This is a genomic window from Paraglaciecola marina, assembly GCF_004360155.1.
In the GTDB taxonomy this organism is placed as follows: Bacteria; Pseudomonadota; Gammaproteobacteria; order Enterobacterales; family Alteromonadaceae; genus Paraglaciecola; species Paraglaciecola marina.
Genome location: NZ_ML178727.1, coordinates 1 through 57671 on the forward strand (window position 1 = coordinate 1; position 57671 = coordinate 57671).

General features: G+C 38.6%; 47 protein-coding genes (1 of these 47 running past the window's edge). 24 read left to right on the top strand and 23 right to left on the bottom strand.

What is annotated here, in order from left to right:
- Positions 1–100: 100 nt before the first annotated feature.
- Entirely contained in the window at positions 101–484 is a 384-nt protein-coding gene (locus EOK74_RS05220) for a DUF6678 family protein (RefSeq protein WP_133468873.1), read from the top strand.
- Positions 485–1626: 1142 nt separating this feature from the next.
- On the opposite strand, the gene EOK74_RS05230 is transcribed toward EOK74_RS05220, so the two are convergent.
- Positions 1627–2550, bottom strand: coding sequence for a manganese-dependent inorganic pyrophosphatase (locus tag EOK74_RS05230; protein WP_133468875.1), 924 nt, complete (start codon positions 2548–2550; stop codon positions 1627–1629).
- Between the two features lie 494 nt (positions 2551–3044).
- Here EOK74_RS05230 and EOK74_RS05235 point away from each other — a divergent pair, with 494 nt between their 5' ends.
- Complete coding sequence (locus EOK74_RS05235; RefSeq protein WP_133468876.1) at positions 3045–3509, top strand: hypothetical protein; 465 nt, start codon at positions 3045–3047, stop codon at positions 3507–3509.
- A 141-nt stretch (positions 3510–3650) separates the two neighbouring features.
- Here the strand turns inward: EOK74_RS05235 and EOK74_RS05240 are convergent, their stop codons facing one another.
- The 6 genes from EOK74_RS05240 to EOK74_RS05265 all read right to left on the bottom strand — a co-directional run bounded on the left by EOK74_RS05240 (position 3651) and on the right by EOK74_RS05265 (position 9685).
- Positions 3651–4190, bottom strand: coding sequence for a redoxin domain-containing protein (locus EOK74_RS05240; protein ID WP_133468877.1), 540 nt, complete (start codon positions 4188–4190; stop codon positions 3651–3653).
- Between the two features lie 196 nt (positions 4191–4386).
- A complete protein-coding gene (locus EOK74_RS05245; RefSeq protein ID WP_133468878.1) occupies positions 4387–5022 on the bottom strand; it encodes a hypothetical protein in 636 nt (211 codons plus the stop codon).
- Between the two features lie 14 nt (positions 5023–5036).
- On the bottom strand, positions 5037–5711 hold the full coding sequence (locus EOK74_RS05250) for a HupE/UreJ family protein (RefSeq protein ID WP_133468879.1): 675 nt from the start codon (positions 5709–5711) through the stop codon (positions 5037–5039).
- Positions 5701–6192, bottom strand: coding sequence for a DUF6644 family protein (locus EOK74_RS05255; protein ID WP_133468880.1), 492 nt, complete (start codon positions 6190–6192; stop codon positions 5701–5703). The genes EOK74_RS05250 and EOK74_RS05255 overlap by 11 nt, the downstream gene beginning before the upstream one ends.
- Positions 6193–6204: 12 nt before the next feature.
- Entirely contained in the window at positions 6205–7902 is a 1698-nt protein-coding gene (locus tag EOK74_RS05260) for a DUF6152 family protein (RefSeq protein ID WP_133468881.1), read from the bottom strand.
- Positions 7903–8104: 202 nt separating this feature from the next.
- On the bottom strand, positions 8105–9685 hold the full coding sequence (locus tag EOK74_RS05265; protein ID WP_205964526.1) for an L-lactate permease: 1581 nt from the start codon (positions 9683–9685) through the stop codon (positions 8105–8107).
- A gap of 273 nt (positions 9686–9958) precedes the next feature.
- On the opposite strand from EOK74_RS05265, the gene EOK74_RS05270 reads away from it, so the two are divergent.
- Positions 9959–10510, top strand: coding sequence for a GNAT family N-acetyltransferase (locus EOK74_RS05270; RefSeq protein WP_239024022.1), 552 nt, complete (start codon positions 9959–9961; stop codon positions 10508–10510).
- A gap of 81 nt (positions 10511–10591) precedes the next feature.
- On the opposite strand, the gene EOK74_RS05275 is transcribed toward EOK74_RS05270, so the two are convergent.
- On the bottom strand, positions 10592–11002 hold the full coding sequence (locus EOK74_RS05275; RefSeq protein ID WP_133468882.1) for a hypothetical protein: 411 nt from the start codon (positions 11000–11002) through the stop codon (positions 10592–10594).
- A gap of 255 nt (positions 11003–11257) precedes the next feature.
- On the opposite strand from EOK74_RS05275, the gene dapB reads away from it, so the two are divergent.
- The 4 genes from dapB (at position 11258) to greA (ending at position 17364) form a co-directional block, all read left to right on the top strand.
- Positions 11258–12061 carry a 4-hydroxy-tetrahydrodipicolinate reductase gene (gene dapB / locus EOK74_RS05280; protein ID WP_133468883.1) on the top strand — a complete coding sequence of 268 codons (804 nt, stop codon included), beginning with the start codon at positions 11258–11260 and terminating at the stop codon, positions 12059–12061.
- A gap of 308 nt (positions 12062–12369) precedes the next feature.
- Positions 12370–13515 carry a glutamine-hydrolyzing carbamoyl-phosphate synthase small subunit gene (gene carA / locus EOK74_RS05285; RefSeq protein WP_133468884.1) on the top strand — a complete coding sequence of 382 codons (1146 nt, stop codon included), beginning with the start codon at positions 12370–12372 and terminating at the stop codon, positions 13513–13515.
- Positions 13516–13559: 44 nt separating this feature from the next.
- Entirely contained in the window at positions 13560–16778 is a 3219-nt protein-coding gene (gene carB, locus EOK74_RS05290) for a carbamoyl-phosphate synthase large subunit (RefSeq protein WP_133468885.1), read from the top strand.
- A gap of 109 nt (positions 16779–16887) precedes the next feature.
- Positions 16888–17364, top strand: a complete 477-nt coding sequence (gene greA / locus EOK74_RS05295) for a transcription elongation factor GreA (protein WP_133468886.1) — start codon at positions 16888–16890, stop codon at positions 17362–17364.
- A gap of 99 nt (positions 17365–17463) precedes the next feature.
- On the opposite strand, the gene EOK74_RS05300 is transcribed toward greA, so the two are convergent.
- Together EOK74_RS05300 and EOK74_RS05305 are read right to left on the bottom strand one after the other, a co-directional pair.
- Positions 17464–18213, bottom strand: a complete 750-nt coding sequence (locus EOK74_RS05300; protein ID WP_133468887.1) for an NUDIX domain-containing protein — start codon at positions 18211–18213, stop codon at positions 17464–17466.
- A gap of 11 nt (positions 18214–18224) precedes the next feature.
- Complete coding sequence (locus EOK74_RS05305; protein WP_133468888.1) at positions 18225–19259, bottom strand: MBL fold metallo-hydrolase; 1035 nt, start codon at positions 19257–19259, stop codon at positions 18225–18227.
- A gap of 790 nt (positions 19260–20049) precedes the next feature.
- On the opposite strand from EOK74_RS05305, the gene EOK74_RS05310 reads away from it, so the two are divergent.
- The 3 genes from EOK74_RS05310 to EOK74_RS05320 all read left to right on the top strand — a co-directional run bounded on the left by EOK74_RS05310 (position 20050) and on the right by EOK74_RS05320 (position 24761).
- The gene (locus tag EOK74_RS05310) at positions 20050–20559 is read left to right on the top strand and encodes a hypothetical protein (RefSeq protein WP_133468889.1); all 510 of its coding nucleotides are present in this window, start codon (positions 20050–20052) and stop codon (positions 20557–20559) included.
- A 123-nt stretch (positions 20560–20682) separates the two neighbouring features.
- Positions 20683–21435 carry a fimbrial biogenesis chaperone gene (locus EOK74_RS05315; protein WP_133468890.1) on the top strand — a complete coding sequence of 251 codons (753 nt, stop codon included), beginning with the start codon at positions 20683–20685 and terminating at the stop codon, positions 21433–21435.
- A 92-nt stretch (positions 21436–21527) separates the two neighbouring features.
- Complete coding sequence (locus EOK74_RS05320; protein ID WP_166638720.1) at positions 21528–24761, top strand: SPOR domain-containing protein; 3234 nt, start codon at positions 21528–21530, stop codon at positions 24759–24761.
- A gap of 72 nt (positions 24762–24833) precedes the next feature.
- Here EOK74_RS05320 and lnt read toward each other — a convergent pair whose 3' ends face one another.
- From lnt to miaB, 5 genes are all read right to left on the bottom strand, one after another.
- On the bottom strand, positions 24834–26357 hold the full coding sequence (gene lnt / locus EOK74_RS05325) for an apolipoprotein N-acyltransferase (protein ID WP_133468925.1): 1524 nt from the start codon (positions 26355–26357) through the stop codon (positions 24834–24836).
- A gap of 28 nt (positions 26358–26385) precedes the next feature.
- Positions 26386–27246 carry a CNNM family magnesium/cobalt transport protein CorC gene (gene corC, locus EOK74_RS05330; protein ID WP_133468892.1) on the bottom strand — a complete coding sequence of 287 codons (861 nt, stop codon included), beginning with the start codon at positions 27244–27246 and terminating at the stop codon, positions 26386–26388.
- A 77-nt stretch (positions 27247–27323) separates the two neighbouring features.
- A complete protein-coding gene (gene ybeY, locus EOK74_RS05335) occupies positions 27324–27812 on the bottom strand; it encodes an rRNA maturation RNase YbeY (protein WP_133468893.1) in 489 nt (162 codons plus the stop codon).
- 11 nt (positions 27813–27823) lie between these two features.
- Positions 27824–28867: a PhoH family protein gene (locus EOK74_RS05340; protein WP_133468894.1), complete on the bottom strand. Its 1044-nt coding sequence runs from the start codon at positions 28865–28867 to the stop codon at positions 27824–27826.
- 48 nt (positions 28868–28915) lie between these two features.
- Positions 28916–30343, bottom strand: a complete 1428-nt coding sequence (gene miaB, locus EOK74_RS05345) for a tRNA (N6-isopentenyl adenosine(37)-C2)-methylthiotransferase MiaB (RefSeq protein ID WP_133468895.1) — start codon at positions 30341–30343, stop codon at positions 28916–28918.
- Positions 30344–30594: 251 nt separating this feature from the next.
- Between miaB and kdsA the strand changes: the two genes are divergently transcribed.
- A complete protein-coding gene (kdsA, locus tag EOK74_RS05350; RefSeq protein WP_133468896.1) occupies positions 30595–31446 on the top strand; it encodes a 3-deoxy-8-phosphooctulonate synthase in 852 nt (283 codons plus the stop codon).
- A gap of 129 nt (positions 31447–31575) precedes the next feature.
- Here kdsA and EOK74_RS05355 read toward each other — a convergent pair whose 3' ends face one another.
- On the bottom strand, positions 31576–31866 hold the full coding sequence (locus EOK74_RS05355; protein WP_133468897.1) for a hypothetical protein: 291 nt from the start codon (positions 31864–31866) through the stop codon (positions 31576–31578).
- Between the two features lie 220 nt (positions 31867–32086).
- Between EOK74_RS05355 and EOK74_RS05360 the strand changes: the two genes are divergently transcribed.
- The 4 genes from EOK74_RS05360 to rlmM all read left to right on the top strand — a co-directional run bounded on the left by EOK74_RS05360 (position 32087) and on the right by rlmM (position 35182).
- On the top strand, positions 32087–32995 hold the full coding sequence (locus EOK74_RS05360) for a transcriptional regulator GcvA (protein WP_133468898.1): 909 nt from the start codon (positions 32087–32089) through the stop codon (positions 32993–32995).
- Positions 32976–33596, top strand: a complete 621-nt coding sequence (locus EOK74_RS05365) for an alpha/beta family hydrolase (protein ID WP_133468899.1) — start codon at positions 32976–32978, stop codon at positions 33594–33596. The genes EOK74_RS05360 and EOK74_RS05365 overlap by 20 nt, the downstream gene beginning before the upstream one ends.
- Positions 33597–33733: 137 nt before the next feature.
- The gene (locus tag EOK74_RS05370; protein WP_133468900.1) at positions 33734–34105 is read left to right on the top strand and encodes a DUF423 domain-containing protein; all 372 of its coding nucleotides are present in this window, start codon (positions 33734–33736) and stop codon (positions 34103–34105) included.
- Between the two features lie 3 nt (positions 34106–34108).
- On the top strand, positions 34109–35182 hold the full coding sequence (rlmM, locus tag EOK74_RS05375; RefSeq protein ID WP_133468901.1) for a 23S rRNA (cytidine(2498)-2'-O)-methyltransferase RlmM: 1074 nt from the start codon (positions 34109–34111) through the stop codon (positions 35180–35182).
- Positions 35183–35339: 157 nt separating this feature from the next.
- Here rlmM and EOK74_RS05380 read toward each other — a convergent pair whose 3' ends face one another.
- The 3 genes from EOK74_RS05380 to nadK all read right to left on the bottom strand — a co-directional run bounded on the left by EOK74_RS05380 (position 35340) and on the right by nadK (position 38458).
- Positions 35340–35696, bottom strand: coding sequence for an outer membrane protein assembly factor BamE (locus tag EOK74_RS05380; protein ID WP_133468902.1), 357 nt, complete (start codon positions 35694–35696; stop codon positions 35340–35342).
- Between the two features lie 117 nt (positions 35697–35813).
- Entirely contained in the window at positions 35814–37487 is a 1674-nt protein-coding gene (gene recN, locus EOK74_RS05385) for a DNA repair protein RecN (RefSeq protein WP_133468903.1), read from the bottom strand.
- 95 nt (positions 37488–37582) lie between these two features.
- Positions 37583–38458, bottom strand: a complete 876-nt coding sequence (gene nadK, locus EOK74_RS05390; protein ID WP_133468904.1) for an NAD(+) kinase — start codon at positions 38456–38458, stop codon at positions 37583–37585.
- 194 nt (positions 38459–38652) lie between these two features.
- Here nadK and nagZ point away from each other — a divergent pair, with 194 nt between their 5' ends.
- Positions 38653–39678, top strand: coding sequence for a beta-N-acetylhexosaminidase (nagZ, locus tag EOK74_RS05395; RefSeq protein WP_133468905.1), 1026 nt, complete (start codon positions 38653–38655; stop codon positions 39676–39678).
- Between the two features lie 205 nt (positions 39679–39883).
- The gene (locus EOK74_RS05400; RefSeq protein ID WP_133468906.1) at positions 39884–40234 is read left to right on the top strand and encodes a YunC family protein; all 351 of its coding nucleotides are present in this window, start codon (positions 39884–39886) and stop codon (positions 40232–40234) included.
- An 84-nt stretch (positions 40235–40318) separates the two neighbouring features.
- Here EOK74_RS05400 and EOK74_RS05405 read toward each other — a convergent pair whose 3' ends face one another.
- Entirely contained in the window at positions 40319–41338 is a 1020-nt protein-coding gene (locus tag EOK74_RS05405) for a LysR family transcriptional regulator (RefSeq protein WP_133468907.1), read from the bottom strand.
- A 352-nt stretch (positions 41339–41690) separates the two neighbouring features.
- Here EOK74_RS05405 and EOK74_RS05410 point away from each other — a divergent pair, with 352 nt between their 5' ends.
- The 7 genes from EOK74_RS05410 to EOK74_RS05440 all read left to right on the top strand — a co-directional run bounded on the left by EOK74_RS05410 (position 41691) and on the right by EOK74_RS05440 (position 51704).
- A complete protein-coding gene (locus EOK74_RS05410; RefSeq protein ID WP_133468908.1) occupies positions 41691–43280 on the top strand; it encodes a flavin monoamine oxidase family protein in 1590 nt (529 codons plus the stop codon).
- Positions 43270–43884 (top strand): c-type cytochrome, encoded by a 615-nt coding sequence (locus tag EOK74_RS05415; protein WP_133468909.1) that lies wholly within the window; start codon positions 43270–43272, stop codon positions 43882–43884. Before EOK74_RS05410 ends, EOK74_RS05415 begins: the two co-directional genes overlap by 11 nt.
- 14 nt (positions 43885–43898) lie before the next feature.
- Positions 43899–44393 (top strand): RidA family protein, encoded by a 495-nt coding sequence (locus EOK74_RS05420; protein ID WP_133468910.1) that lies wholly within the window; start codon positions 43899–43901, stop codon positions 44391–44393.
- Between the two features lie 135 nt (positions 44394–44528).
- Positions 44529–45962, top strand: a complete 1434-nt coding sequence (locus EOK74_RS05425) for an SLC13 family permease (protein WP_133468911.1) — start codon at positions 44529–44531, stop codon at positions 45960–45962.
- Between the two features lie 388 nt (positions 45963–46350).
- Positions 46351–47169 carry a sulfite exporter TauE/SafE family protein gene (locus tag EOK74_RS05430; RefSeq protein ID WP_133468912.1) on the top strand — a complete coding sequence of 273 codons (819 nt, stop codon included), beginning with the start codon at positions 46351–46353 and terminating at the stop codon, positions 47167–47169.
- Between the two features lie 32 nt (positions 47170–47201).
- Positions 47202–48359 (top strand): pyridoxal phosphate-dependent aminotransferase, encoded by a 1158-nt coding sequence (locus tag EOK74_RS05435; protein WP_133468913.1) that lies wholly within the window; start codon positions 47202–47204, stop codon positions 48357–48359.
- A gap of 675 nt (positions 48360–49034) precedes the next feature.
- Positions 49035–51704, top strand: a complete 2670-nt coding sequence (locus tag EOK74_RS05440; RefSeq protein WP_133468914.1) for a TonB-dependent receptor plug domain-containing protein — start codon at positions 49035–49037, stop codon at positions 51702–51704.
- Positions 51705–52128: 424 nt separating this feature from the next.
- Here EOK74_RS05440 and EOK74_RS05445 read toward each other — a convergent pair whose 3' ends face one another.
- The 3 genes in view from EOK74_RS05445 to EOK74_RS05455 are tightly spaced (each overlapping or abutting the next) and all read right to left on the bottom strand, a layout consistent with a single transcriptional unit that may run on beyond the window.
- Complete coding sequence (locus EOK74_RS05445) at positions 52129–53628, bottom strand: CsiV family protein (protein ID WP_133468915.1); 1500 nt, start codon at positions 53626–53628, stop codon at positions 52129–52131.
- Positions 53628–57122 (bottom strand): transcription-repair coupling factor, encoded by a 3495-nt coding sequence (gene mfd, locus EOK74_RS05450; RefSeq protein WP_133468916.1) that lies wholly within the window; start codon positions 57120–57122, stop codon positions 53628–53630. Before mfd ends, EOK74_RS05445 begins: the two co-directional genes overlap by 1 nt.
- A protein-coding gene (locus EOK74_RS05455; protein ID WP_133468917.1) for a PilZ domain-containing protein crosses the window boundary here: on the bottom strand, positions 57122–57671 show its 3' portion. 59 nt of this gene lie beyond the right edge of the window; 550 of the gene's 609 nt are visible here — the last part of the coding sequence; its start codon lies beyond the right edge, outside the window; its stop codon occupies positions 57122–57124. The genes mfd and EOK74_RS05455 overlap by 1 nt, the downstream gene beginning before the upstream one ends.

Here is a 57671-nt window from a genome sequence, read left to right on the forward strand (position 1 = left end):
TTTCACCTCATTAGTTCATGCCCATGCTGGGCGTACACAAACAAATTAGGGCCGACGCGCAAACAGCGCGCGCCGCCTATTCGAAGCGTTAGGTATACACATGAGTCTTCTGCCAATGGCTGATGCAGTGTCCAATGAAAAGGACGTGAAAAAAGCTAAAAGGATTATTGCTGAAAAGCAATTGGTTGGTGCTGCCAACAATACAAAATGGAATGAACTCATCTCAGAAATGCGAGATCTACCCAATCCACCGTGCTACCGAACAAAGGTCGTGAATGGCTACATATCAGGTTGGGATAGCGAATGGTATTATCACTTACCATTTCCACTACTTTGCGTTGAGTGGATTGATATAGAACTAACTGAAAATGTATTAGCTCTTGTTAGTGAAATTGGTTTTGAGTTCGAAAAAACTAAATCAATAATCAGGATTTGGGGTTACTTTCCAAAGTGTTACGAGGATTTTGGTGAAGAGTATACCTAACAAGCCAAGTCATCGGAAAACCACTCACTGGCTGCGCCAAAACGTTCGCGTTTTCCGCTGCTTGGGGCGTTAGGTGCTCTATGGTTAATTTGAGAGTGATAGGGTTAANGTGCTCTATGGTTAATTTGAGAGTGATAGGGTTAATTTTTATTTTGTTGTGCATTTCTCAGTATATCGAGGCATCTTCGTTGGAAGGGTTTGCCCTTAAGTATGAGAATAAGCTTGATATAGAAGTGAAGGTTGAAGTTTCGTCTTACTTCTCTCCAAACTTTGATAAAAATAAACCTTCTACGTTTATCGATTCCCTTTTGGAAAAAAAGGAAATAGTAACTTTAACGCCAAATGAGTCACGCAAAGTTATGTATTACACAAGTATAGGGTATTGGATTGAATGGAGAGTTATTGAACCTCAGTCTCTATCAAATATAAGTGGGCTCCTTGAACCGTTGATAAATAAAAGGTATTTAGTTGTTGAGTAACGCACCTAACAAGCCAAGTCAGCGGGAATTTCACTCGCTGAAAAGCGCTCATAAAATCCCCTGCTTGGGGCGTTAGGTGCCAAAGATGATGATAGCGGGCTACATTTTGGTGAGTATTGGCTTAGGAATTATACAAATTCAGTTGGCAAAATTTGTACAACTCAAGTATTTATCTGTATTGCTACTTCTTCTTTTTGTTACCGCTACAGGTGGTGTTCATTACAGGCTGTTTTTTCATGGAAGCGTTGGTATTTATGAGTTATCGTCAACTTTCGAACAAGTTTTTTCGCTAATAATGTTTCTATTTACAGTGTTTGTTCCAATTAGCAAAATCATGAAAAGAAGGAAGCCACACGCTTATAGAGACACCCATTGTAACCAGTTTTAAAAAATAATATAAAATCAATTAGTTATGGAGGTTGTCTCAAAAAAATCTGACTTGGCCTCCACAGCAGTTGTCAGCGCCACCGATGTATCATCGCCCCTGAGAGTCGGAGGAGTTAAAAGTAGTAAACATATATGGAAACCCAAGACAAATTTGGTTGTTTTTGATGGCTTAGATTGTAATGAGAAGTCTAAATAAAAAGCCCACATTTCAAAAATGTGAGCTTTTTAAATAAGCTACATGCCGCCTTTATATTAAAGAAGGCCTTAGTACTTTATTTACGCGAGTGAGTCTTGTAATGGTGGCACAACTTGCTTTTTACGGCTCATAATACCATCAACCCATACTTTTCCATCAACCAGTGATTTACCATAAGCTTTGTCTGTTAAATCTGCGTTATCGCTTACTACTAGGATTTCAGAGCCTTCTTTCATTATGTCTGTTAGTAATAACATAACGCTATGGCGCTCACCTTCGGTTTTTAATGTGGCCAAGTCAGCTAAAAACGCTTCTTTCATTGAGTCGAAAACACTTAAGTCGATGACTTCTAATTGACCAATGCCGACCTTTTTACCATGCATATTAAAGTCTTTGAAATCTCGTAATACTAAATCACGTATAGGGGTACCTTCTACTGCTGATTTAACTTTAAACATTTCCATGCCTAAGGCTTTATAATCTTCAATGCCTGCTATTTCAGCAAGTGCTTCAACACATTTAATATCCGCGGTTGTACAAGTTGGTGACTTAAAAATAACAGTGTCAGATAAAATCGCACACATCATAGCGCCAGCGATGTTTTTAGGGATTTCAACATTGTGAAAATCATACATCATTTTGATAATGGTGTTGGTGCAACCCACTGGACGAACCCATATTTCTAGAGGGGTAGAAGTAGTTATATCACCTAATTTATGATGGTCAATAATACCTAATACAGTTGAGTCATCAATATCATCAGGGCCTTGAATACGGTCAGAATGGTCAACAACATAGATACCATCTGTGTCTGCAAATGTTAATTTTAATTCTGGCTGTTCTAAGTCAAACTTTTCTAAAATGAATAAGGTCTCTGGAGATAACTCACCTAACCGTGCCGGTTTTACGTCTTCGCCTGTGACTGTTTTTAGATAGGAAAGCGCAATTGCTGAACAAATTGAATCTGAATCTGGAACCTTGTGTCCCACGGCATAAGCTGACATAAAAAACTCTCTATTTGTAATAAGTTAGTAAGTTTAACGAGTAACGTTTAATGCTGATTATTCTACCAAAGATTAATGCTACTCGCATAGCAAGCATAATTATAAATTATTGAAATATTTATAATCATATTGTTTAGTGCACCTAAAGGTTTGAGTTAAGAAGGCATTAAGAGTTTTGAGATGGGTTGCTTGAAAAGGTGTTGTCGATTTATGCTATTTTTCAAAATAGCGAAATATTCTTTAAATATATTTTATAAACAGAGGCAAGTTATCTCTAATTAAAAGTGGGTGTATAGTAAAGTATGTAAACTTTTGGTGTGATAGTATCACATGAGGCATATTAGGCTTTTAGAGTAATAATAATTATTTTATAAATGTAATCTAACCCAACAATAATTAATGATCATTCACGAAAAAATTACAGTCTCAGATGCGCTTAGTTCCAACTTAAAGACTTAAAAAGATTTCAGCCTTAAAGGAGTAATATATACATTATGTTTACTAAAGAATCAGTCCACACAGCACTGCAAACTTGGTGCGACAATGTAGTAAAAGTGGGTAAAGTTCATGCTGAAGGAGGTGATGTACAAGCGTTTTCTCTTCAGGTGTTATCTGAAAGTTATGATTATGACAATGGTAAGGTGTTATTTAAGCCTACGCTAACTTTTGGGCAGCAGACTTTTCGACCTACTAAAGAAGGCGCTCTATCTTATTTCGTGGGCGGAAACAGCGAATTTCCGAGCGATAATGGCTTTAAACTAAAACCTTGGGTAAAGGTTTGGTACAGCAAAGAAGATTTTATTCTCCACGGTGATTTAGCCATTGTGCAATGTAATGTACATTTTATTGGGGAAGACGATAGTCATATTTTTGTGAACAAAAGCTTCGTATTTAAAGAGTGTGATGATGGTAAGGTACGGATTATTTTGCATCAATCTTCACTGCCATATCAGCCATAGTTCTACTTGCTGGTTATTACATTTTTTAAATTGGATTTACCCAATCACTAAACACACCTAAATGGTAACCTCTTTACATTCAAAGAAAAGGGGCTATTTAGTAGTAAATAGCCCCTTCTAATTTATCCATTAGCATACTGATTAAGCGCTTTTGAAAGTACCACGTATAGGGTAGTCTTTAGACTGAATAAACTTAATGCCATCTAGTAACTTTTTAAGGTCTGGTCTAGAAAACGGTGCATTACTTTTATCCACTAAATGTAATTGGTTATCTGGGTTAATGACTAATACACAGGGCTCTGCAAAAGGGTGATCTGTTTCTTCAGGGCTTCTAGGCTCTGATATGTACAAATTTAATAGATTCATTTGTGAAATAGATAACTCACCCAATACTTCAAAGCTTAGGTCGTTAACTTTTTCTTTTAAGAACGAATTTAGTTGTGATACCGAGTCAGCAGAAACCGCTACAACGTCTATATTAGCGTTTTTGAAGTCATCATGTAGTTCGTTTAATTCGTTTAGATATGTCGCACATATTGGGCAGTGTTCGCCTCTATAAATTACAACCATTTGCCAATCGCTAGCAGCGGGGTGCACACGAGTCAGAGGTGTATCAATATTATCTTTAGATTTTGCAAAAAGTTCAGGGAAATTGCTTCCAGGGGTAATAGTTGTTTGCATTGTACTTCCTTATTAGACTAAAAGTACTTTAGAATTGCATAACCCATGCCGCAACAAAAACTCTTTAAAAACAATTTGTTATGGTTTTTTTGGAAGCAAAGGTAAGTAATAAATACATTGTTTTTGAAGATTGTTCACAAATTTTTATGACACTATTTAAGCTAAAATAGTAATTATGTTAAAAACTCTTAGTATTTTAAAATTTTACATTTTTAATCACTTTTCCCTCAATTGCACGGTACATTTCTTGGTGATCTTGCCAATATCCACTAATTACTAGCCTTACTGTAATTGCACTCTCTTCGATATTCATAAAGTAAAATCCATGATAACCAGTAAACGGACTGGTGAAGGAACCATTTTGTGAAGTACCTTCTCCTCTAGCGTAAGCCATTTCGAATTTGTCTGGATAATTTTTAGCGTCTGCACTTGAGGGGTGCCCATGAAAATCATAGTAAACGCCTTCTCTAGAGTTAAGAACTTCCCAGCTATATACAAAACTGCTATCTGCGGGCATGACAAATTTGTACTCCACTTCTCCTAAGTCTTCGATTTCAATATCGATAACTTGGGATTGAAACGGGACTTCTTCTAAATGAATTAACCCTTGCACTGACTCATTAATACGCTCTGCTTTGGGATCGTAATCACCTATGTTGAACGACAGCTCCAGCTTAGATGATGGGCTACTGGAGGGCTTTGACAGTGCAAGCAGCCCCAGCTTGTCTCCTAGGCCGGTGGGATCTATTCCATACTCGGCAGGTAATATAGCCACTATTAAAATCGTAGCACTACAAAATGTAGCTATACATAGTTTTTTTAAAAGCGTCACAGAGACAGCTCCTTTTATAGTAAAAAGTATCCAACGGATTGAAAGCCAAACAGCATTAGCCCAGCACAGAACAATAAAATATTGGTGGTTTTAGCAATAGCAGCAAAATTGTTCTGATTCCGTAGCCAAGTAAATAGCCAAAATAGCAAGGCGAGGGCGATTACTTGACCTACTTCGACCCCAAGATTAAATGCCAACATATTGGCAATCAACCCATCCCTTGATAAAGAAACATCTTGAAGCTTACTAGAGAGCCCAAAACCATGGGCCAGCCCGAATGCGAAAACCATAAACTTAGGGTTTAAAAACTGGACTGTTCCTAAGTTCTCTAAGGCTTTATAACAAACCGAAAGCCCAATAATGGCGTCGATTAAATAGGGATTAATGTAAATACCCGAAAGTACTCCAGCAAGTAAGGTCAGCGAATGACCAATGGCAAATAAACTCACGTAAACAACTACATCTTTAAGCTTACCTAGAAAAAAAATAACCCCAGCCAAATAAAGAAGATGGTCGTATCCTGTGACCATATGCTTTGCACCTAAATACAAGTAGGGGATTAAATGTGTGCCTGCTGCTCCAGCTAAAAAACCTTGGTCTTGCTCTGCTACCCCATGTGCCATGGCGGGTAAGGTGATAATAAAACACAGCGCAGACCAAAAACTTAACCTAGCGACCTTATTCAACATAAGGTATGAAACGCCCTAGAATAATCACGGCAGTCCAACATATTAGAGATAGCCAAGCGATAGCATGGGCACTTTTAGTGAGTTGGTTAGACTCTAAACCTGCATCTAACTGGGGTTTTGTACGCTTCATAAAATATAAAGTATTAAGGCCAGCCAGTATAATTACGCCCATTTTGGCCCAAAAGGCTATGTTAATTAAGTAGCGGTCTGAGTCTCCTACAACAAATAACAGCCCAGAGATAAGGTTGATACCAAAGCCGATAATTGCCCACCATATAAACTTTTCAACATGTCGGATTGGCAGAGTTTTAGCAAAGCCAACTACTCGTAAGTCAACGATAAGTAGCGATCCAAATAAAAGGCTGAGCCCTAAAAAATGTGCTATTTCTAATGCTGGAAACACAACCGCATTGTTCATTACCCAATCACTTAGAGCGGTTGCGTTTAGGGTGTCGATGATCCAAGTCAGTAAATTATTCATATTATTTTCCTCCTAAGACCAATAGCCGATAAGGCGACCAGCAATGATAGCAGTTAGCCAAGTAGTCACGGCAAGTGCTGCTAATTTTACATGTGCTCGGCTAATGGTATCTGAGGGCCTGATACATATTTTGACCAGCCACCAGGTTAGAAGCAGCCCAACAATTACAAGTATAATCTTAATTCGGAACGCCCAATTAAAGTAAAGCTCTACAGCGTTTCCACTAAATAGGGCGGCACCAGACACTATATTCACAACAAACCCAGCTTGGGCAATACGCCAATAAGACGCCATAGCCGTCACGGGTATCGCTGAGGCAAAGCCTAAAACTCTGAAAGTTAACATTAAGGCCACACCAACCAAAATCGCCATACCCACAGCATGTAATGAAAGTACAATTGGGTAGCCCCATTCAGTACTAGAAATAGTCTTACCAACTTTAGAGTCTTCGAGCCAAAGTAAGACTGGCATTGAATCTTGGTTGTTTGTATTTTCTGATGTGTAGTCAACAGGCTTATTGACCATTTTACTACCTTCTGGTTGACGCTCGGTGGTTAAGTCATCACAGGCATAAGGTTCATAAGCGTCATTGGTGAATGTCATTTTATCCGCACCTGTAATGGGCTCTTGAAGGTTAACGGGATCGGTCAAGGTGTAATTACGTGTAAGCTCAGTACCATCTTCACTTAAGGTGAAGTATTCGGTAATAGTTAATTCTAGGCTATTTTTGGCAGGTGAGGGTGGGCCTCCTCGACCACGTGGTGGACCTGATGGACGTTTGTCATCGGTATTGCCGCCTTCTTGTGCTTGTCTAGGTCGCTCTTTAGGTGGGCCGCGGCGCTCGCCGCCCATTGGTGCCATAATCCAACCTTCGTCAAACCCCGTTGTGGTAACAACCAAATTATTGCCTTGCCATTCACCTGTTGAAAATCCACTTCGGCTAGGAACATAGTCCTCAGGCATCTGGGTTCCATCTAAATAAATGGTGCGCTTTAAGCTCATAAAGCCATAGGTTAAATCGATATGGGAATCACTTTGTTCTATGGTGTTGACCATTTGATCAAACCACCAATCCATAATTATGTTCGTTGCTTTGCATTGATATCTAGGGTTTTCTGCATCCGTTGCCCCCTCAACTGCTGCTTTTCCGGCGTCGGTTAATAATACCGGTGACCTTCCGCCAGCTCCTGGAGGAGTGCCTCGTTCACGGACCATAGCCCAATTTCCATCAATATTTGGTGTGCCATCTTCACGCCTAATTAGACGAGGTTTATTTGTTTCTTCTTGTGATGGGTTATCTGAGTTTGTTGCTAAGGTGCCATCGTTATTGAATACACTGTTACGTGTGGCAGTTATTCCGTTTTCGAAGGTGACCTTATTCATATAACATGTAGTCGGATCTGTTCTATCTGGTGAACCCAAGATACTAATTTTACTACCTGTTTTGAAAAGTTCGGTTGTCCAGCCTCGACGCTTAAGTAATGAGCCAGATTGCAACTCACACCGCATATTAGTTACCTCGCCCTCAGATTCTATTACATCAAAATAAACATAAGAATGGGGGTTCACTAACCTAATCCGCGTGATTTCGCCACTTACGGTAAAGGTTGTGGTGGTATCGAATTGACCGCTACTGCCATGATGGGCAAGTGCAGTAAAAGGCGATATTAGCAGTAGGGTCATAACGATAACAAATCGTAGATTCCACATGTTTTGGTCCTTAATGATAATCAGAAATTTCTAAGCGGGAATATGCTGTTCTACATAAGTGTTTGATTTTAAAGGAATACTTTTAATCTACAAGAAAAAGCTTAGTCTAAAATTTTAATCTACATGTATAGTCTGTCTATTAAACTATTTAGTTCATTAGCCTAATTATTCTTTACACAGTCTTTACGTTAATTAAAAAAGGTTATGCCAATAAAATACCCATAGATGAAGCTACCATTCCATAAATGAGTAAAACAGCCATGCTTCGTTTTAAAATATAACCTTCAACATTGTTTAAAGCTAAAATTGACGTTACAGCCACAATATTATGAATACATATCATGTTCCCCATCGCAGAGCCAACAGCTTGTAGCGCCATTATAGTCGACACATTTAAGCCTAAATCTGTAGCAATGGAATATTGAATACCAGCAAAAGTTAAATTTGAAATGGTGGCAGACCCTGAGAAAAACGAACCTAGCGCTCCTAAAAATGGAGAGAATATAAGCCACTTGTCACCACTTATATTCGCTAGGTTTTGACCTATTAAACTTACAGCTGATTGGGTACCTCCCAACATCATTAAATTAACGAAGACTAAAGCCCCCATTAAAGCAATCACAGGTTTTTTTAAACTGGTTCCTGTGTGTAGTAATACAGCCAAAATTTTACCTTTTTTAAACCACCACAAGCTAAGGAGCCCTATTACTATAAACGGTAATATAGAAGGGACATATAATAAGTTGTGTTGCCACAAAACTTCGGTTTCTAGTATGTTTTCAAGTTTAAAAACTAGCGCGGCACTGAGGCTAAAGTCACCTAAAAATCCAAGACTTAATTGCCAAGCTGGGGTGGTGAGTTGTAGTAGGCTTTTAATTCCCAGTTCAGGTATTCTGGTAATTACCAATAAAAGTACCGTCCCCCATAAAGGAAAGGTAGCCTTAAATACAGCGCTTAACGATGGAGCTTTACAGCTGTCGGTCAGTAATTTTTTTGTGTCTAAACCAATATTAAATTTTGCTAGTAACAGGGTAATTATTAAGCCAATTAGTCCGCCAATTAATGACGGAAATTCTACGGTTATAAAACTGAGTAACAAATATGGCAAAGTACAAGAAAAAGTAGATAACAAAATAAAAACAATATTTTGTTTTAGTTGTTGTTTTTCGCTGACAACAAAAGCTAACGCCCCTAGCACAACGATAGGAGCAGCGACCGCGTTGATGAGCGCGGCTTTCCAAGCCACTTGATTAAGAATTAATGGAGACAAGTCTGTCATAGATAGACCAAACCAAATGGGGGTGCCTACTGCGCCGAAAGTGACAGGAATGGAATTAAGAATTAGGCAAGCTACCACCACGCGAACGGCAGGAAACCCCAACCCAACTAGTATTGGAGCCGCTATAGCTGCAGGTGTACCAAAGCCACTTGCCCCTTCAATCAAAAAAGCAAATGCCCAGCCCACTATCATTAGTTGAGCTATATGATTATTACTTAATTGATTTAACCAAAGTCGAACGATGTATAAAGCACCACTAACTTCCATGCAACGAAACAAAAAAATTGCGCCAGCTATTATGATAACTGGAGTTAAAGCCATTAATAAGCCACTCAACACTGAGGCATGTATTAAGTTACTGTCTAGTTTAAATATCCCAAAGACCACAATATAAGCAAAAGAAGCACATAGAGGTAGGGCTGTACTGGCAGCCATGCTGTGTTTTTTTGTCATCAAATAAATTAACAACATTATGGGGAAGTACGCACTAAACAGTGTCAGCATATTTGATTTAACCCTAAGTTATTATTAAACCTGAATACTAAAATGCTACGCCATGTAGGGCTTATAGTTAAATGCTTAACTAATTTTAAATGGCGCCTAAGCTAACTATTATTACATGGCTTAGACTTTTAACATTGACATAGGGCATCTATTCGCCCGTTTATTTAAAAATATGCTTTCTTCATAACAATGCTTTGCTCAGCTCCTTGTTTGATATCGCTGGTATAAACCATTAATTAAAATAGGAAATCCTTTAGTAGTCATTTACATTAGGTGTCCATTTTTAAACAGAGTTTTACTTGGGATATGCAGTTAATGGAACGCTTTGAATATTGTAATGCTAAGACTTGCAGCCAAGAGCTGCTTGCTTTAGGTCAGCATAATATGAAAATGTGGAATTTGTTCACTTGGCTAGCTGAACATGGTGAATTACAACACGGCACCCAAGCAGAGCTGATCAAGTTGTATGTTTATAATGAACTCGTAGCTTATAGTTTGTTTGAAAATTATCAGAGCCGTATGGATAAGTTGACCTTGTACGAAGGGCAAGGGTATCAAGATTTGGGGGTGGTACATTTTGTCACTCTGCCGGAGCACCGCAACAAGGGCTACGCAAGTTCACTTGCAGACATTATGTATAAAGATGTGATTAAGCCACTACTAAATAAGCCTAGTAGTCATAACGTTTACGTAACAGCTACTGGAAAAGCAGTACCTTTAATGCAGCAAACAGGTATTGCTACTAAGAATCTGATTACTCAATTTTATTCTGAGCTTAGCTTTAAAAGGAAAGTAGTGGATGTTATTAACAATAGTTACTTTTGATATTTACTAAAAAGCACAGCTATTGGAATGTTCTAGTATTCAGATCACTTCCCAAAAGTCAGTGCTTTTTAAACGTTATTTTTAAATTGTAAATTTAACGTCTTCGTCTCGCAGTAAATAAAGTGCAAAACAAGCCGCCCACATTGGCCATGCAGTGAAGAACAACAGGTTGTTGAAGCCGTCAATATATTGATTATAAGAAGACAAAGTTGATAAACCATGCAAAATGAAAATTACCCCGTAGGTAATACGTTTCTGAATACCGGCAACAAAAGCTAAGACTAATAATAGTTGTAATGCGCCTAAAACATAAGCCACAGTATCCGTTGAACCGCTAATGCCATAAAAGTGTTCGAATATGCGAGCACTGTGTCCTGGATTTACAAACTTATCGAGTGTCCACATCAACATTACTATAAAAACCCCTAGACGCAGCGCTAAAAGAGACCATTGCAGGCGGTTTTGAAAGTCAGTAATTGAAGTGTTTGTCATAAAATGTCCTTTTAAAAGGTTAAAATAGTTATTGAGTAAACCAAGACCGAGTAACTTTTTATTTATTTCATATTTTACTAAAAATAATAACGAGAAGGTTTTAGGTGGGACAAGCTGGAGGAACTTAAAGTGAGGGTTTAATATTTGTTATCGTCTTAGTTATAAATAAATGTTAATGCTGCAACTACTGCAAAAATTACAGAATTGATGCACAATTCAGATATATCTTTTTTATGTTTAAGTTATCGGAACACTATGAGTAAAATTGCAATTTTTGGCGCTAATGGCCGTATGGGGAGAGTTTTAATTGATGCGGTTAACCAAAGCCAGAATGATGAACTTAGCGCTGCAGGAGTAAGAGTTTCATCTTCTTTTGTTGGAGTTGATGTGGGTGAATTGGCTGGTATCGGTAAAGTAGGTCTTGAGGTCACTTCTGACCTATCAAATTATCTTGCAAGTACAGACATTTTTATTGACTTTACTTTACCTGAGGCGCTTGCAGGTAACTTGGAGTTTTGTGTAGCACATAAAAAGCCTATTGTGATAGGCACTACAGGTTTGTCTGATGAGCAAAAATTATTATTACAGGAAGCGGCCAAGTCTATTCCAATTGTATTTGCTGCTAACTTCAGTGTAGGTGTTAACTTGATGCTTAAACTGGTTCGCCAAGCCGCATCTGTTATGGCAGAAACCGCTGATATTGAAGTTTTAGAAGCTCACCACAGATTCAAAAAAGACGCTCCTTCAGGAACAGCTGTTGCTATTGGCGAAGCTATTGCTGATGAAATTGGTCGCGACCTATCGAGATGCGCCGTTTATGGCCGCGAAGGAGACACAGGTGAGCGAGATCACAATACTATTGGTTTTGCCACAGTTAGGGCAGGGGATGTAGTAGGCGAACATACGGCTTTATTTGCAGATATTGGTGAACGCTTAGAGATTACCCATAAAGCTTCCAGTCGTTTAACCTTTGCTAAAGGTGCGGTAAAAGCGGCGGCTTGGTTAGCCAATAAACCAGCTGGCCTTTACGATATGCAAGATGTCTTGGGATTTAACTAAGGCTATTTAATTGTGTTGCGTGAATTTTCTTAATTGTGATTTTTACCCCTTATGTATAAAAATTATGATTAAAGCCTTGTTTATACACTTTTTAACAAATGGGCGTGGATCTAAAACGATTCGGCATGTATAATGTTGCGAATTTGCCAAAATTTAGTGAAGTCGTTTGATTTTCACCCTTTTAAAGATAGCAAATTGACAAAATGTTCATATGAATCATATGTTTGCATGAATTTATTGGGTGCTGTTAAATTTGTCAAAGCACAGCACCCTAGGTTAACCCGTTAATAATAAACCTGGAGGTTGATTTGGCTAACTCTGCCCTTTTAGTACTTGAAGATGGCTCTGTCTTTAAAGGTACTGCAATTGGAGCTTCTGGTGTATCCGTGGGTGAGGTTGTATTCAATACCTCAATGACTGGTTATCAAGAAATTCTAACCGACCCTTCTTACGCTGAACAAATTGTCACCTTAACTTATCCCCATATCGGTAATACCGGTATCAATGAAGAAGATTGTGAATCTAATAAAATATGGGCCAAGGGCCTGATTATTCGTGATTTACCATTAATTGTTAGTAATTTTCGTAGTCAAAAAAGCCTTTCTGAATATTTAGAAGAAAATAACATTCTTGGTATTGCTGATATCGATACCCGTAGATTGACCCGCATACTGCGTGATAAAGGGGCTCAAAATGGCTGCATCATCGCTAGTAACACTTTAGATACAGTAGAACTTGATGAAGCGATGGCTTTAGCAAAAGCAAAAGAATTTGCTGGTCTTAAAGGTATGGATTTAGCAAAAGAGGTAACCTGTGACGAATCATACCAGTGGACCGAAGGAAGCTGGGTTTTAGGTGAAGGTTATATTACCGACCAAGAGCGTACTGATTTTCACGTGGTGGCATACGATTATGGTGTAAAACGTAACATCTTAAGAATGTTAGCTGACCGTGGCTGTAAATTAACAGTAGTACCTGCTAAAACCACTGCAGAAGAAGTGCTAGCCTTAAAACCCGATGGTGTATTTTTATCAAATGGACCTGGTGACCCAGAACCATGTGATTATGCTATCGATGCAATTTCTACATTGTTAGAAACAAACATTCCTATATTTGGAATTTGTTTAGGCCACCAATTATTGGCTTTAGCCAGCGGCGCTAAAACCATAAAAATGAAATTTGGCCATCATGGTGCTAACCATCCAGTAAAAGATATAAAAGGTAATAGAGTGATGATCACCAGTCAAAACCATGGTTTTGCAGTAGATGAAGCAGACTTACCTGCTCACCTTGAGGTGACACATGTGTCGTTGTTTGATCAATCTTTACAGGGTATACATCGCACTGATAAGCCAGCGTTTAGCTTTCAAGGTCATCCTGAAGCAAGCCCTGGTCCTCATGATGCTGCACCTTTGTTTGATCATTTTATTGAGTTGATGCAACAAGCTAAATAGCACGCCATATTAACAGCACAAAATTTTATAGAGTAATTAGTGACATGCCAAAACGTACCGACTTAAAAAGCATCTTAATTATAGGCGCTGGGCCAATTGTAATCGGCCAAGCCTGTGAATTTGACTATTCAGGGGCACAAGCCTGTAAAGCGCTTAGGGAAGAAGGATACCGAGTTATCTTGGTTAACTCGAATCCTGCAACCATAATGACAGACCCTGAAATGGCTGATGCAACATACATCGAGCCTATTCATTGGGAAGTGGTTAAAAAAATCATTGAAAAAGAACGTCCAGACGCGGTGTTACCGACTATGGGGGGACAAACCGCTCTTAACTGTGCACTAGATTTAAATAAGCATGGTGTATTAAAAGAGTTTGGTGTTGAGATGATTGGTGCCACGGCTGATGCCATTGATAAAGCAGAAGACCGTGAACGTTTTGATAAAGCCATGAAGTCTATTGGCCTTGAATGTCCCCGCGCTGAAATCGCACACACAATAGATGAAGCTTTTGATGTTAGTACACGTATTGGGTTTCCTTGTATTATTCGCCCTTCGTTTACTATGGGTGGCTCAGGCGGTGGTATAGCTTACAATAAACAAGAATTTAAAGAGATTTGTACCCGTGGTTTAGACCTTTCTCCCACCTCTGAGTTATTAATCGATGAGTCTTTAATCGGTTGGAAAGAGTACGAAATGGAAGTGGTCAGAGATAAAGCAGACAACTGTATTATCGTTTGTACCATTGAAAACTTCGACCCTATGGGAGTGCACACCGGCGATTCTATAACGGTTGCTCCAGCACAAACATTAACAGATAAAGAATTTCAAATTATGCGAAATGCGGCGATAGCTGTATTGCGTGAAATAGGTGTGGAGACCGGCGGTTCAAACGTACAATTTGGTGTGGACCCAGAAACTGGACGGTTGGTTATTATAGAGATGAACCCCCGTGTATCACGTTCATCTGCATTAGCATCAAAAGCAACGGGGTTCCCCATTGCTAAAGTGGCTGCAAAACTTGCAATAGGTTATACCTTAGATGAGTTGGCAAATGATATCACCGGCGGTTTGACACCTGCGTCATTTGAGCCGACTATCGATTATGTTGTTACCAAAATACCGCGCTTTAACTTCGAAAAATTTGCTGGTGCAAATGACCGTTTAACCACACAGATGAAATCTGTAGGTGAAGTCATGTCTATTGGTCGTAACCAACAAGAATCACTGCAAAAAGCACTGCGTGGCTTAGAAGTTGGCGTAAATGGTTTAGATTCAATCATCGATATAACTTCTCCAGACGCTAAAAATATTATCGTTCGCGAATTGCGTGAACCAGGCGCTGAACGAATTTGGTACATAGCAGATGCCATACGTATGGGCATGTCAGTTGATGAGATATTTACCCTTACTAATGTTGATAGATGGTACTTAGTTCAAATTGAAGAACTCATTATTTTAGAGCAAAAGCTAACAGAGATTGGGTTGTCAGCTATTGATAGTAAACTTATGACTACTCTTAAACGTAAAGGTTTTGCTGACTCACGTATCGCAGAATTAACTGGTGTTGATGAAGTTGACGTGCGCGAAGTGCGTCGTGGCTATGATATCCATCCTGTCTACAAGCGAGTTGATACTTGTGCTGCTGAGTTTTCTTCAGATACTGCTTATATGTACTCAACTTATGATGAGGAATGTGAAGCAAATCCATCTGATAGAGATAAAATAATGGTCATCGGTGGCGGTCCAAATAGGATTGGTCAAGGTATAGAATTTGATTATTGTTGCGTACATGCTGCTCTAGCAATGCGAGAAGATGGTTACGAAACCATTATGGTGAATTGTAACCCTGAAACGGTTTCTACAGATTACGACACATCAGACCGATTGTATTTTGAGTCAGTTACTTTAGAAGATGTGCTAGAGATAGTACGTATTGAAAAGCCTAAAGGTGTAATAGTGCAATATGGTGGGCAAACTCCACTCAAACTCGCTAGAGACTTAGAAGCTGCAGGTGTGCCTATTATTGGTACGTCACCTGATGCTATTGATAAAGCTGAAGACCGTGAACGTTTCCAAAAAATGGTCAATAAACTTAATCTTAAGCAGCCAGCCAACGCCACTGTTAGCAATATGGAGCAGGCATTAGTTGCAGCTGAGAAAATAGGCTTTCCATTAGTGGTACGCCCTTCCTATGTGTTGGGGGGCCGTGCTATGGAAATTGTTTACGACTTAAACGACCTTAAGCGCTACTTAAATAACGCTGTTAAAGTATCAAATGATTCGCCAGTATTGTTAGATAGATTCTTAGACGATGCCATTGAAGTAGATGTGGATGCCATAAGTGACGGCAAAGATGTCATTATAGGTGGCATAATGGAGCATATTGAACAAGCGGGTGTCCACTCTGGTGATTCGGCCTGTTCATTACCTTCTTATTCTCTGAGTAGTGATATTCAAGATGTGATGCGCCAGCAAGTTAAAGCCATGGCTTTGGAGTTAGGTGTTGTTGGCCTTATGAATACCCAGTTTGCTGTTAAAGACGGTCAAGTGTATTTGATTGAGGTAAACCCAAGAGCGGCACGCACGGTTCCATTTGTATCAAAAGCGACGGGTATTCCTTTAGCCAAAATTGGTGCTCGCGCCATGGCAGGGCAATCTCTTGAGTCTCAGGGGATTACTAAAGAAATTATTCCCCCATTTTACTCTGTGAAAGAAGTAGTGTTACCTTTCGCTAAATTCCAAGGCGTTGATCCTCTACTAGGACCTGAAATGCGCTCTACTGGTGAAGTTATGGGGGTAGGTGAGAGCTTTGAAGAGGCTTATGCTAAAGCTAACTTAGGCGCTAGCCAACCTATACCTACTGGTGGTAAAGCCCTTCTTTCGGTACGCTTAAATGACCGTAATCGTGTTATTGAATTAGCGCAAATAATGATTGCCAAAGGGTTTGAGCTTGAAGCTACTTCGGGTACTGCTAAGGTGTTAACTAATGTGGGTATAGCTTGCAGTGTGGTTAATAAGCTTAGTGAAGGTCGTCCGAATATAGTTGATGCTATTAAAAATGGTGAGTATTGTTATATAGTGAATACCACAGAAGGTCGTCAAGCTATTGATGATTCTGTTTATATTCGTAAAGAAGCGCTGTTAAATAAAGTGTCTTACACCACGACTATGAATGCTGCTTTTGCAACAGTAAATGCTAACAAGGCAGATGACAAAGCACGGGTTACCTCTGTGCAAGAGTTACATAAACGTATTCATTAATCCTCCCAAGTAAGTAGGCTGAATGTTTAGTGTTGAAATTAGACATTTAGCCCTTATTGTGTAGATATAGTTTTATCTATTAAATAACAAAAATAAGAGAGTTGTTGATATGACCCAGTATCCAATGACAGCGAAAGGCGCAGAATTACTGCGTGAAGAGTTGAAACATTTAAAATCTGTAAAAAGACCCGAAATTGTTAAATCTATCGCGGAAGCTCGCGAACACGGTGATTTAAAAGAAAATGCTGAATATCACGCAGCTCGAGAACAACAAAGTTTCTGTGAGGGGCGTATTCAGGATATTGAAGGCAAGCTTTCGAATATTCAGATTATTGATGTCACCAAAATGCCAAATAATGGCAAAGTTATTTTTGGTACTACAGTTACCATTATTAACTTAGATACCGATGAAGAAATTACTTACCGCATTGTAGGTGAAGATGAAGCGGATATTAAAAATAACTTAATTTCTGTGGGCTCTCCTATTGCTCGAGGTTTGATTGGCAAATCTCTTGATGATGTTGTTAATATTCAAACTCCTAAAGGAACCATAGAGTTCGAAATTTCAGAAGTTGAATATATTTAGTTTTTAGTGCTGACTTCTAAAGTTAATAAAACGAAGCCTTGTGCTTCGTTTTTTAGTTTAAGAATGTGGGTACTTCGCACCTAAATCAATGGCCACAGGTTATGGAGCATCAGGGCCAGCTAAAAACATTTCGTGTTTTAAATTAGAGAATTGGCTCAGATCTAATGTTGATTTAACTAGGCCTTTACCGTTGAGTAACGATTTAACTAAGTATTTATTAAATAGGTTGTTGTTGTCATCGCTCAAATACCCTTTAGGTGTGATCCACTTGGCGTCATCTATTTCTTGGGTATCTAGAATATTAATGTCTTCTGATAATGGGGTTAATTTACATATTATGTAAATATTGGATTTACCAAAGCGGTAAGGGTGAGTGCTAGCCATACCTAAAATTGTATCAAATGTTGTGTTAATTCCAGTTTCTTCAAGTACTTCTCTAATCACTGCATCTTCTATTTTTTCACCTAACTCAATGTGGCCTCCAGGGAGTTTATAATTTCTAGCGCCGTGCTCTTTAATTACCAGTATCTCACCATATTTGTTTTGTACTAACCCTCCTGCTCCCAGCGAGTGAGTGGGGATAAAGGGTACAAAGTCTTCTGGATTAGTTTTAAACACTAATGTTACTTCTTCAGGTAAACAGTTGTGAAATGTAAAGCCTTGGTCTATTGAAATTGAGATTAAGTGCGATAAGTTGTTAGGTAAGGTTAACCAAACAACAGCTTTATTCTGTTGTTCGGTATGTCTTAAAAGCGCACTTAATTGGTTTGAGAATATCTCGCTGTTTTCAGGTATTTGGTCACTATTTATAATGACACCGTTAAATTGATTGTATTCAAAAGCTAACAAAAATGTCTCTCTTATTTTAGGGTGAAAATAAACTGCCCCTTGGCATTGAGCTCGCGACTGCATTCACCTGCAAAGTACAAATAATTGAGGTGGGCAAATGACTCGGCGATTGCGAAGAATATATTACGTGAGTTTAGCTTACGCTTAAATAACACAGGCAAACATTGTTCGATGGTTTTTCCTTTTTTACAGAAGTCTCTTAAATTATCTAAATGATCATGATGGTGATTAATCAGTTCATTGACTCTAGTGTGCAACCCATAAAAAGGTTGTTTATGTGAGGGTAAAACCAAGCAATTTTCTGGTAACTGCATAAATTGAGGTAAGGTTTCAAGGTACTGTTGTAAGGAATTCGCATCTGGCTCAGTATTGTATACTCCAATATTAGGAGAAATTCCCAGAAGTATATGATCGCCGGAAATTAAAATATTAGTTTTAGCATTATACAAGCAAACATGTTCGGGTGAGTGACCTCTGCCAATGTAAACCAGCCAGTTATTGTCACCTATAGCTAATGTATCTCCCTCTTTTAATCGCTTATATTGAAGGGGAATAGGCTTAATTACTCGTCCAACACCGGTACTATCTTTTTTATTTTTTTTAGCCGTTGCAATATCATCGGTTGATATACCGCATCTAACTAAGTACTGCTCATCTTGCCAGTCTGATGCTCCTCTTGAGCCTGCAGCGATAGCGCGTCCGACAAAATACTCATCATGGCTCATGTAAAAAGGTATCCGAAATTTTTCAACTAAATATCCAGCCATACCAATATGATCAGGATGCATATGAGTCACGATCACTTTTGTAATAGGCTTATTTATAGTTTGCAGTAACTTTTCCCAGATATCAGTGGTTTGCTGGGTGCCTATACCCGTATCAATTAAAGCAAACCCCTCCTGTTCAGCTTGATTATCTTCAATTAGGTAAAGGTTAATATGATCTAAATCGAAAGGAAGGGGCATTCGTAACCAAAATATACCTGTGGCAACCTCTTGAAGTATCCCTGCTGCCGGTATTTTTTTATCAATAAAACTTAGTTCCATTGTATTCTTCTCCGTTTCGACATCTTTAGGCTATGTATAATCGTTAATTAAGTAGCCATTAGAGCTAAAAAATCTCAACACTTCCAAGCACAATTATGTATTGATAAACATCATACTTTTTGATTAAGGGCTAGATATTGTAAAAATTAACTTTAAAAAGCCTTTAGAGTTGATTGGATAATTAATTAAGTTCAATTGAGTGAGTAGGTTGCCCCATCTTTTTAAACTTTGGGCACTGATAATTATTTGAATCTGTTTCATTTCTTAAATTTTTAATCTAAACCATAGTTTTTTCGGTATGTTTTCATATACCAAAAATGGTGTTTTGGGTCCACAAATTACCCATAAAGATAAATATAAGCCACCGCAAAAATTTTCTGAAAGTCTCTATCAGACATAGGTATTTGAAATGATACGCTAATATTTTGGATTGTAAATTATGTGTTTTGCTTAAGTTTCATAATGGTTGATAAATTGTAATTGCTTGTAAGTTGTTGTTTTTATTGTGTTTATAATTAATATGATATTTTGTATGTTTTATGTGTATGGAGTTCTTTATTACTCTAATACTTTAGTCTTGTTTTTCTATTTAACTGATTTATATGGATATTTTTCTATTTCAAAAGCTTTGTTTATGCATACCTATACTTTTTTGAGATAAATTTCTATGTTCAAATAGTTTCCGTTGATTAGGAACATACATAAGCCACAACGGCATAATAAAAATAACTTAACTTTTCTAGTATCGGATGACTGAGTAGTTAATATCTAAAAATATTAGGGTATAAAAATGAATAAGAAAATCTTGGCTGCAGCACTACTAACAATTACTTCAAGTTCTGCTTTTGCAGCAAGTGAAACATTCCAAGCAACTGTAAATGCACTCTCAGATTCGAGTATTGCTAATACGACTGGATTACATTTTGGTGCGATGCAGCCTACTGCTGGTTCTGTTTGTACTATGGATGATGCTGGTGCGATATCAGGAGATTGTGATGCATCAAATGGTAATATTGCTATTGGTTTGGTTACTGTTTCTGGCCTTACCGCAAACACGCCTTTAAATGTAACTGTGTCTGGTAGTGCAGGGTCTAACGTAACATTTGCTTCAGTGATTGATATTGATAACGCCACTGGAACTCATGACGCTATTGTTGATGCAACAACAACTGCTGTTGTAACTAATAGTACTGCAGATGATTTGGCTATCAATATTTATGGCTCTATGACTGTCGATACTGTGTTAACCCCTGGTGATACTTATACAGCTGACTACATTGTTGATGTTTCTTTTCAATAAAAGTTAATCTATGAAAAAAGGCGGCATCTATGCCGCCTACCGCTTATCTACAAATTCGTTTTTGAGTATATAGCAGGCTCTCGCCCATTATATATTTATGTTTTATTTTGGATTATCCGAGCAATGGTAAATTTGATTAAGATACTCACCCCTTTAGTTTTATTCATACTTTCACTAAATGTTAATGCGAATGTCGCACTATCTAAACATCGTTTGTTTTTTGACAATAATACTCGTACTGAAGCATTACAGCTTAGAAATACAGGCTCGGTTACCATGGAGTATAGTGCCGAGTTATCATTAGTTGAAATGACTGAGGAGGGGACACTACGTAAGATTGAAGCAGACCCATTCTCTGCAATAAAGCTGTTACGATTTTCACCCAAGCGAGGCACGATAGCACCCGGTGGTAGGCAGGCATTACGTTTTGCAGTTAGAAAACCTGCTAATTTACCAGTCGGAGAATACCGAGCTGTATTAAATCTAACTAGCACCTATACAGGCGGAAGCCTAGGTAATGTCAACCTGAATACAAAGCTCGCATATAACGTTCCAGTCATCATTCGTCATGGTAGAACAGAGGCGACAAGTGAGCTTCTTGAGCCAAAACTTGTGATGCTTGAAGACGTACCACATATCGAGGTTTGGCAGAGTCTTGATGGGAATCGATCATTATTTGGTAATTTTATTGCTACTGATAAAAATGGAAATGAAGTTGGGTTAGTTAATCACATAGCAGCTTATATGCCATTGAGTCGTCGTAAAGTTTTAATCCCGTTAACCAAAGAAGTATCTGGTTTGGTTACGATCAAATATAATGAAATAGCGGAATTTGGTGGCAGTATAGAGTCAACTACCACGCTTGATATCGAATAGCTTGGAGTGGTGCATTTCCCCAAAGTGTCTATTTTCGTTTATTGATGTTCGATAAAATTAAGCTGTTTTATCATCAAAATGTAAGTTTATTGGTGAGTTCGGATAAGTATGTTTGTTACTTATTTTTACTCATGATTTTTCTATGCCTGTTATCTCCTAAAGCAATGGCGATAGAGTGTAAAAAACTAGCAAACTGGCAACGAGTAGATATTAATGAAGATGCATTACTATTACCCGTACTTAGATTAAATGGTAGACCCATTTCAGCTAGTATTGATGTGTTTCCCCACAATGATCGATTCATGGTGCCCGTTTCGTCTCTAGAGTCGGTTTTTAAGTTAGGTTGGAGTATCGATATTGCTGCAGCCACCTTCAATTTTAACAATTCAAGTCAGCTTATTGATTTTTGTGATTTTGACATTGACCTAACAGAGCAAGACGATCCCCATGGGTATTTTTGGGCGAGAGATGATTTTGATATCTATATAGATCTTAGAGCCTTGGATACGATTTTAGGGGGGAGTTATGCTTTTAATTATGAATTACTCCACTTAAATATATTTAACGATAAGCCTTTTCCTGGCTTAAAAAATGAAGTTACCGTCACTGTGCCAACGTTCGAAGGACCAGCGGAAATGCAACCTTCTAGAAGGGTTGCCGATCAATATCATGTTATTTCTCCCCCTTTAATTCACTATAGGGTCAATGGTTCTCATGATTCAAGCTTAGGTACATCAAAGTTAAGTGGCAATTTAAACAGCTTTTTTGATTTATTTAAGCACGAAACTGAGCTGCGTATAAACGCTAATCAAGATACCAGTAATCAATACCTGCGGCTAAGTAAAAATTTAGACATCAGTGGCGCTGACCAATCCGTGAGCCTATTAAGATACGAATTAGGGGATATACAGTTACACAGTGATGAGCTTATCTATAGCTCCAAACAAGGTGCTGGCGTATCTATATTTAATTTCGATCCAAACTACTCCCGCTCATTTACAACTTCAACACTAGAGGAGGTTGTACTACCTGGTTGGAGAGTACAATTGTTTCGAAACGGTCAATTTATAGCAGAGGTGTTTAGCGACGATGAAAATAGAGCCGTGTTTGAAAATGTTGATACATTTTATGGCAATAATTTGTTCGAGTTTAAATTGTATGGACCTGAAGGTCAGCAAGAAACCCGAACTCAAACCATCAATGTTGGCAATGAACAGCTATCTCCTGGCCGGTTTAACTATTTAGTAAATGTATCAGATGCAAGTAAGCGTTTTATTGATGAAGATAATGAAGAGAGCACATTTGACAAAAATGTTTCTGGATTAATTTCCTATGGATTAACTGGTAATACAACAATAGAAGCATCCGTTCATTCGTTGCAGGGAGCAGGACAAAAACAAAAATACCTATCTTCAGCTTTATATATGAATTTCTCAGCTGCAGCGTTCAAGAGTCAAGTTGTAAAGGATCTGAATGCCGGCGGTGCGATTTTTACTGGTATTAATACAAGCCTTTTTGATAATAGATTACGTGCGAACCTAAGTTATCGGATTTTTAATAACTTTGAAAGTGATGCTTATGCCGCTTCTCGTGACTTAAAATCAGAAACTCGTACGCGCTTTAATGGAAGGCTTGATTGGTTAAGAGGCGCTAGCTGGGGATTAAATTACTTGCATCGTAGCTATAATAACCAATCAGATGACAACGTATATTCAGTCAATTTTAATAAAAACCTACTAGGTGGGACATTTTCAACAACACTGAGTCGAAATGAAGGTATTGAAGATGAAACCTTAGGACAGACCCTTTATTGGTCGAAAAATTTTTCTGGATGGCAAATATCTAATTCAATGTCTTGGTTGCCCTTTGATAATCAAAAGGTTTTAAATTACTACTCTAATATTCGATGGCCTCAGCAATATATTACTTATAATGAAAGTAGAATTGATTACAGGCCCTCAAGGGAACACAAATTTGAATTAAGACACCAACTGAATTGGAGAAGAAAACAGTTTAATTTACAGTTTGGTACAACTGTAAATAATGGTGGTGAGTGGACAGTGAACATTGGTATCGCTGGGGATATCGAATACAACCCTTATGAAAAGGCCCTTGATTTTTACCAACCTAGGGGATCGAATACAGCTAATATAAGGGCTTTTGCTTTTTTAGATAATAATCGTAATTCAATTTTTGATAGTGATGATTCAGCATTAAATGCTGTGACTGTTTCTGGAAATCATGCATGGCGAGAGTTAAAAACCAATCAAATGGGGAACATTCAATTAGCAACGACAAAGCGTGAGCAAAGAATTTCAATAGATGACGCTAGTTTACCTGACCCATATATGTCTGCGATCGACGAAATGGTTTTGGTAAATACGCACAAGGGAGGCGTTAATACCGTTTCCTTACCCGTAGTGACCTTTAACGATATTGAAGGGGCTGTTTATCGAGTGAAAAATAATAATAGCCGAGGTGCATCCGATCTTAAAATACGCTTAATTAATCAAGATTTTGAGCTTATAGCTGAAACTATTTCAGAAGTAGATGGCTTTTTCTTTTTTACACAAATACCCCCTGGGCATTACCAGATTCAAGTCGACCCTGATTTCCTTACCCTAAATGAATTAACCATTTTAAATCTACCAAAAATTATTGAAGCTCCAAGTGAGGGAGATTCAGTGAGGATCAACGATCTCTTATTAGTTAATCTGGTTACAAGTGAGTTTGCTGAAATTGTTACATCAGAACAAAAAGAGTTGTACTTTGTTCAGCTTGGCGCCTTTAAGAAGTTTCGGTCAATTTATGAAGTGATTAAATATCTACCAACCGATGAGTTTAATTTAAAGATATTCCGTAATCATGAAACAGCCATGAGCCATGTTGCAATAGGTGGATTTAAAACAATCGATGAAGCAAAAAGAGCAATAAAGCGGATAACCCATATACAGCCACTTAAACATATTTTTATTACTAGAGGTGAGAGATATTATTCTTCAGGGTGGGATTTAGAGTTTCAACTGAATGATTTTAGTGATTATATAAATGCTTCTCATAAAAAAATAAAGTTAGCGGACCCTAAAATGCGTCTATGTCAGCTAGCATCCTATCGTTCAATGACCTCAATAAGGCAAGTTTTGTTTGATAATCAACCCAATGTACATATTGTCAGGCGTTTAGTTTCAGGTAAGCGTTTTTATACACTATTGGGAGATTTGAAAAAGACATCTAAAAGTTGTGCATCTGAATTTCAGGGCCTAACTCCGGAATTGCCGATTGAAATTAGTATCAAGAAAATAGTGGCAAGCTTAGATGAGTCTTAAAGGCTATAAAAGTGTGTGGCGATTATTAAGCTATTAGAAGATGAGGGGCAACCCAAAAAGCACGGCTTGGTACTAGCGATACTTTTTAAACCACAAAGCGACTAAAAATAATATTAAAGATAAGCTCCAAATAGTGATATTTCCAAATGAGCGGTACAAGGTGTAACCGGATACTTGCTTAATTTGGTCGCTAAGCACGGCCGCTTCAAATTGTGGTAATCGACTTTGGACTTCTCCGGTGTGATCGATAAAAGCAGTAATGCCATTATTGGTTGCACGTAATACTGGAAGACCAAATTCTTTTGCTCTGACTTGGGCAATTTCTAAGTGTTGGTCTGGTCCATGTGATGCACCAAACCAAGCGTCGTTACTAACGGTAACGATAAAATCTGTGTTGTGGTATAGGTTGGCAGATATCTGTGTTGGAAAAGCAATTTCAAAACAAATAGCGGGAGCAAAGTGATAGCCTTTTGCGAGTAAATTTTCTTGTTTATGAGCGCCTCGACTAAAAGAAGACATGGGCAAGTCAAAGATGGGGGCTAAGCCTCTTATCCAGTTTTCAAATGGAATGAACTCACCTATGGGGAGTAAATGATGCTTCGAAAATCTATTATTATGGAAATAGTGATAGTGCCCTTTATTGAGGTTTTCATGTTCAGTTGAAGGTGCATTTTTTAGGCCGAGTCCAATTAAATTGTTGTAAGCTTCTCGGGTTTCGAAGTTGTAATTGACTATGCCTGTTATAAAACCAGCTTGATTTTTAGCCGCCACTTGGTCAAGCTCTACAAGGTACTCTTGTGCAATGGGCTCTAGCTTTGGAATGGCAGCCTCCGGCCAAATTATGACATCACTTTCCCAATATGCTTCTGTCATATTGCGATATTTTTCCATAGTGGGTTGGTCTTGTTCAGGAGTCCAGCGCAGCTCTTGTTGGATATTACCTTGGACCATCGCAATATTAACGAGTTCGCCCGTAGGTTTAGCCCATTGGTAGGTATTTAACACCGCACCTGAAACAAGCATCACAGAGGTTAACAAGGCTAGTTGCAACCATTTTTTGCTAGGTATCCAAACGGCTATGCTGGCACAAAGCAGCGCAACTATAGTGCTCACACCTATTTCGCCTATTACTGGCATCCATCCCGATAGAGGCCCTGTTAGCTGAGCATATCCTAGAGATAACCAAGGGAAACCAGTAAACAACCAGCCTCGTAGTGTTTCGAAAAACAGCCAAATAAAAGGTAGCGCTAAAGGCCAGTGTTTAATATCAAAATATCTTTTTATTAATAAACTCGCTAAGGCAGGGTAAATAGCTAAATAACTACATAAAAGCAGCATTAAGGCAATGGAGGCGATTAAAGGAATGCCTCCAAAATCCGCAATGCTTACGTGGACCCAACTAATACCTGCACCAAACCAGCCTAGCCCAAAGGCAAAGCCTAATTTAAAAGCTTGGTTTTTTGGTACACTTGATAATAGGTAGATAAAGCTAGAATAGCCCAGTAACATTAGCCACCAAAGAGAAAAGGGGGCGTAACAAAAAGTTAAGCTAACACCAGATAGTAAAGCGAGAAATAACTTCCCTTTTAATGGCATTTGCTTAACTTTTGACAAGGTGTTGTTGTTAGCCTTCATCTTCTGGCAAAGTAACCTTTAACTGCAGTAGCCTGCGTTTATCGGAGTTAGTTACTTTAAATTCTATGCCATTTATGGTGACTTTTTCGTCTCTTTGTGGAAGGTGGCCGAATGCTTTTAGAACAATACCGCCAATAGTGTCGGCATCTTCTTCATTAAAGTTAGTTTCAAAAAACTTATTGAAATCCTCTAAAGTAGTTAATGCTTTTACTGAGTAAGTGTATTTATTAAGAGGGCGAATACCGTCGTAATCGTCTTCTTCTACGTCATGCTCATCTTCTATTTCACCAACAATGAGTTCTAGTATGTCTTCAATGGTAACTAATCCAGAGACACCACCATATTCATCAACAACTATGGCCATGTGGTAGCGTTTTTGTCTAAACTCTTTTAATAATACATCCACACGTTTACTTTCTGGGACAATCACCGCAGGACGTAATATATTTTTTAATTCAAACTCTTTGCCTGGGATAAATGCATACTCTAGTAAGTCTTTAGCGAGCAATATGCCTTCAATGTGATCTTTATCTTCATTAATAACGGGAAAACGTGAGTGTGCCGACTCCAGTAATATGGGGAGAAACTCTTCCACATTTTGATCGATTTCTATGGTTCTCATTTGTGCGCGAGGGATCATGATGTCCCTTACTCGCATCTCACTGACTTCCATGACACCTTCGATCATTTCCTTGGTTTCAGGATTGATGACCTCGCGTTGCTCGGCTTCTGCAATGACACCAAACAACTCTTCCTTATTTTGCGGCTCTCCCGTAAAGGTCTGGACTATCTTATCTATCCAGCCTTTGTTGGCAGAACCGTTTGTAGACGGGGGATTATCTTCGCTCATGATCTCGTTATTTTGTGGTTTAGTAATTATATTAACAAACTGTTGAAGCTTAGCTTGCTGTATCTAGATCTGCATCATTAATGATCTTGGTAGGGGTCGTCAATGGATAATTGTTTTAAAATGGCAATTTCTATTGCTTCCATTTCATTTGCTTCTGCTTCTTCAATATGGTCAAAGCCTAATAAATGCAAGCAACCATGGATAATCATATGTGCCCAATGATCGAGGTTTTGTTTGTTTTGTTGTTTGGCTTCAGTCTCTACTACTTGACTACAAATGACTAAATCGCCTAAAAATGCTGGCATTTCATCTAGTTCACTAACATCTGATTGAAAGACAATATCTGGCATTTCAAATGGAAAAGACAATACATTTGTAGGGCTGTCTTTTCCTCTAAACTCGCAGTTAAGTGCCTGACTTTCTTTAATATCAACTATGCGCACTGTGATTTCTTGCTGAGTTAAGTTTTGATGGAGTAGGACGGTATCAAGCCACAACTGCACATTGTCTAGAGTAGGAATAACCTTAGAGGTTGTGGCGATTTGTAAATCAATAATTGCGCTCACAGAGTCATCACTTAAGTATTGTCCTGCTGCTTGGCTAAGGCTTCCTGTTGTGCTTTCTTTTCAAGGCGCTCTTTTTCTTTTTGGCCCTCGTATTCTTCATACGCTGTTACAATTCTGGCAACAACTGGGTGACGAACCACATCTCCGGCGCTGAAAAAGTTAAATGAAATATCATTTACATCTTTAAGTACTTCAATAGAATGTCTTAGCCCTGAGCGTACCCCACGTGGTAAATCTACTTGAGTAATATCGCCGGTAATTACCGCTTGAGAGTTAAAACCAATTCGAGTTAAGAACATTTTCATTTGTTCAACCGTGGTATTTTGGCTTTCATCTAGAATTATAAAAGCGTCATTTAAAGTACGGCCACGCATATAGGCGAGGGGAGCAACTTCAATGACATTACGCTCAATGAGTTTTTCTACTTTTTCAAACCCCAACATTTCGAACAAGGCATCGTATAAAGGTCGTAGGTAAGGATCGACTTTTTGCGAGAGGTCTCCCGGCAAAAAGCCTAATTTTTCACCCGCTTCTACCGCTGGGCGAGTTAACAAAATACGACGAATTTCTTGTCTTTCTAATGCTTCAACTGCACAAGCTACTGCTAGATATGTTTTACCCGTCCCTGCAGGTCCAATACCAAAACTAATATCGTGATTCATTATATTAGCTACATACTGTGACTGATTAGGATTGCGAGGTTTAATCACGCCGCGCTTAGTTTTTATATGGATTTCTTTACCGTAATGACCCGCTTCAGCGCGCTCTAGGCATTTTGATTCTTGGATTGCTAAATGCACTTTATCTGGTTGAATATCGGGTATTTCGCCTCTAATGGGCTGAGTTTCTAAATATAGCAATTTTAGTAATTCGACAGCCCCACTAGACTGCTGAGGTAGACCAGTCACTTTGAATTCATTATTTCGGTAGGTAATTTCTACCCCAAGCCTACGCTCTATTTGTTTGATGTTGTCATCAAATGGGCCACATAAACTTGATAAACGTTTGTGGTCTGAAGGCTCTAATAAAAATTCACTGCTTGTAAGTTCGCTCAAGTATTTACTCTCTACTTTTTTATGTGTTTATTTATTTATTTTTTCAAATTAGGGGGCGAAGGTCGCTACGCCTAATTCATCAATGTTTGCTGCGTTTTTAGCTAATAAGGTCTGCGGTGATAGGTCATTACGTAAATCCATTTCGGCTTCAGTTCTAACAAGGTCGCCACGTAAAGAGTTAGCAAATACATCCGTGATTTTGATATCAACAAATTTTCCTATCATATCTGGGGTACCTTCGAAGTTCACCACACGATTGTTTTCGGTTCTTCCACTAAGCTCCATTGGGTTTTTCTTAGATGGACCTTCCACTAAAATACGTTGTTCGGTATCAAGCATATTTCGAGCAATACGCAAAGCTTGTTGGTTAATACGTTGTTGTAATAAACTCAAACGTTGCTTTTTCGTATCTTCGGTTACGTCATCAGGCAAATCTGCAGCTGGTGTACCCGGTCGAGCACTATAGATAAAGCTGAAGCTTAAATCGAAATCCATGGCTTGAATCAAATTCATTGTAGCTTCAAAGTCAGCGTCGCTTTCCCCAGGAAAACCTATTATAAAATCCGAAGACATACTTAAGTTAGGTCTGATTTTTCGTAATTTACGGATTTTGGACTTGTACTCAATAGCAGTATGGCCACGCTTCATTAGGTTGAGAATACGGTCAGCACCAGACTGTACAGGCAAATGTAAGTGGTCTACTAATTCAGGAATATGGGCGTAGGCTTCAATTATGTCATCTGTAAATTCGACTGGATGAGAGGTGGTATAGCGAATACGATCGATGCCATTGATCGAAGCTACTAGCTCTAACAATTCGGCAAAAGTACAAATGCTACCGTCATAGTTAGGACCCCTGAAAGCATTGACATTTTGGCCAAGTAGGTTGACTTCACGGACACCTTGCTCAGCTAATTGGGCGATTTCTAGTAATACATCATCAACTGGGCGGCTGACTTCTTCACCGCGAGTGTAAGGCACAACGCAGAAAGTACAATATTTAGAACAGCCTTCCATAATCGATACAAAGGCAGAAGGGCCATCGGCTTTTGGCTCGGGTAAACGATCAAACTTTTCTATTTCTGGAAAACTTACGTCTACTACGGATTTATCACCGCCTTTAATTTGATTAATCATTTCAGGCAAGCGATGCAAGGTTTGAGGCCCAAAAATTACATCTACAAATGGAGCACGCTTACGGATAGTTTCGCCTTCTTGAGACGCAACACAACCACCTACACCTATAATCAGGTTTGGCTTATCTTTTTTAAGATTTTTCCAACGGCCTAACTGATGAAAGACTTTCTCTTGGGCTTTTTCGCGAATAGAGCAGGTATTTAGCAAAATCACATCAGCGTCTTCGGCTTCTGTTGTGGCCTCATATCCATGGGTAGAGTCTAATAAATCTGCCATTTTTTCCGAGTCATACTCGTTCATTTGGCAACCCCAAGTTTTAATAAATAGCTTTTTTGTCATAACAGATTTTTAATTTACCCTACCATTTGCAGACGCCCACTCATATTGAATGAAGGCCTAATTCTACGCACTAAAAACGAACCGCGCATTTTACTTGGTATTTGTATAAATCGCTACTTTTAGCGCAATCTAAAGCGGTTTTGAATTAGATGTTGAAGGATAAGCTGTTTTGTAGTGATTTTGGGATATCTTGAAGGCTTTTGAGTTGTTATGCTAAACACAATTAATAACAAAGAGTTAAATAAGTTCAGATGCAAAATTTACAAAGTATTTCTGTTGGTGAAATTAAGATTGCTAACGACAAACCTTTTGTGTTGTTTGGTGGTATGAATGTGCTTGAGTCTCGTGATATGGCAATGAAAATTGCTGAGCATTATAAAGAGATCACCGCAAAACTTGATATTCCTTACGTGTTTAAAGCGTCTTTTGATAAGGCAAATCGTTCTTCGGTTAATTCTTATCGTGGCCCAGGTATGGAAAAAGGGTTAAAAATATTTGAAGAAATTAAAAGCACGTTTGATGTGCCTTTGATTACTGATGTACACGAACCTCATCAAGCAGCGCCAGTAGCCGAAGTTGTGGATGTTATTCAATTACCAGCTTTTTTAGCCAGGCAAACTGACTTAGTTGTAGCAATGGCTGAAACAAATGCCATTATTAATGTCAAAAAACCACAATTTTTGGCAGCCCATGAAATGCGCCATATCATTACAAAGTTTGGCGAAGCGGGAAACGATAAAATAATATTGTGTGAACGAGGTTCGTGTTACGGATACAATAATTTAGTGGTTGATATGCTTGCTATGGATGAGATGAAAGCTTACGCACCTGTTATTTTTGATGCTACCCATGCATTACAGAAACCTGGGGGGCGCACTGACTCTGCTGATGGTAGAAGAGCTCAAGCTGCGCAACTTGCGAGAAGTGGAATGGCTTTGGGTCTAGGTGGATTATTTATTGAAGCGCATCCTAATCCAAATGAAGCTAAATGTGATGGACCCTGTGCATTAGCCTTAGATAAGTTGGAACCGTATTTACAGCAAATGAAAGCGTTAGATGATTTGGTAAAAAGTTTTGCACCTTTAGATACGAGTGCGAAATAGTGAGTGTTATAAAAGTTTGAGTTAAGTAAGTTTGCTGTGTCGGCGCCAGAATGCATCTGATATGCAATGGTTCGACACAGCGCTAACTTACTAAATCAATGTTAACGAGCAGACAACCTTAAATATGTATTAGTCAGCAATGACTACTTTAAATTTAATTTTCTGTAATTGTTCGTTGTTGCTACGAACTAATTCATTCGTTTGTAATTCTAGTGCTGCAGAATTCATTTCTTTAGCAATATCTGCTTGTGAGACAGGTGCCTCAGTAAAGCCAAGCATAGTATTAATATTTTGCTTGATTTGAGCTTCAAGGCTAGATTCTTGAAAGCTTTCATTGATTTTTGCATTGGCAACAGAAGTCGATAAAACCGTGACAAGTAATAAAGAGCTAAGTAGAGCTTGTGTAAATATATTTTTCATTTTGTTAACCTTAAGTTTGTTAATGTAAGTTATATAGAATTTTTCTAGTTTAGTTAATCTGCTTTGGAAGTTTGTTAATTGTTTTAAAACAACTAATTTCTTTCACGGGTTAAATTCTATACAAATTCTAGGTTTTTATAAAATGACTATTTGTATTGTTGCGCATTAGAAAAACTAATGCTTAAATAGGCATTAATAATTATTCACGGTTTCTTCATAAATGCCCAGGCGATTACCCCCTTTAAATTCACTAAAAGCCTTTGAGGCTGCGGCTAGGCACTTGAGCTTTACCAAGGCTGCAGATGAGTTATTTGTGACTCAAGCGGCGGTGAGTCATCAAATAAAAGCTTTAGAAGACTTCTTATCAATGAAATTATTTGTACGTAAAAATCGTGCTTTATTTTTGACTGAAGAGGGACAGAGTTATTACCTTGACCTAAAAGACATATTTCATGCATTACATGAGGCTACTGATAAATTGGTAGCAAAAGGGGAGAAAGGTGCGATTACAGTAGCGCTGCAAACAAGTTTTGCTATTCAGTGGTTAGTGCCCAGAATCAATCAATTTACGCAAATTAATCCAGATATAGATATCAGAATAAAAGCGGTTGATGGTGACGAAGGCTTCTTAACGGACGATGTTGATGTGGCTATCTATTTTGGGAGAGGCAAGTGGCCAGGTTTAGTGGCAGACAAATTACATACTGAATATTTAACTCCTGTTTGCTCCCCCTTGCTATTTCAAGGAGACAAACCATTAAATAAGCTAGATGACCTTTCTAAGCATGTATTATTGCATGACTTATCCAGGGAGCCTTGGGAGGGCTGGATTAAACACTTTAATGTTTTAGGGGTAAATGTAAATCAAGGGCCAATCTTCAGCCACTCTATGATGGTTCAACAAGCAGCGGCTTTAGGGCAAGGTATAGCCTTAGGGCATAGTGTTCTCGCGAGGCAAGAAATCGAAGCTGGCCGCTTAGTGTGCCCATTTGAAGAGAAATTAATTGTAAAAAATGCCTATTACTTAGTGTGCCACCAGTCTCAGGCAGATTTAGGTAAAATTACCGCATTTCGCGAGTGGCTATTAGAAGAAGTAACGGCAGACCAAATTGATCAAGACTTTTATTAATCAGGCAGATAATGCCATTGCAACTTTAGTGTTTGCTCATGGCGCAGGTGCTGGGCAACATAGTGAATTTATGGAACGTGTGGCAGATGGAATTAGCAAGTACCACATAAATGTAGTGCGTTTTAATTTTGCATATATGGCTTTAGCTGAAGAGTTACGCAAAAGGCGGCCGCCAGATAGAGCCGATAAGTTAGTAGCCTACTACCAGACCGTCTTAAAAGAACTCGATAGCAGTTTGCCGGTTTTTATCGGTGGTAAGTCAATGGGGGGCAGAATAGCGAGTTTGGTGTTAGAGAGTTCTATTGCTAAAGGCTGTATTTGTATGGGATATCCGTTTCATCCACCTGCTAAACCTGAAAAATTGCGTACAGAGCATTTAAAGCAAATAGGTAAACCTGTCTTAGTATTACAAGGTGAGCGAGATACCTTTGGAACAAAGCAAGAGATACAAGGTTATGCAATGTCTCAAAGAGTTCAGCTTAGGTACCTGACGGATGGTGATCATAGTTTTAAACCGAGAGTTAAGTCTGGGATGACATTGGCACAAAATCTAGAAATAGCAATTCGAGAGTCGGTGTCGTTTGTAAATAGGAATGTATGAGACTAAGCCATATTTTAACGCCACATTACCGTTACTAGATATTAGATTAGATAGTTAGTTAAGGTTTTTGTTACCATGCCCTCAAGTTTTTAAATCTAGCTTCACTTTTTGAATACTCTGTTACTAGCGAGTTCTGAATGAAAATTATCTTGTTTTTTGCAGCCTTTAGCGGAATGTTATCGGTTATTCTGGGGGCTTTTGCGGCCCACGGCCTCAAAAATAAACTATCTACAAACATGCTGGATACCTTTCAAGTAGGTGTGCAATATCAGATGTACCATAGTCTAGCGTTAATTCTATTGGTTATTTTATATCGTCAAATGCCCCAAGCTTTGTTGTTATATAGTGCTGGTTTTATGATCGCAGGTATTATCTTTTTCAGTGGTAGTTTATACCTGCTGGCTATGACACAGATTAAATGGTTTGGTCCAGTTACACCACTTGGAGGCTTATTTTTTATTGTGGGCTGGGCGTTATTGTTGGCTTCTGCTTTAAAGGGAGTGAATTAAATTATGGCAGGTTTAGTTTTATATTGCCGTAGTGGTTTTGAAAATGATGTTGCCAATGAAGTTCAAGATAAAGCAAGTCTATTAAATGTGTATGGCTACGTTGAAGCAAAAAGTAATAGCGGCTTTGTTTTGTTCCATTGTTATCAACAAGAGCACGCAGAGCTCTTAAGTAAAAAGTTAGATTTTAGGCGATTGATATTCGCTAGGCAGCACTTTGCTTGCCAGCAAGTTATTGAAAGTATGGATATAACAGACAGAATTAGCCCTTTAATAGAGGCGACTGCTGATTTTCCATTATGTGGTGAATTAAGAGTTGAGTATGCAGATACAACAGATGGTCGAGAGTTATCTAAATTTTGCAGAAAGATTAGCGTACCTTTAAGGCAAGCTCTGCGTAAAAAGAATAAGTTAACCAATAAAGACAATCCTAAAAAGCCAGTTTTGCATGTGTTTTTTACCAGAAATGACAAAGCTTATATTGGTTATTCATTTACACATAATAATTCTCCTTTGCCCTTAGGCATTATGCGATTGAAATTTCCCTTTGATGCTCCTAGCCGTTCCACATTAAAGCTAGATGAGGCCTTTCAAACATTTATTCCAAAGGATGAACATGGAACCCGTTTACAAGGAGGCCTTCAAGCTGTTGATTTAGGTGCATGTCCCGGTGGTTGGACATATCAATTGGTGAAGCGAGGCATGTTTGTACAGGCTGTCGATAATGGTGCTATGGATGAAGGCTTAATGGAAACTGGGCAGGTGACATACTGCCCAGAAGATGGATTTAAATTTCAGCCTAAAAAGAAAAATATTTATTGGTTGGTATGCGACATGATTGAACAACCACAACGCGTGGCTAAACTAATGGCTACTTGGGTGGCCGAACAAAGTTGTAAAGAAGCTATGTTTAACTTGAAGCTACCTATGAAAAGACGTTATGAGTCGGTACAGGGAGCATTAGACATAATTGAAGAAGTAATGAAAAGTGCAAATGTTGGCGGTTACCAAATGCAAACCAAACACTTGTATCACAACAGAGAAGAGGTAACTGTGCATTTAAGGTTATTAAATGGCTAATAAAAAGTGATGGGGATATTTAGGACTTACGAAGGGTAAATCAATAAAAGTCCCTTGGGTAAAGTAACCTAGAGCCTTTCATAAATATTAACTCATTTGACTTTAGTCTAAGCTTATCCGATTAACTTTGAGTTAATCGGATAACTAACAAATAAATTTATTGATCTAAGGGAATATCAAACTCTTCGGATAATTCAAAATCACCGCTTACCTTAGCAATTTTGTTATCCACAAATTCTATGGTGAGCTCCTTACGAAAATCTTCACCACGTTTTTTCATACCCCGCTTCATTTTGTAAATGTAGTACCAAGTGTCATGATCAAAGGCATCTTCTAGCACGGGTTTGCCTAATACATATTCAACCTGTTCTTTGGTCATATCAATTCTAAGTTTTTTAACTTCTTTTTCGTCTAAAAAGTTCCCTTGGGGTATATCAATACGAAAAATCCAATCGGCACAGGCTGATAAGGTCATGGTGGTTATTAAAACAACTAATAAATTCTTAAACTTCATTTTTACTCAATATCTTGGCGTTTGAAAAAGCAATAAATCGCGATTGATGGGATAAACCCTTCAACATTTGGCGAAGCATCCTAACCCAGCCACAACAGCTCAATCAATGCTTAATTTCTAGGAATTACTGATTTCTAGTAATTCTCTGGCATTAGCCATCGCAGACTCGGTTAGTGTGTCTCCTGCTAGTAGACGTGCCAACTCTTCAATTCGTTCACTTTCTTGTAAAGAAATCATATGAGTTTCTGTGGTATTTTTATCGCTGAACTTAGTAACAAACATCTGATTGTGAGCTCTGGCAGCCACTTGAGGTAAATGGGTAACACAAATAACTTGGGTCGATTCTCCTAGTTTTCGGAGTAATTGGCCCACTACAGAGGCAGTTGAACCACTTATTCCACTGTCTACTTCATCAAATATCATAGTAGCAATATCACAACTACTTGAACTAATTACTTGAATGGCTAAACCTATACGAGATAATTCACCACCAGAGACAACTTTTTCAAGATTATCTTTCGCCTGGCCTTTATTGGTAGATACCATAAAGTGCACACTGTCTAATCCTAAATTATGAGGGGTACCTTGCTCATCATAATTTATTGCTATCTCAAATTCAGTGTCAGCCATATTCATTTGATGAACATGTTGCTCTACTTCTTTAGCAAAGGCTTTTGCTGATTTTTTCCGAGATGCACTTAATCGTAAGGCTGCTTTTCGATAATCACTTTCAACAACCAATAATTGTGCTTTTAACTCCTCTAATAATGAATCATCTTGAACTAGGTTTTTGTATTCAGCACTTAATTCTTGATGAAAGTCATATAAAGATTCAGGTTGCACGTTATGTTTACGAGATAAGTTAAGAGCCTGAGAATATCTCGCTTCAACATTTTGCATTCTCATTGGGTCTATTTCTAACTGCTCGGTATAGGCCCTTAACTCATTTGCGGCTTCGTCAATTTGAATACTTGCTTCGGTTAGCATAGTAACAATGGGCGTTAGGCTAGGGTCGTGCTCTTGTAACTCGCTTAACCTGTCTACACTGCTTTGTACGGCTGATAATGCATTAAAGTCATCGGCTTCGTAAAGCTGATGAAAACTGATTTGGCTTTGCTCTAATAAGGTTTGGCTGTGACTTAATTTTTTATGTTCACTTTCTAACTCATGAAACTCACCTTCCGTTAATGCAAACTCGTCCAGTTCTTGTATTTGATAAGACAGTAGTTGGCTGCGATCAGTCCTTTGTTGTTGTCCTTCAAGCAAACTTTGATACTGTCGTTTTTGAGTTTTTAGGGTTTGATAGCTGGCCGACGCTTTCTCTATCAGGTGTTGATGTTCAGCATATTGATCCAGTAAGTTTCTTTGGTTGTCATTTTTTAGTATATGTTGATGAGCATGCTGCCCATGAATACTTAATAAAAATTGCCCGAGACTCTTCAATTGTTGTAGTGGTACTGGCGTACCGTTAATAAAGGCTTTTGAGCGTCCCTCAGAAGATACCACTCGTCTAATAATTACCTCATCTGCATCTGTTAGCTCATGCTCTTCTAGCCAGTTTAGTGCGCCCGCTAGGTTCTTTACGTAAAAAGTGGCACTGACTTCTGCTTTGGTCGCACCAGTTCTCACCATACCGCTATCTGCACGCTCGCCTAGGCATAAACCTAAAGCATCAACAGATATAGACTTACCTGCACCAGTTTCACCGGTAATGGCAGTCATGCCTTGGGTAAAATCGACATTTAAGGTTTTTACAACGGCAAAATTGCGAATAGATAAATGAGTAAGCATGAGACATAGCTCCAAGTCATGTTTAAATATACAGTATATGTAAATATAAACAGGTGTTAGGCCTGTGTCTAGTAATTAGTTGCTTTTATGGACGATTAGTAAAGTTTGCTACCCCAGCTTAATTTTGTACGTAACACATTGAAATAGTTATAACCTTTAGGATGTATCAAGGTTAACTTTGCTGGGTTTTTACAGATTTTAATTTCATCGCCGGGTAATACTGTTAGCACTATATGACTATCACAGCTTACCTGTAGGTTATCGGTGTTTTCAGGGGAAACTTTTAAAGTCACTATACTATTAGCATCAACTACTATGGGTCGACTACTCAATGTATGAGGGAACATAGGCACTAAGCTTAATGCGTCTAGTTTAGGAGTTAATATTGCACCGCCTCCAGATAGAGAATATGCTGTTGAGCCTGTTGGTGTTGCAACTATTAACCCGTCAGAGCGTTGACTAAATACAAAATGTTCATCTAAGTAAACTTCGAATTCCATCATATGGGCAACTTTTCCATGGTGCAATACCACTTCATTTACGGCAGAGTCTTTACTTTGAATTTCTCCATTTCTATAAACAGCAACTTCTAGTAAAAAGCGTTGTTCTACCTTACATTCACCTTCAAAAATGCTGTCTAACTGTGGTTCGATATCGTCAGGGTTGATGTCTGTTAAAAAGCCAAGGTTGCCTCTATTAATGCCCACAACACCAACATTATATTCAGCCAGTACACGAGCGACACCCAACATATTGCCATCTCCGCCTACAACTATCGCTAAGTCAGCTTGGCGCCCAATGTCTTCAATGCTGCAAACTTCTACATCTTGACCATCTAAATTGCTGGCGGTATTGGTTTCTACCAAAATATTGCAGCCTCGTTCGTTCAAATAAACGATCAATGCACTGAGACTGATTTTAGCACCTTGGTGTGCTTGCTTTCCTATTAACCCTACGGTTTTAAACTTCATTTAATATGTCATTAACTATATTTTTCCAGAGTATAACCAGTTGGGAGTTTGAAAGTCATATCTTTTAGTCTTATTGCTAACAATTAAGTTACATATATAAAGTAAAAAATTTGGGTAATTGATTGACTGTTAGATTTAACGGTCTTTATAGTAGCGCCAAATTTTATTAGCAAATATAAGAAGCATCACCTTTTATGGGGCCATTAGTGATAGATGTGTCAGGTTATGAACTGACACCAGAAGAAATAGATATTCTTGACCATCCGTTAGTTGGGGGACTGATATTATTTACCCGTAACTACCATGACCAAAAACAGTTAAAGGATTTGGTTAAACATATTAGAGAAGTGACGCGTAACGATATTTTGCTTGCTACCGACCATGAAGGGGGCAGGGTACAGAGGTTTAGAGAGGGCTTTAGTAAAATACCTGCTATGGGTGACATTTCCCAGCTTTCAAAGAGGTATCAGCTTGATACAGACGCCTTTACTAGAGAATTAGGCTGGCTAATGGCAGCTGAGCTGCAAGCCTTTAATATCGATATAAGCTTTGCACCAGTACTTGATATTAATGGTATTTCAGAAGTTATAGGTGATAGAAGCTTTCATCAATCACCAGATCAAATTGTAAAATTAGCTAGCCAATTTATTCGTGGCATGAAAGACGCGGGTATGAGTGCCACAGGTAAACATTTTCCTGGGCACGGTAATGTTTTAGAAGACTCCCATGTGGCTATTCCCATTGATAGCCGCAGTAAATCAGAGATATTTGCGTTGGATATGGCGATATTCTCAGAAATTAATAAACAGGAGTTATTAGATGCTGTGATGCCAGCCCATGTTATTTATCCTGAAGTAGACGAGTTACCTGCGGGCTTTTCTTCTAAATGGATCAAGCAGATACTTCGTACCGATTTAGGATTTGATGGTGTGGTGTTTTCAGACGATTTATCCATGGAAGGGGCTGTGCAAATGGGTGATATTGTTGAAAGAGCAGAGCTTGCCATAACTGCCGGCTGTGACATGGTTTTAGTGTGTAACGACCCAAGCGGCACGGTAAAGGTTATTGATGGATTACCTTCTGATATAGTTATGGGGGAATTAAGTATTAAAAGAGTACTAGGCTTAAAATCTTCGAGTCAGTTTGATTTTCAAACCTTACAAAGATCGCAGCAGTATAAAGACATCACTTATACACTTAACAGTATAAACGAGCTATAGAAGCGGTATGCAACCCTAGATGCCATTTATGCTCTTTTACAGGGCATAAATTGTGGACGGGAAATTCGTATTAGCCAGCTAACTGTTATTTATCTGTAATTTTATTAGCTTTGGCTTATGAAATTAACTTTAAGTATTCATTGGCATTATTGCTGCTTCGTCTACCTACAGCCGCTGTTCGGCCAATTAACTTGAGAAAATTTACATGTTGAAAAATAAAACTATAAAAAGATCTTCCTACCTAGCTATTAGTTTGTTTACGTTATTGTCTATTAACTTACAAGCTGCACCATTTGATTGGGATGGCCTTGAGAAACAAAAAATAGATTTAAAATTGCCTTTATTGACAGTCCAAGGTGAAAAGGGCTTGCTAGCTTGTGCTTACGTTGACGTTGCCACTTGTGAAAAAACCGGGGAAGCCTGTGCAATAGTGTCAGGGGTTAAAACCCATGATGATATGTTATCTAGACCTGTCGTTGCATTGTCTAGTGCAGCTGAAGCGTTAGGAGTAACCAAAGGAATGTCAGGGGCAGAAGCTTTAGCCTTGTTGCGTTAGCTTGGTGTTCTTTCGCTGATAAATATATCAAAGGCGTATTTATGTAAATATGCCTTTTAGTATTATTATGACTCTTATTACTTTTTAAATACTGTAGTTTTCAGTTTGTTGATCTAACAGATCTGCAACATTGTTAGGTTCATTGCGCCGGTATTTCTCATCTAGTAATTTACCACGCCAATGTTGTTTAGCATGGGTATCCGCTGAAACTTCTCGAACCAATTCAAATATAGCTTTTACAATATTATTGTTTTGTTTTTGTTCTGCCATTTGCAGATATACCATACGGCTTAAGTTAGGCTCTATCATCCTTATTGGACGAACTTGACCACTTTGTTCTAAATGAAAAGTGGCTGAAGACGGACATATTAAAAGTCCTACACCTTGTGTAACGTAATGAAGGGTTGTCATTAATTGCCCAAATCCTCTTTTAGATTTGAGTTTTATACCGCGCTTCTGGGCTTCTAACTGAAGCAGCTGGGTTAGTGCATCTTTCTGTTCTGGAACAAAAATTTCATAGTGTTGCAGGTCAGTAAAAGGTAGGTTCGAATATAACGCTAATTCACTATAAGACGGATTTTGTGGTTGTTTTGAAATATATAAAAATAAATCTTCATCAATTATAGGGAGTGCTTTAGAACTCGTATTGATATTCATAGGGGTAAAACATAATGCTAGGTCGATACTACCTTCAGCTAGCCATTTTTCTACTTCAAAACTAGGCCCTATTTTATAAACCAGTTCAATATTTGCGAACCTATGTTCAAGTTCTTTCAACAAGGGTATAGACAGCACATTACAATTAGATTGGCTAAGCCCTAATATCACTTTGCCTTTGTATTCAGACTGGTCACCAGCCAAGTCTGATTTTGCGGCCTGCATCTGCCCCATTATGAGCTGGGCATGTTTTTCGAATTTTTTTCCTGCTTCAGTTAACTCCACGCCTCTAAAATCCCGAGCAAACAATTTAGCCTTGAGTTCGTGTTCCAAATTGGCTAACTGCAAGCTTATAGCTGGTTGGGCTACATCCAAATGGCGGGCAGCGGCTGTAATGCTACCTTGTTCAGCAGTGACTAAAAAATATTGTAATTGCTTAGAGTTCATAGGCGTTTCATCTTATTTTTAACCGCTTTAATCATTATTAGAATTACGCCTCTATATTCATTTTATGCATATTTATTAGAACTCATTGCGCCCGTTATAATTTCATAAATATATTTGTTGGCCAATTATAAAGAATTAATCGTAATAATTCTTCGCTTTAATAACAGTTATTTAGATCATAGCAACATTTGTCATCTGATACTTGGCGGGAGCTACAAGCTAGATATATATTTATTATGTACCTGAACAATATTTATGTGCCTTCTGTCACATTCGTTCAATTTGTATTATCGCTTTAAGATTTAGTTGTTGTATTGGTTTAAAAATAACAAGGTATTTATCAAATCGCTTTATGTTGAATATTACTAGAAGACAATTTCTTACTATGGTCGGAGCCGCAGGCGGCTCTTCGGCGTTACTCAAAACATCTCTAGCTTTAGGCCTAATGCCCGATGAGCCATACACAGGTCCAGTCAAGGTTAAACCTGCAGCCAAAGGTCAAAATCCAACAGCACTTATACTAGGTGCAGGGCTTGCAGGTTTGTCGACGGCACTAGAATTAGAAAGAGCCGGTTACGATTGCACTATTTTAGAAGCTTCATTTAGACCTGGTGGCCGTAATCTAACCGTTCGTAATGGTGACAAGATTGACGAAATGGGCAACCCCCAGATTTGCCAATTTGACAAACAAGAAAACATGTACTTCAACTGTGGCCCCGCCCGCATACCTGGCCATCATAGACGTTTATTACATTATTGCAAAACTCTGCATGTACCGCTACAAATTAAAGCCAACAGCAGCAAGATGGCCTATTTTCAGGATGATAAGTCCCTCGGCGGTAAGCCTAAACGCATAGTGGAATATCATACCGATGCCCGTGGTTTGATGTCAGAACTATTATGGAAGTCAGCAGACTCGAATCAGTTCGATCAACTTCTAAGTAAGGAAGATGTCGCTAAGCTGAAGAAGTTCTCAAAAACCTACGGTGACTTAACTGAAAATGGTAAGTATATAGGGAGTGATAGAGGCGGTTCTACAACAGACCGCATGCTTGACTATCCATCACCACGAGCCCCTATTGAGTTGAAAGCAATGTTAGATAGCAGCTTCTGGTACGGTGGCTTATTGGGTTCAGAAACATACGATTGGGCCGAGCCTCTAATGGAACCTACAGGTGGAATGGACAATGTCATCAAAGCATTTCTAAGAAACCTAAAAAGACAGCCAGTGTTAAATGCTCAGGTTAAGAAAATATTTAACCGTGGTTCAGGAGTTGAGGTTACTTATGAGCACAGTGGAAAGTTCCACACTGTAAAAGCTGATTATTGTTTTAACAATATTCCTGCTCATTTTATGGCTGGTATAGAAAATAACTTTTCTGATAATTACCAATCTGGTTTAAATGCCATTAAACGGGGTCATTTATTCAAGATTGCTTTTCAAATGAAAGAGCGGTTTTGGGAGAAAGACGGAATTTATGGTGGGATCAGTTACTCTAAAGATGCCATAGGGCAGATTTGGTATCCGTCGCACGATATTCACGCTCAAAAAGGCATTTTGTTAGGTGCATATACTTGGAATGAAAAAGCCACCAAGATGTTCGAAGCTCTGTCGCAAGAGGAACGACTTAAAGCTGGTGCACTTTCAGGTGAGAAAATCCATCCGGGTTACAGTAAATACATAGAAAATGGCATTACTATTCCATGGTCTCGAATGAATCATCAAATGGGTTGTGGTCTACGAATGAGCCATGACAATTTTGAAAAGTACTATCATGTGCTTCAAAAACCTGAAGGTCGCCATTTTATGATTGGCGATCAGATAAGCCATCATACGGGCTGGCAAGAAGGGGCATTAGCTTCAAGTGAACAGGCCTTGCAGCAACTAAATAAAATGTTAGCAGCCAACTTTAATATTGGAGAACCCAATTATGTTAGCTAAACGTTATCTGTCATTTATCATATTTGGTTTGCTTGCGTTTCATCTCAATGCAGAAGAGGTAGTGACACCGGTTGGTTTAGAGTATTGCACTGTATGCCATGGTGCTCAATTAAAGGGTAATGAAAACATTCAAGCCCCAAGATTATCAGGTTTATCTGATTGGTATTTGGAACGTCAATTACTCAATTTTAAAACTAGAGTTAGAGGCGATCACCCGGATAATTTGACCGGGGGAGAAATGATGTTAATGGCTAAAAATTTAACTGCTCAGGAAATCAAAGACATAGTTAAATGGGTAACCTCTACCGATTCTCCTAAACCTTTGGCAACCATTGAGGGCGATATAAAGGCTGGAGAAGCCCTATATCAAACCTGTTCTGCATGCCACGGTCCTAATGCTACAGGTAATAAAATGCTTGGAGCACCTAATTTGAGCGGATTAAATGATTGGTATATATTTAATCAGCTTAATCATTTTAGATTAGGCATGCGCGGTACCCATAAAGCTGACACTTATGGTCAACAGATGCGAGCGGTAAGTGGTGTAATTACTTCAGAAAAAGATGCTGCGAACGTAGCTGCATACATTCATCAATTAAAATAGCAGGAACAAAGTTTATGAAAAAATCTTTATTATTGGCGGCAACAAGTTTGTTAGCGACAAGTGCGTTAGCCGATGTTACCCGTCATGCCTTACCTAATAACAGTACTTTCCCTATTTCTCGTGCTGTTGAAGTATCTCCTGAAACAACTCTAATATTCCATAGTGGTACAGTACCTGGACCTGTAAATCCAGATGCTAAACGTGGTAGCCGTGAATACTACGGTGATACTGAGACTCAAGCCTTAAACGTATTTAAACGAATGGAAGCTTCTTTTAAAGAACTAGGTGTTGATTTTGGTGACATTATTAAAATGCAAGTGTTCTTAGTTGGTGACCCAACAATGGACGGTAAAATGGATTTTGCAGGTTTTATGAAAGCCTACACCAAATATTTTGGTACCAAAGAACAACCTAATAAACCAGCTCGTTCAGCATTTCAAATTGCTGGATTAGCCGGTGGTCCGAATATGCTAATTGAAATTGAAGCAGTGATTGCTCGACCTAATTAGTATTGTTAGCCACTAATTTCTCCGAGTTAGTGGCTTTTTTTCTATTCTAAATATCTAATATTGCAGTCTTTTTTATTCCACACAGCTTGAAAATATGAGAGATTATTCACACACCAATTGGGTTCAGTGAGTAATATGCAAAGCAATAATAAATATATTTTAATATCAATCGTATCTTCCTTAACCTTGTATTTTTTGTTGATTTTCTGGGGACATAATTCTGCGATTTCAGCAACCGCTGCCATAACCTTATGTACTGCAATGTTATGGGTGACAGAAGCCATTCCAATTCCTGCTACGTCATTAATTCCATTTTTCGGTTTTCCCATGGCTGGGGTAATTGACTATAAAGAGGCGGCCTCTGCACTAGGAAGTCACGTCATTCTATTATTGATGGGTGCTTTTATGCTTTCAAAAGCATTGGAGAAGTCAAATGTTCATAGCCGTTTAGCCTATTATTTAGTGAATATCACTGGTGGAAAAAGTGCTAAGCGTTTGGTTTTAGGCTTTATGCTTACTGCTGCAATATTAAGCATGTGGATTTCAAATTCAGCAACAACCCTGATGTTATTACCCATCACTTTAGCGGTTTTAAAACATGTAAAAGATCCACGTTTAACCATAGCCATGTTATTAGGTATTGCATACGCAGCAAGTTTAGGTGGGGTAGGTACTCCTGTTGGGACTCCACCTAATATCATTTTTATGAGTGTATTTTTAGAATCTCAGGGTAAAGAGATTAACTTCTTAGAGTGGATGAAAACAGGAGTGCCAATCGTAGTTATTGGGATACCTGTTATTGCGTGGTGGTTAACTCGAAAACTAGACGACAAGCAAGAATTTATATTACCTAAATCTGGTAAGTGGTTACCTGCTGAAAAGCGAGTATTGATTATCTTTTTAGGTATTGCATTAGCTTGGATGTTTAGACCCTATTGGACAGTTTGGTTAAATATGCCCTCAATTGGTGATAGTACCGTTGCTTTGGTGGGGGTTCTAGTGATGTTTTTAGTACCTAATGGCAATAGAACTGAACTGCCAAATACAAAAGTTGATGCAACCAAAAAAGAAAAATTTGGTGAGGTAGTCGAAAAACCAAAGTCTGACAAACTCCTCGATTGGGAAACCGCAGTGGATATTCCTTGGGGGATGTTGTTATTGTTTGCCGGTGGTATTTGTATCGCTAAAGCCTTTTCGGCATCCGGTTTAAGTGAGTTATTAGGGCAATTATTGACTGGATTGTCAGCTTTACCTGTTCCTTTACTTATCTTATCAATTTGTTTATTTGTAACATTTTTAACTGAAATTACCTCTAATACAGCAACCGCCACTTTGTTAATGCCCATTTTAGCGGCTACGGGAATGGCCGCAGGTATTGACCCTGCGCTAATGATGATGCCAGCAGCCATTAGTGCAAGTTGTGCATTTATGTTACCGGTTGCCACTGCTCCAAATGCAATTGTTTACGGTATGAACAAATTTAGTATTCAAACTATGGCACGGGAAGGCTTTATGCTAAATGTATTTTTGGCATTTATTATTACTGGTGTAAGTTACTTCACTATTTAAAAAATGCACTTAGAAAGTATGATTAACAAAGAAGTTTGAGAAAGAAATCTCTGTACTTTCAGCTTTATTTTGAAATGTTTCTTCACATTTATAAACGACGACTGGCTCTATTTTTGAGTTAACAAACTTGTTTTTTTTTAGTTTTTGTTATGTTGTTATTTTGTAATTATTTGTAAAATAAATGCAACTTTTGATGCTTTGCACCATTGTGGGGTTTTAAGTTCTGGAGTGGTGCTTTAGTTTGCTGGGTGTTCTTCTAGGCCCCTATATAACTGGTTGTATCGGTCTTGGCATCATTTCTGCAGTTTCACCTTTGTACAGCATTTTACTCTGTATGTTCATAAGAGCTTAGCTCAATTTAATTAAAATTTTTTAGAATAGTGGTGTTATGGAACTGGAGTTGTTGTTGTTTGTTGCTACCTTGTGTGTAGCTGGTGCAGTTGCCGGTATAACCTCGGGGTTATTTGGCAATGGAGGTGGGTTTGTAGTGGTTCCAGCCTTATTGGCTGTTTTTCCATTTTTCACTGAGTCTTCAGCTGAATTAATGCAAGTTGCGGTGGGTACGTCTTTGGCGTCTATCATAATATCGAGTACTCGATCGGTACAGGCTCATCACCGTAAAGGAGCCGTAGACTTTAAGGTCTTAAAAGACTGGGCTATTTGGCTCGTTTTAGGTGTGTTGATCGGTATTTATATAGCGTCTAAAACTAGCTCAAATGCACTGATATTGGTTTTTGCTACTGGTGTATTCTTTTATTCTATTTATTTTCTATTTCCAAAATTGTTTGCAGGTAAAACAGACTCTTTAGACATGCCAAAAGGAATAGGGCGAGCTGCTTTGGCTACTTTTTTAGGTGGCTTTTCAGCATTGTTAGGTATAGGTGGTGGAACTATAACTGTTATGACTATGGTGATATGTAATAGGCCTGTTCATCAAGCGGTTGCAACGGCTGCAGGTGTTGGCTTTATTATTGGTTTACCGGGAGCTATAGGGTTTATGGCAATGGGACATAATGTACCTAATTTACCCTATGGAACATTCGGTTACGTAAATATACCCGCGCTAATAGCGATTAGTGTTGGCTCAATCATTACTGCACCAATTGGTGCTAAGTGGGCCCATAGTTTAGATGAAGTACTACTTAAGAAACTATTCGGTGTGTACCTTATCGTAGTGTCAATTTGTATGTTCTATAAAGCGTATTAAAACTTAAAGATAAAAATTAAAGGTAAAAAATTATGACTGATAAATTAAGTAGACGTTTATTTTTACAAGGTTCAGTGGCTGCTTCAGCACTTGCTGCAAGTGGTATTATTACGGGTTCTGCTGTTGCTGCCCATCATCAGACTCCTGCTGTTGCTTATGGACCCAAGCCGGGCGTTGCTAAGTTAAATGCCAATGAAAACCCTTATGGACCTAGTCCAGCGGCCATGAAAGCTATTATGGAAGCTAGTGCAAAAGGGGCATATTATGCTGCTGATCCTTATCGCGTTTTAGTGGACATGATTGCAGAAAAAAACTCAGTTAGTAAATCTCAGGTTTCTTTAAGTGCTGGTTCCAGTGGTGTGCTTTCATACACGGCAGTACTTGCCTCTACTAAAGGCAAGATTTTAGGGCCGGATTTATTTTGGGATACCACGGCTAAAACGCCACAAAAAATTGGTGCTGAAAAAATCAAACGAACAGCAAAGACCAAAGATTTAGGTATTGATTTAGACGCTATGTATGCAGCAATTACGCCTGACGTCGCCATGGTGCAAATTACAAATCCAAATAACCCTACAGGTCGATTATTAGATCCCGTTAAGTTGCGTGAGTTTTGTATAAAAGCTTCTAAGAAAGTCTTGGTACTAGTTGATGAAGCGTATAACGAAGTGACTGATATGCCTGAGAAAAACTCCATGATGGGCTTAATAAATGAAGGTCATAATGTTGTAGTTGCACGAACATTCTCAAAGCTATTCGGATTAGCTGGAATGCGTGTTGGTTATATGATCGCTTCGGAAGAAAATACAGCTGAAATAAATCGTTATAGCCTAGGCGGTTACTCTATGAATCAAGCTGGTTTAGCTGCAGCAATTGCTAGTTATAATGATGAAGCTTTCTTAAAAATGTCTAAATCTAAAATTGTCGAAGGCAGAGAAATGATTTTATCTGCGGTTAAGGCTAACGGATTAATTGCTTTACCATCTGAAACAAATTTTGTATTTGTTGATTTGGGTAAAGGTAATGCTGAAATATTCAGACAAGAAATGGCTAAGCAGAATGTATTAATTCGTGGTATTTACCGTGATTATAATAACTGGTCTCGAGTGAGTACTGGTTTGATCCCTGACGTACAAAAATATGTTGATGCTATGCCTTTGGCGTTAGAGAAAACTCTAGCTAAAGCTTAATTACTTAACATTATTGGTTACTAGTAGCTTAAGTATTAAGTTACTAGTAACTGGTTTAACTGCAATAAACTCTAGCGTCATTCTGCTTTTTTCATTCTTTATTTATTCCCAAGTTAGCTGAATTTTATACACTTTAGATGAACGTAGGAGTTTCAATTAGCCTGCTTCGAAGATTTTCTCACGTGCTTAAAGCACTTGAGAGTTAGACGTATCGGTTTCTATCAATTGTTATCAAATCAATTTAGGTCTCTTCTTAACTGACGATAAGTCCACTCAATCGTTATGATAATTTTAAGTTGCAACATATAGGTGCAATTAGTCTTTTTTGGCCCGTTTAAATGAGCTTTTGCTCACCCTAGTTGTTTTTGTTTAACCTCCTTTTAGATTAATTTAGGTTGTCGTAAATGCTTGAGCATCGCTGCAGCTATTAATTTTAAAGGGGTTGGCGAGATATAAGAAAAATATTGTCCCCATAAATAGTAAAACCGGTTCCGGTTGGCATCTGAGTTGCTTTTTACATGTAGAGGAATGGTAATTAATAACCAATATTTATTTATTAAGTGCATTGCACAGAATTAATACACAAGAATAATTAACAGAGTACTGATTTTAGTTGATAAGTAATTCCCAACGTTTTCAAGCACATAATAAAAATGTCAAAATAAGAGGTAATACATGCTTAAGCTACACACACTAAGTCGTTCTATTCGACGTAATTTACCGGTAATTGCAGCCAGTACTGGTTTGCTTTTAACGTCACCCACTATTCTAGCTCAAGAAGAGCAGGCTGATGATGCAAACACAGAACAAATTGTTATTACAGGTTCTCGTGGGGCACCTAGGTCGGTAGCAGATTCAGCAGTGCCAGTAGATGTTTTCAGTGAAGAAGACTTAGTATCTGTACCGTTTACTGATACTAACGATATTTTAAAAACCTTAGTTCCTTCGTATTCTTTATCACGTCAACCCATTTCTGATGGTGCATCATTTATACGTCCTGCTACATTACGCGGTATGCCTACCGATAAAACACTAGTACTGGTTAACTCAAAGCGTCGCCATCGTTCTGCTCTAGTGCAAATTGGTGGTTCAGGTACTCAAGGTCCAGATATCGCAACTATTCCTTCTTCTGCACTTAAAGGTGTTGAAGTGTTGCGTGACGGTGCGGCCGCTCAATATGGTTCAGATGCAATTGCTGGTGTGATTAACTTTCAGTTAAAAGATAATGATGAAGGAGGTTCTCTTTCAATAGATATGGGTCAATATTATGAAGGTGACGGTGAGCAATTTACTGTAACTGGTAATATTGGTTTTGCGTTAGGTGACAAAGGTTTCGTTAGTGTGTCTGGTGAAATATCGGATCAAAGTGCTACCTCTCGTTCAGAACAATATTGTGAGTCTTGGGCTTGTGTAGATTCAGACTCTGAAGACTTTTTAAATTTTGATACTTCAGTTTACGGATATGATGAAGCTGCGTACATTGAAGGCCTAGCTGATGCAAATATTGGTTTTGGTGATGTAGTGCAGCCATGGGGACAACCAAACTCTGCAGCAACGCGTTTGTTTATTAACTCAGGCTACGAAATTAACGATACCACTAGACTTTATGCCTTTGGTAACTATTCATCAAGCGAGCATGATGGTGGATTTTTCTATCGTTACCCAGGTAATGGCACAATCGAGACACTTCGTTTAGAAGATGGATCTTTATACTCACCATTAGAAAAATTCCCAGGTGGATTTACCCCTCGATTCTTTGGTGATATCACAGATTTCTCATTTGTGGCGGGGATTGAAGGTGAGTTTGCTAACGAAATGACCTACGACTTTAGTGGTCGCTTCGGTTCAAACGAAATTTCTTATACACTTAAAAATACCATAAACCCATCGTTAGCCGATGAATCACCCACGGAGTTTCACCCAGGTGACTTGATTAACGAAGAGTTACAATTAACAGCTGACTTTACTCAATATGTAGACTTCGGTATGGCTAACGAAGTGTTGTTCGCATTTGGTGCAAGTTACATGGAAGAAACCTATGAGCTTGTGGAAGGCGATGAAGATTCATATAAAGTAGGCGATTTTTCATATTCGGATACATTTGACTTCTGTAATGATGACGGTTCAACGACTGCAGATGGTCAAAATGTAATTGATAATTTTGGTTCGTCTCTAGACTGTTCAAATCCTGACGATCCTGTTTATACGTCAGTTAGCCCAGGTTCAAATGGCTTCCCTGGATACTCCCCAGAATATTCACAAAAATATACACGTGATTCTTTAGGTGTCTATTTAGACGTAAGTACTGATGTAACAGACGCTTTCTTTATACAAGGTGCATTACGTTACGAAGACTACTCTGATTTCGATGCTGAATTAGTTGGTAAAATTGCATTTAAATATTCACTAACTGACGAAATTAATGTACGTGGTTCAGTAGGTACAGGCTTTAGAGCACCTACACCGGGTCAACAAGGTACCATTAACGTATCTACTCGATTACCTGATGGCTTCCCTGTTGCGACAGGTCTGTTTCCGGCACTTAGCGCTGAAGGTCAAGCTTTGGGTGCAGAACCACTTAGGCCAGAAACTTCTGAGAATTTATCTTTAGGTATGTCTGGTAGTTTTGATGACCTGACTTTAACCATTGATTTTTATAGAATTGCTGTAGATGATCGTTTTTATGCTGTATCTACACGAGATGTTTCATCATTTGAACCTACGGATCCTAATGACGATGATTATGAATCCGATTTAGCTGCCTATGAAAACTATCAAGCGTTACTTCTTGCAGCTGGAGAAGAAACCGCAGGTTCTATTGGTGGAGTTAACTTCTTCCAGAATGCATTTGATACTGTTACTTCAGGTGTTGATATTGTTGCTACTTATACATTAGGCGACACTGTTTTAACTGGTTCTGTAAACTACAACTCTTCAACTATTAATAATTTTGGTTCGGAAGAGTTAGAAGAGTTCTTGAACGATGAAGGCCAATATGATTTTGAAAACAGTGCTCCAAAGTGGAAGGGTGTTTTCTCTGCTAAGCATAGTTTTGATGCGTTAAGCGTTTTAGTTCGTGCTAACCTTTATGGGTCTTATTCAAATGCGATCGACTCTGCTGCAACTAATGTTCAAGAATATGACCCTAGTGTATTGTTTGATTTAGAAATGAACTATGCATTAAGTGATTCTTTAACCTTAGCAGCTGGTGCTCGTAACTTGTTTGATACTTACCCTGATGAAGGTGATAGTGGTGATGCATGTTGTGGTCGAGTATACTGGTCTGGTGACACAGTAGATTGGCAAGGTGGTTACTACTACGCTCGTTTAAACTACACTTGGTAATATGAAGTTTTTTTAAGTTACTTTTGAAAAGCCGTCATTCGTGACGGCTTTTTTATTGGCTGTAACTTTACTTCAATGAAATGGTTATTTCGTTAAGGATAATCATATCAATGTTTTAATGTTGAAAATTGTAGTGAAAAAGCACATTCTGAAGGCTTTGTCTACGGCCACGCATAGCATTTATCTAAAGTGAGTATAGGACTCGATTGCACAGAGACAGGTGTGGAAAGGTGATTGCAGATGCCTAGTGACCCGCTAAAGAGAATTATGAGGCAGCTAATAACATAAAATACCTGCAAACTTTGCTTTGGCTAGAGCTGAGATGCATAGCGTACTAAACTTAGAAAAAACAGAGGTCACCTATCAAATGGAAGTGGAAATTGATTGCTTGCACCGTCGAGTTTTTGATATTTAAAACTAATATTTATTCTTTTTTAGGTTCTTCTATTTCTGGCCAATTATAACGATTAATTGTGACTACCATCCCAAATAAGGGATGATCAAAATAGTGTACCTGTTTACTTATTACTCTGCGTAATTGATCAAAGTTAACACTTTCTAAAAAGTTAGCTTGCTCATAATTTCCAGAGATTAAAGTGGTTTCTGAGTTTTCCATAGACTCCTGCGACTTAAATACTGGGTGGCGATAATCTAAGTCACTGTCTATATGTAAATAAGGTACACGACCAATATTTCGTAAATAAACTGCTACTTCACCGTCTAATTGCCAGATGTCACTAGCTTGGACTGTTGAGTCTTCTTCATCTTCAGTTAAATCTGGTTTGTCACTTAGAAGCTCAGTTAAATTAACAGGGGTGCTATCATTTAATGCATTATCAATTGTCCTAAAGAAATCCTCTGTAGACTCGATATCTAGGCTGGTTATCTCAGGCTCAACCGGTTCTATGTCTAATGACTTTTCTGCTTCAGGAATATAAACGTCTTTTTCTTTTAGCGAGAGCGCATCAAAAAGTGTATCTGTATCTTGTGGTATTAATTCACCGCTATTTGTATAAGCATTACCATAATTTTTACCTGCAAATAAGCGAGTAGCCTGAGTGTTCTCTCGTCCAAAGGTAACTTCTTGACGCCATGCTAAATGTAATAATGGAGTTATACCTTTTTGGTACTTAATACTTTGATATAGCTCTTCCATTCTGAAGGTGTCCACAGGTAGTAAAAATGCTGGCATTTTTGTTTGCCATTCTATGCCGTTTATTTTTACTGGTACTTTAGTGATTAAATCAGTCGGGTTGCTAGTATCCTTTTTAGGAGTTGAAACTAACATCGGGTCAATTTGTTCAGAATAGGCACAGGGTAGGTGTTCTGGTATTTGCCATTCTATGTAAGACATATCAGTGAGTTGGCTTACATTAGGTTCTGATTCATTATCTTCATAAGTAGATAAACCTGTGACGTTTACGTTTTGGCTATCTATAAATGAGCTTGGGTTTGTAGATACTGATTGTACTTCTAAACCTAGTGCAGGTAAGTCTGATTCTAGTTCTGGCTCAGGCGATAAAAGCTCATCTATAGCTGTACTTAGGTTTTCAACCCATTGCATGTTTGGAATAACAAACCTTTGTCGTTCTGCGGTACTAACCTCTTCCCGCTTCGATGCTCGGCAGTAGTTGAGTCCTGCTAATAAATAAGAAGTGTCGGGTGTTAAATATGGGCTGAGTATATCTAAGGTGTTGTCTATTTTTTGGGTTAGACTTGATTGCTTAAATTTTTCAGAAACAGCATTAGGCTCTAATGTTCGTTCAAATAAAATCACTTCTACATCAAACCACCATTCTTGTTCTGCGGCTTGTAAGTGTTGTGTAGCAGTTAATACACCTAAACTTACTAATGATAGTTTTAGCGCTTTTGGCGACAACAAGCTCGTAGTTGAAGATAATAAAGTGGTTAATTTGTAGGTCATTAAGCAGCTCTTAATTGTTGGCTAAATTCATTTAACATATCAGTGAATAGTTTAAGTCTATCTTTGGCTGATTCAGTAGGCACGTTAAATTTTAATTTTTGTGGACCATCTAATTTATATATTCTGGGTTGCGATTGAATCAGTTTGATAATAAAGCCAGGGTCAATCTGGGTGTGTTGCGAAAACTCAACAAAGCCACCTTTATTGGTACCTTCCATTTTAGATACGCCAATTTTCTTGGCTGTTATCTTTAACATGGCGACATCGAGCAGATTTTTAGCACTTTGAGGCAATAAACCAAACCTATCTATTAACTCAATTTGAAATTCGTTAATAGCTCTTTCATCTTGGCAACCTGCCAGTTTTTTGTACAAAGACAAGCGCATATTAACGTCAGGTACATAATCATCTGGAAACAAGGCAGGTAACCGTAAGTCTATATCGGTTTGCTCTGACAATGCAGAATCAAGAGAAGGTTCCTTACCTTGTTTTAAGGCTTCTACGGCTTGTTCTAACATATCCATGTATAAGGTAAAGCCGATACTGGATATTTGCCCAGACTGACCATCACCTAATAGCTCACCAGCTCCACGTATTTCTAAATCGTGAGTGGCAAGAGCAAAACCGGCACCTAACTCTTCTAAAGATGAAATGGCCTCAAGACGTTTTTTGGCGTCTTTGGTTAGTCGTCTTGGGTGGGGGGTCATCAAATATGCGTATGCCTGATGGTGGGAACGACCCACACGGCCTCTAAGTTGATGCAGTTGCGCTAAACCTAAATGGTCAGCTCTATCCATCACAATTGTGTTGGCAGATGGCACATCAATTCCGGTTTCGATAATTGTGGTACACAACAAAACATTAAATCGTTGATGATTAAAGTCAGACATCACTTTTTCGAGCTCTCGCTCACGCATTTGCCCATGGCCAATGACCACTCGAGCCTCCGGGACAATTTCTGCAATTTCTTCTGCTGTGCGCTCTATTGTGTCTACTTCATTATGCAAGAAGTAAACTTGGCCGCCACGGAGAATTTCTCGCATGATAGCTTCGCGAATTAAGTCTTTACTACGTTGTTGTACAAAGGTTTTAATCGGTAAACGTTTTGCAGGCGGCGTCGCAATAATCGATAAATCACGCATACCACTTAAGGCCATATTTAAGGTGCGCGGAATAGGTGTTGCAGTTAACGTTAGAATGTCTACATCTGAACGTAATGCTTTAAATTTCTCTTTTTGGCGCACACCAAAGCGGTGTTCTTCGTCGATGATCACTAAACCTAGATCATTAAACTTTAAGCGCTCTTGTAACAAGGTGTGGGTACCTACAATGATATCTACATTGCCTTCGCCAATGGCTGATACCACACGTTTAGAATCTTTAGCACTGACAAATCTAGATAATACTTCAATGTTAAAGGGGAAGTTTACAAAACGTTCCTTAAAGTTTTCAAAATGCTGATGGGCTAACAGGGTAGTGGGTACCAAAATAGCCACCTGTTTACCCTGATTGGCAGCGATAAACGCTGCGCGCATGGCGACTTCTGTTTTACCAAAGCCAACATCACCACATACTAGTCTGTCCATGGCATTGGCTGAGCCCATGTCTTGAATGACAGCGTTGATGGCTTTTTGTTGATCTAGTGTTTCTTCAAAGGGGAAACTATCAGAGAAAGCTTGGTATTCATCCCATGCTATTTTAAATGCATAGCCGGGTTTTGCAGCACGTTGGGCGTAAACATCTAATAGCTGAGCGGCGACATCTCGTACTTTTTCAGCGGCTTTTGTTTTAGCCTTTGACCATGTATCTGTGCCTAGGTGATGCAGTGGCGCGTGTTCTATGTCACCGCCACTGTAGCGACTGATCAACTGCAAAGAAGCCACAGGGACATATAACTTAGACTTTTTGGCGTATTCAATAGTTAAATATTCTGTAGTAATGCCACCAGCATCTAGGGTTTGTAAACCTAAATAACGGCCTACGCCGTGGTCAAGATGCACCACAGGCTGGCCTAATTGCAGTTCAGCCAAATTGCGTATAATCGCACCTTCGTCTGTGCCTTGACGGGTATCCCGTTTACGGCGGTGACTGATTTTATGACCCAGCAATTCGGTTTCAGTTATAAATGCAACAGGTAAGTCTTTATCATCAATTAAGAAGCTAAATTCTGCTGCGCCTACTGTTATTCCTATTGGCTCATCGCTATACAAAAATTCATCTAGCTGGGTAAAGTACTTAGGTTTTATCTCTGCTTTTGTGAGAATTTCTAGCAGGCCTTCACGGCGACCTGCTGATTCAGTGCTAAATAACACTTTAACCTTTTGTTTTTGCCACTCAGCGACATGTTGCTTTAATGAAGTCCACGGAATTTTGTTTTGTGGTTTCAGGGCAATATCAGCAATGGGGTGGGTATTAAAATTATAATGTCCTGCTTTCTTACTGATTGAATCCTTGCTTATTTGAACTCTTGGCCAGTCTTTTAAGGCGGCAAACAACTCTTCAGCACGCATAAAAATATCTGCTGGCTCTAGCAGTGGGCGTACTAAGTTATAACGTAGTTGCTCGTATCTGTTGTTTACGTCTTTCCAATAGGTGTCGTGGGCGATTTGTAAATCACCATGCATTAAAATGGTGGTATCTGCGTTTAAGTAATCAAATAAGCAGGAGGTCTTTTCAAAAAACAGCGGTAAGTAATATTCAATTCCCCCTGGCATCAAGCCTTTGCCCACTTGGTAATAGATAGACTCTTTGCTGTTGTTGGCATCAAACTTTGTTAAGTATTGTTGTCTAAACAATAAGGTGGCGTCTTTATCTGTGGGGAATTCTCTCGCGGGCAATAACTTAATTTCGTCTACTTTATCTCCTGAACGTTGTGTCTCAGGATCAAAGTGTCTAATACTATCGACTTCGTCATCAAACAAATCGATACGAAAAGGGTGTGAACTCCCCATTGGGAACAGATCAATAATACTGCCACGTATAGAAAACTCACTATGGCTCATTACTTGGTTAACATGTAAATAACCCGCACGCTCTAAGCCTGAACGAAATTCACTAATATCCAAGGTTTGGTTGATTTTTAATATCAGTAGATATTTTCCAATGTAATCAACTGGAGCCATACGCATAATCAAGGTATTTAGCGGTACAATAAAAATGCTCCGCTCATTTTGGGTGAGCTGATATAAGGCTTCTAAACGCTGAGATACAATATCTTGATGAGGAGAAAAGTTATCATAGGGTAGGGTTTCCCAATCAGGGAATAACTGCACATTAACTGTTTGATTTTGTAAAAAGTAATCCAGCTCTTTCTCAAGTTTGATTGCACTGGGTGTATCAGCCGTTATTAATAACAATGGCCCGCTGGCATTTTCAGCAGCCGAAGCAATGGCTAGAGCTGTACTGCTGCCTTGCAGGTTCCCCCAGTGGCGAATGTCATTATTAGATTTTTGGTTGTTGTTAGGTAACGGCGGTGAAAAAATACTGTCAGTCATTAATTGTTTTCGTTTTGGTTCATTTTCATAGTTTTACGTTTACGGAGATTAGCTGCTTGTAAATGTAAGCTGGCTCTTACCAATAAGTCTTGGTCTTCATCTCGTATACGGGAAAAAATTAGCGATATATGGTACGTATCATCTTCTTGCTTACAAGTAATAACTTCAGCAAAACAAAAAATAGCGGCGGCTTCTTCCCGTAAAAATAATTTCACTTCTACGGCTGAGCCTATTTCCCAAGGGTTTTCGCTTGCAACCACTAAACCGCCACCGCCAAATTGTATAGATTGATGACTGTTAGCTTGGTCTGAGTGCTGCTGTAAAATAAGTGACATCATCAAGTCGATTTTTTTTGATTGGTGATTTAAAAATTCGGCGAGTTGTGAAGCATGTTCACCCAAGCTCAGTAATGGTCTAAGAGCTTTACTGTCTATTTCTGACAACTCATTAGCAATCTGAAATTCAAAGGGCATATGTTCATGCAATTCCTCCACTTCAGGGAGGGTAAAGGTCTTATCTAACAACCGCATATTCACCGGAACAATATGC

Bases quoted from the DNA above. Each gene is read 5' to 3' on its own strand.
- EOK74_RS05220 (WP_133468873.1), top strand. From the start codon at position 101: ATGAGTCTTCTGCCAATGGCTGATGCAGTGTCCAATGAAAAGGACGTG.
- EOK74_RS05230 (WP_133468875.1), bottom strand. From the start codon at position 2,550: ATGTCAGCTTATGCCGTGGGACACAAGGTTCCAGATTCAGATTCAATT.
- EOK74_RS05235 (WP_133468876.1), top strand. From the start codon at position 3,045: ATGTTTACTAAAGAATCAGTCCACACAGCACTGCAAACTTGGTGCGAC.
- EOK74_RS05240 (WP_133468877.1), bottom strand. From the start codon at position 4,190: ATGCAAACAACTATTACCCCTGGAAGCAATTTCCCTGAACTTTTTGCA.
- EOK74_RS05250 (WP_133468879.1), bottom strand. From the start codon at position 5,711: ATGTTGAATAAGGTCGCTAGGTTAAGTTTTTGGTCTGCGCTGTGTTTT.
- EOK74_RS05255 (WP_133468880.1), bottom strand. From the start codon at position 6,192: ATGAATAATTTACTGACTTGGATCATCGACACCCTAAACGCAACCGCT.
- EOK74_RS05260 (WP_133468881.1), bottom strand. From the start codon at position 7,902: ATGTGGAATCTACGATTTGTTATCGTTATGACCCTACTGCTAATATCG.
- EOK74_RS05265 (WP_205964526.1), bottom strand. From the start codon at position 9,685: ATGCTGACACTGTTTAGTGCGTACTTCCCCATAATGTTGTTAATTTAT.
- EOK74_RS05275 (WP_133468882.1), bottom strand. From the start codon at position 11,002: ATGACAAACACTTCAATTACTGACTTTCAAAACCGCCTGCAATGGTCT.
- dapB (WP_133468883.1), top strand. From the start codon at position 11,258: ATGAGTAAAATTGCAATTTTTGGCGCTAATGGCCGTATGGGGAGAGTT.
- carB (WP_133468885.1), top strand. From the start codon at position 13,560: ATGCCAAAACGTACCGACTTAAAAAGCATCTTAATTATAGGCGCTGGG.
- greA (WP_133468886.1), top strand. From the start codon at position 16,888: ATGACCCAGTATCCAATGACAGCGAAAGGCGCAGAATTACTGCGTGAA.
- EOK74_RS05305 (WP_133468888.1), bottom strand. From the start codon at position 19,259: ATGGAACTAAGTTTTATTGATAAAAAAATACCGGCAGCAGGGATACTT.
- EOK74_RS05310 (WP_133468889.1), top strand. From the start codon at position 20,050: ATGAATAAGAAAATCTTGGCTGCAGCACTACTAACAATTACTTCAAGT.
- EOK74_RS05315 (WP_133468890.1), top strand. From the start codon at position 20,683: ATGGTAAATTTGATTAAGATACTCACCCCTTTAGTTTTATTCATACTT.
- lnt (WP_133468925.1), bottom strand. From the start codon at position 26,357: ATGCCATTAAAAGGGAAGTTATTTCTCGCTTTACTATCTGGTGTTAGC.
- corC (WP_133468892.1), bottom strand. From the start codon at position 27,246: ATGAGCGAAGATAATCCCCCGTCTACAAACGGTTCTGCCAACAAAGGC.
- miaB (WP_133468895.1), bottom strand. From the start codon at position 30,343: ATGACAAAAAAGCTATTTATTAAAACTTGGGGTTGCCAAATGAACGAG.
- kdsA (WP_133468896.1), top strand. From the start codon at position 30,595: ATGCAAAATTTACAAAGTATTTCTGTTGGTGAAATTAAGATTGCTAAC.
- EOK74_RS05355 (WP_133468897.1), bottom strand. From the start codon at position 31,866: ATGAAAAATATATTTACACAAGCTCTACTTAGCTCTTTATTACTTGTC.
- EOK74_RS05360 (WP_133468898.1), top strand. From the start codon at position 32,087: ATGCCCAGGCGATTACCCCCTTTAAATTCACTAAAAGCCTTTGAGGCT.
- EOK74_RS05370 (WP_133468900.1), top strand. From the start codon at position 33,734: ATGAAAATTATCTTGTTTTTTGCAGCCTTTAGCGGAATGTTATCGGTT.
- rlmM (WP_133468901.1), top strand. From the start codon at position 34,109: ATGGCAGGTTTAGTTTTATATTGCCGTAGTGGTTTTGAAAATGATGTT.
- EOK74_RS05380 (WP_133468902.1), bottom strand. From the start codon at position 35,696: ATGAAGTTTAAGAATTTATTAGTTGTTTTAATAACCACCATGACCTTA.
- recN (WP_133468903.1), bottom strand. From the start codon at position 37,487: ATGCTTACTCATTTATCTATTCGCAATTTTGCCGTTGTAAAAACCTTA.
- nadK (WP_133468904.1), bottom strand. From the start codon at position 38,458: ATGAAGTTTAAAACCGTAGGGTTAATAGGAAAGCAAGCACACCAAGGT.
- nagZ (WP_133468905.1), top strand. From the start codon at position 38,653: ATGGGGCCATTAGTGATAGATGTGTCAGGTTATGAACTGACACCAGAA.
- EOK74_RS05400 (WP_133468906.1), top strand. From the start codon at position 39,884: ATGTTGAAAAATAAAACTATAAAAAGATCTTCCTACCTAGCTATTAGT.
- EOK74_RS05405 (WP_133468907.1), bottom strand. From the start codon at position 41,338: ATGAACTCTAAGCAATTACAATATTTTTTAGTCACTGCTGAACAAGGT.
- EOK74_RS05410 (WP_133468908.1), top strand. From the start codon at position 41,691: ATGTTGAATATTACTAGAAGACAATTTCTTACTATGGTCGGAGCCGCA.
- EOK74_RS05415 (WP_133468909.1), top strand. From the start codon at position 43,270: ATGTTAGCTAAACGTTATCTGTCATTTATCATATTTGGTTTGCTTGCG.
- EOK74_RS05420 (WP_133468910.1), top strand. From the start codon at position 43,899: ATGAAAAAATCTTTATTATTGGCGGCAACAAGTTTGTTAGCGACAAGT.
- EOK74_RS05425 (WP_133468911.1), top strand. From the start codon at position 44,529: ATGCAAAGCAATAATAAATATATTTTAATATCAATCGTATCTTCCTTA.
- EOK74_RS05430 (WP_133468912.1), top strand. From the start codon at position 46,351: ATGGAACTGGAGTTGTTGTTGTTTGTTGCTACCTTGTGTGTAGCTGGT.
- EOK74_RS05435 (WP_133468913.1), top strand. From the start codon at position 47,202: ATGACTGATAAATTAAGTAGACGTTTATTTTTACAAGGTTCAGTGGCT.
- EOK74_RS05440 (WP_133468914.1), top strand. From the start codon at position 49,035: ATGCTTAAGCTACACACACTAAGTCGTTCTATTCGACGTAATTTACCG.
- EOK74_RS05445 (WP_133468915.1), bottom strand. From the start codon at position 53,628: ATGACCTACAAATTAACCACTTTATTATCTTCAACTACGAGCTTGTTG.
- mfd (WP_133468916.1), bottom strand. From the start codon at position 57,122: ATGACTGACAGTATTTTTTCACCGCCGTTACCTAACAACAACCAAAAA.